At 33.7% G+C, this 57,498-nt stretch carries 53 protein-coding genes, 1 rRNA gene and 3 pseudogenes (1 of these 57 only partly in view); 42 read left to right on the top strand and 15 right to left on the bottom strand.

Annotated elements, in window-relative coordinates:
• Positions 1-110 (bottom strand): 16S ribosomal RNA (locus ACNQGJ_RS10960); the annotation flags it as partial.
• 964 nt (positions 111-1,074) lie between these two features.
• Between ACNQGJ_RS10960 and thrS the strand changes: the two genes are divergently transcribed.
• The 14 genes from thrS to ACNQGJ_RS10890 all read left to right on the top strand — a co-directional run bounded on the left by thrS (position 1,075) and on the right by ACNQGJ_RS10890 (position 14,244).
• Positions 1,075-3,021: a threonine--tRNA ligase gene (gene thrS / locus ACNQGJ_RS10955; protein ID WP_417972557.1), complete on the top strand. Its 1,947-nt coding sequence runs from the start codon at positions 1,075-1,077 to the stop codon at positions 3,019-3,021.
• 16 nt (positions 3,022-3,037) lie between these two features.
• Positions 3,038-3,595, top strand: a complete 558-nt coding sequence (gene infC, locus ACNQGJ_RS10950) for a translation initiation factor IF-3 (protein ID WP_370273076.1) — start codon at positions 3,038-3,040, stop codon at positions 3,593-3,595.
• A 104-nt stretch (positions 3,596-3,699) separates the two neighbouring features.
• Positions 3,700-3,897, top strand: a complete 198-nt coding sequence (rpmI, locus tag ACNQGJ_RS10945) for a 50S ribosomal protein L35 (RefSeq protein ID WP_022827375.1) — start codon at positions 3,700-3,702, stop codon at positions 3,895-3,897.
• 173 nt (positions 3,898-4,070) lie between these two features.
• Positions 4,071-4,415, top strand: coding sequence for a 50S ribosomal protein L20 (gene rplT / locus ACNQGJ_RS10940; protein ID WP_091205336.1), 345 nt, complete (start codon positions 4,071-4,073; stop codon positions 4,413-4,415).
• A 666-nt stretch (positions 4,416-5,081) separates the two neighbouring features.
• On the top strand, positions 5,082-5,585 hold the full coding sequence (locus ACNQGJ_RS10935; protein ID WP_417972558.1) for a tetratricopeptide repeat protein: 504 nt from the start codon (positions 5,082-5,084) through the stop codon (positions 5,583-5,585).
• A complete protein-coding gene (locus tag ACNQGJ_RS10930) occupies positions 5,582-6,802 on the top strand; it encodes a sensor histidine kinase (protein WP_417972559.1) in 1,221 nt (406 codons plus the stop codon). The genes ACNQGJ_RS10935 and ACNQGJ_RS10930 overlap by 4 nt, the downstream gene beginning before the upstream one ends.
• A 167-nt stretch (positions 6,803-6,969) precedes the next feature.
• A complete protein-coding gene (locus ACNQGJ_RS10925) occupies positions 6,970-8,691 on the top strand; it encodes a tetratricopeptide repeat-containing sensor histidine kinase (protein WP_417972560.1) in 1,722 nt (573 codons plus the stop codon).
• A gap of 166 nt (positions 8,692-8,857) precedes the next feature.
• Positions 8,858-10,573: a tetratricopeptide repeat-containing sensor histidine kinase gene (locus ACNQGJ_RS10920; protein ID WP_417972561.1), complete on the top strand. Its 1,716-nt coding sequence runs from the start codon at positions 8,858-8,860 to the stop codon at positions 10,571-10,573.
• Between the two features lie 11 nt (positions 10,574-10,584).
• Complete coding sequence (locus ACNQGJ_RS10915; protein ID WP_417972562.1) at positions 10,585-11,253, top strand: DNA-binding transcriptional response regulator; 669 nt, start codon at positions 10,585-10,587, stop codon at positions 11,251-11,253.
• 196 nt (positions 11,254-11,449) lie between these two features.
• On the top strand, positions 11,450-11,737 hold the full coding sequence (locus ACNQGJ_RS10910) for a hypothetical protein (RefSeq protein ID WP_417972563.1): 288 nt from the start codon (positions 11,450-11,452) through the stop codon (positions 11,735-11,737).
• Between the two features lie 171 nt (positions 11,738-11,908).
• The gene (locus tag ACNQGJ_RS10905; protein WP_417972564.1) at positions 11,909-12,148 is read left to right on the top strand and encodes a hypothetical protein; all 240 of its coding nucleotides are present in this window, start codon (positions 11,909-11,911) and stop codon (positions 12,146-12,148) included.
• An 82-nt stretch (positions 12,149-12,230) separates the two neighbouring features.
• Positions 12,231-12,521, top strand: a complete 291-nt coding sequence (locus ACNQGJ_RS10900) for a hypothetical protein (protein ID WP_417972565.1) — start codon at positions 12,231-12,233, stop codon at positions 12,519-12,521.
• Between the two features lie 287 nt (positions 12,522-12,808).
• Positions 12,809-13,222, top strand: a complete 414-nt coding sequence (locus tag ACNQGJ_RS10895; protein ID WP_417972566.1) for a hypothetical protein — start codon at positions 12,809-12,811, stop codon at positions 13,220-13,222.
• 185 nt (positions 13,223-13,407) lie between these two features.
• Positions 13,408-14,244: an endonuclease/exonuclease/phosphatase family protein gene (locus ACNQGJ_RS10890; RefSeq protein ID WP_417972567.1), complete on the top strand. Its 837-nt coding sequence runs from the start codon at positions 13,408-13,410 to the stop codon at positions 14,242-14,244.
• Positions 14,245-14,246: 2 nt separating this feature from the next.
• Here the strand turns inward: ACNQGJ_RS10890 and ACNQGJ_RS10885 are convergent, their stop codons facing one another.
• Positions 14,247-15,089, bottom strand: a complete 843-nt coding sequence (locus ACNQGJ_RS10885) for an isoaspartyl peptidase/L-asparaginase (protein ID WP_417972568.1) — start codon at positions 15,087-15,089, stop codon at positions 14,247-14,249.
• A 62-nt stretch (positions 15,090-15,151) separates the two neighbouring features.
• Positions 15,152-16,024, bottom strand: coding sequence for a cyanophycinase (locus ACNQGJ_RS10880; protein ID WP_417972569.1), 873 nt, complete (start codon positions 16,022-16,024; stop codon positions 15,152-15,154).
• A gap of 262 nt (positions 16,025-16,286) precedes the next feature.
• On the opposite strand from ACNQGJ_RS10880, the gene cphA reads away from it, so the two are divergent.
• Positions 16,287-18,911 (top strand): cyanophycin synthetase, encoded by a 2,625-nt coding sequence (gene cphA, locus ACNQGJ_RS10875; protein WP_417972570.1) that lies wholly within the window; start codon positions 16,287-16,289, stop codon positions 18,909-18,911.
• A 127-nt stretch (positions 18,912-19,038) separates the two neighbouring features.
• Here cphA and ACNQGJ_RS10870 read toward each other — a convergent pair whose 3' ends face one another.
• The 9 genes from ACNQGJ_RS10870 to tgt all read right to left on the bottom strand — a co-directional run bounded on the left by ACNQGJ_RS10870 (position 19,039) and on the right by tgt (position 29,430).
• On the bottom strand, positions 19,039-20,298 hold the full coding sequence (locus tag ACNQGJ_RS10870) for an asparagine synthetase B (RefSeq protein ID WP_417972571.1): 1,260 nt from the start codon (positions 20,296-20,298) through the stop codon (positions 19,039-19,041).
• 534 nt (positions 20,299-20,832) lie between these two features.
• Positions 20,833-21,501, bottom strand: coding sequence for a response regulator transcription factor (locus ACNQGJ_RS10865; protein WP_417972572.1), 669 nt, complete (start codon positions 21,499-21,501; stop codon positions 20,833-20,835).
• A gap of 3 nt (positions 21,502-21,504) precedes the next feature.
• Positions 21,505-22,296, bottom strand: a complete 792-nt coding sequence (locus ACNQGJ_RS10860; protein WP_417972573.1) for a sensor histidine kinase — start codon at positions 22,294-22,296, stop codon at positions 21,505-21,507.
• Between the two features lie 642 nt (positions 22,297-22,938).
• Positions 22,939-23,331 carry a hypothetical protein gene (locus ACNQGJ_RS10855; RefSeq protein WP_417972574.1) on the bottom strand — a complete coding sequence of 131 codons (393 nt, stop codon included), beginning with the start codon at positions 23,329-23,331 and terminating at the stop codon, positions 22,939-22,941.
• A gap of 180 nt (positions 23,332-23,511) precedes the next feature.
• Positions 23,512-25,056, bottom strand: coding sequence for a replicative DNA helicase (gene dnaB, locus ACNQGJ_RS10850; protein WP_417972575.1), 1,545 nt, complete (start codon positions 25,054-25,056; stop codon positions 23,512-23,514).
• Positions 25,057-25,196: 140 nt separating this feature from the next.
• Positions 25,197-26,150 carry an acetyl-CoA carboxylase carboxyltransferase subunit alpha gene (locus tag ACNQGJ_RS10845; RefSeq protein ID WP_417972576.1) on the bottom strand — a complete coding sequence of 318 codons (954 nt, stop codon included), beginning with the start codon at positions 26,148-26,150 and terminating at the stop codon, positions 25,197-25,199.
• A gap of 121 nt (positions 26,151-26,271) precedes the next feature.
• Entirely contained in the window at positions 26,272-27,153 is an 882-nt protein-coding gene (locus tag ACNQGJ_RS10840; RefSeq protein WP_417972577.1) for a DMT family transporter, read from the bottom strand.
• Complete coding sequence (locus ACNQGJ_RS10835; protein ID WP_417972578.1) at positions 27,140-28,228, bottom strand: LptF/LptG family permease; 1,089 nt, start codon at positions 28,226-28,228, stop codon at positions 27,140-27,142. Before ACNQGJ_RS10835 ends, ACNQGJ_RS10840 begins: the two co-directional genes overlap by 14 nt.
• A 71-nt stretch (positions 28,229-28,299) precedes the next feature.
• Positions 28,300-29,430: a tRNA guanosine(34) transglycosylase Tgt gene (gene tgt, locus ACNQGJ_RS10830; protein WP_417972579.1), complete on the bottom strand. Its 1,131-nt coding sequence runs from the start codon at positions 29,428-29,430 to the stop codon at positions 28,300-28,302.
• A 283-nt stretch (positions 29,431-29,713) separates the two neighbouring features.
• Between tgt and ACNQGJ_RS10825 the strand changes: the two are divergent.
• From ACNQGJ_RS10825 to ACNQGJ_RS10795, 7 genes and pseudogenes are all read left to right on the top strand, one after another.
• Positions 29,714-30,757, top strand: a pseudogene (locus tag ACNQGJ_RS10825) (tyrosine-type recombinase/integrase).
• Positions 30,758-30,908: 151 nt separating this feature from the next.
• A complete protein-coding gene (locus ACNQGJ_RS10820) occupies positions 30,909-31,739 on the top strand; it encodes a hypothetical protein (RefSeq protein WP_417972580.1) in 831 nt (276 codons plus the stop codon).
• 412 nt (positions 31,740-32,151) lie between these two features.
• Positions 32,152-33,144: a transposase gene (locus ACNQGJ_RS10815; RefSeq protein WP_417972581.1), complete on the top strand. Its 993-nt coding sequence runs from the start codon at positions 32,152-32,154 to the stop codon at positions 33,142-33,144.
• Between the two features lie 65 nt (positions 33,145-33,209).
• Positions 33,210-33,464, top strand: coding sequence for a hypothetical protein (locus tag ACNQGJ_RS10810; RefSeq protein ID WP_417972764.1), 255 nt, complete (start codon positions 33,210-33,212; stop codon positions 33,462-33,464).
• Positions 33,350-34,219 (top strand): TIR domain-containing protein, encoded by an 870-nt coding sequence (locus ACNQGJ_RS10805; RefSeq protein ID WP_417980360.1) that lies wholly within the window; start codon positions 33,350-33,352, stop codon positions 34,217-34,219. Before ACNQGJ_RS10810 ends, ACNQGJ_RS10805 begins: the two co-directional genes overlap by 115 nt.
• Positions 34,220-34,584: 365 nt before the next feature.
• Positions 34,585-34,761, top strand: coding sequence for a peptide-methionine (S)-S-oxide reductase (locus tag ACNQGJ_RS10800; protein ID WP_417972582.1), 177 nt, complete (start codon positions 34,585-34,587; stop codon positions 34,759-34,761).
• A gap of 502 nt (positions 34,762-35,263) precedes the next feature.
• The gene (locus tag ACNQGJ_RS10795) at positions 35,264-35,683 is read left to right on the top strand and encodes a PH domain-containing protein (protein WP_417972583.1); all 420 of its coding nucleotides are present in this window, start codon (positions 35,264-35,266) and stop codon (positions 35,681-35,683) included.
• Positions 35,684-35,907: 224 nt separating this feature from the next.
• On the opposite strand, the pseudogene ACNQGJ_RS10790 reads toward ACNQGJ_RS10795, so the two are convergent.
• Positions 35,908-36,254, bottom strand: a pseudogene (locus ACNQGJ_RS10790) (transposase); the annotation flags it as partial.
• A 547-nt stretch (positions 36,255-36,801) separates the two neighbouring features.
• Between ACNQGJ_RS10790 and ACNQGJ_RS10785 the strand changes: the two are divergent.
• Entirely contained in the window at positions 36,802-37,695 is an 894-nt protein-coding gene (locus tag ACNQGJ_RS10785; RefSeq protein WP_417972584.1) for a 3-hydroxyacyl-CoA dehydrogenase, read from the top strand.
• A gap of 512 nt (positions 37,696-38,207) precedes the next feature.
• Here ACNQGJ_RS10785 and ACNQGJ_RS10780 read toward each other — a convergent pair.
• A pseudogene (locus ACNQGJ_RS10780) lies at positions 38,208-38,398 on the bottom strand (IS91 family transposase); the annotation flags it as partial.
• Positions 38,399-38,574: 176 nt separating this feature from the next.
• On the opposite strand from ACNQGJ_RS10780, the gene ACNQGJ_RS10775 reads away from it, so the two are divergent.
• From ACNQGJ_RS10775 to ACNQGJ_RS10685, 19 genes are all read left to right on the top strand, one after another.
• Positions 38,575-39,114, top strand: a complete 540-nt coding sequence (locus tag ACNQGJ_RS10775) for a helix-turn-helix domain-containing protein (protein WP_417972586.1) — start codon at positions 38,575-38,577, stop codon at positions 39,112-39,114.
• A gap of 88 nt (positions 39,115-39,202) precedes the next feature.
• Positions 39,203-40,129 carry a hypothetical protein gene (locus ACNQGJ_RS10770; RefSeq protein ID WP_417972587.1) on the top strand — a complete coding sequence of 309 codons (927 nt, stop codon included), beginning with the start codon at positions 39,203-39,205 and terminating at the stop codon, positions 40,127-40,129.
• Positions 40,130-40,375: 246 nt separating this feature from the next.
• Positions 40,376-40,957, top strand: coding sequence for an LOG family protein (locus ACNQGJ_RS10765; protein ID WP_417972588.1), 582 nt, complete (start codon positions 40,376-40,378; stop codon positions 40,955-40,957).
• Between the two features lie 323 nt (positions 40,958-41,280).
• Positions 41,281-41,727: an endo-arabinase gene (locus tag ACNQGJ_RS10760; RefSeq protein ID WP_417972589.1), complete on the top strand. Its 447-nt coding sequence runs from the start codon at positions 41,281-41,283 to the stop codon at positions 41,725-41,727.
• Between the two features lie 709 nt (positions 41,728-42,436).
• Positions 42,437-42,898: an OsmC family protein gene (locus ACNQGJ_RS10755; protein WP_417972590.1), complete on the top strand. Its 462-nt coding sequence runs from the start codon at positions 42,437-42,439 to the stop codon at positions 42,896-42,898.
• Between the two features lie 263 nt (positions 42,899-43,161).
• Positions 43,162-43,467: a zinc ribbon domain-containing protein gene (locus ACNQGJ_RS10750; protein WP_417972591.1), complete on the top strand. Its 306-nt coding sequence runs from the start codon at positions 43,162-43,164 to the stop codon at positions 43,465-43,467.
• A 411-nt stretch (positions 43,468-43,878) separates the two neighbouring features.
• On the top strand, positions 43,879-44,094 hold the full coding sequence (locus ACNQGJ_RS10745; RefSeq protein ID WP_417972592.1) for a Rossmann-fold NAD(P)-binding domain-containing protein: 216 nt from the start codon (positions 43,879-43,881) through the stop codon (positions 44,092-44,094).
• A gap of 218 nt (positions 44,095-44,312) precedes the next feature.
• Entirely contained in the window at positions 44,313-45,416 is a 1,104-nt protein-coding gene (locus ACNQGJ_RS10740; RefSeq protein ID WP_417972593.1) for a site-2 protease family protein, read from the top strand.
• The gene (locus ACNQGJ_RS10735) at positions 45,403-46,557 is read left to right on the top strand and encodes a phospholipase D-like domain-containing protein (RefSeq protein WP_417972594.1); all 1,155 of its coding nucleotides are present in this window, start codon (positions 45,403-45,405) and stop codon (positions 46,555-46,557) included. The genes ACNQGJ_RS10740 and ACNQGJ_RS10735 overlap by 14 nt, the downstream gene beginning before the upstream one ends.
• A 181-nt stretch (positions 46,558-46,738) precedes the next feature.
• On the top strand, positions 46,739-46,864 hold the full coding sequence (locus ACNQGJ_RS10730; protein ID WP_417972595.1) for a hypothetical protein: 126 nt from the start codon (positions 46,739-46,741) through the stop codon (positions 46,862-46,864).
• Positions 46,865-47,050: 186 nt separating this feature from the next.
• Complete coding sequence (locus ACNQGJ_RS10725; RefSeq protein ID WP_417972596.1) at positions 47,051-48,112, top strand: reverse transcriptase domain-containing protein; 1,062 nt, start codon at positions 47,051-47,053, stop codon at positions 48,110-48,112.
• A gap of 254 nt (positions 48,113-48,366) precedes the next feature.
• Positions 48,367-48,939: a YceI family protein gene (locus tag ACNQGJ_RS10720; protein ID WP_417972597.1), complete on the top strand. Its 573-nt coding sequence runs from the start codon at positions 48,367-48,369 to the stop codon at positions 48,937-48,939.
• Between the two features lie 53 nt (positions 48,940-48,992).
• Positions 48,993-49,892 carry a DnaJ C-terminal domain-containing protein gene (locus tag ACNQGJ_RS10715; RefSeq protein WP_417972598.1) on the top strand — a complete coding sequence of 300 codons (900 nt, stop codon included), beginning with the start codon at positions 48,993-48,995 and terminating at the stop codon, positions 49,890-49,892.
• Entirely contained in the window at positions 49,889-50,182 is a 294-nt protein-coding gene (locus ACNQGJ_RS10710) for a chaperone modulator CbpM (protein ID WP_417972599.1), read from the top strand. Before ACNQGJ_RS10715 ends, ACNQGJ_RS10710 begins: the two co-directional genes overlap by 4 nt.
• A 47-nt stretch (positions 50,183-50,229) precedes the next feature.
• Positions 50,230-52,812, top strand: a complete 2,583-nt coding sequence (locus tag ACNQGJ_RS10705; protein ID WP_417972600.1) for a cation-translocating P-type ATPase — start codon at positions 50,230-50,232, stop codon at positions 52,810-52,812.
• Between the two features lie 297 nt (positions 52,813-53,109).
• Positions 53,110-53,892: an MlaE family ABC transporter permease gene (locus tag ACNQGJ_RS10700; protein WP_417972601.1), complete on the top strand. Its 783-nt coding sequence runs from the start codon at positions 53,110-53,112 to the stop codon at positions 53,890-53,892.
• A 6-nt stretch (positions 53,893-53,898) separates the two neighbouring features.
• A complete protein-coding gene (locus tag ACNQGJ_RS10695) occupies positions 53,899-54,651 on the top strand; it encodes an ABC transporter ATP-binding protein (protein ID WP_417972602.1) in 753 nt (250 codons plus the stop codon).
• A 9-nt stretch (positions 54,652-54,660) separates the two neighbouring features.
• Positions 54,661-55,659 (top strand): MlaD family protein, encoded by a 999-nt coding sequence (locus tag ACNQGJ_RS10690; protein WP_417972603.1) that lies wholly within the window; start codon positions 54,661-54,663, stop codon positions 55,657-55,659.
• A 20-nt stretch (positions 55,660-55,679) separates the two neighbouring features.
• Positions 55,680-56,717 carry a glycoside hydrolase family 130 protein gene (locus ACNQGJ_RS10685; protein WP_417972604.1) on the top strand — a complete coding sequence of 346 codons (1,038 nt, stop codon included), beginning with the start codon at positions 55,680-55,682 and terminating at the stop codon, positions 56,715-56,717.
• 144 nt (positions 56,718-56,861) lie between these two features.
• Here ACNQGJ_RS10685 and ACNQGJ_RS10680 read toward each other — a convergent pair whose 3' ends face one another.
• Positions 56,862-57,498, bottom strand: the 3' portion of a protein-coding gene (locus tag ACNQGJ_RS10680; protein WP_417972605.1) for a cysteine desulfurase family protein. It continues 488 nt past the right edge of the window; only the last 637 of its 1,125 coding nucleotides appear in the window; its start codon lies beyond the right edge, outside the window; its stop codon occupies positions 56,862-56,864.

Here is a 57,498-nt window from a genome sequence, read left to right as displayed (position 1 = left end):
CGTTACGCACCCGTGCGCCGGTCTCTAGTATTGCTACTATACCCCTCGACTTGCATGTGTTAAGCCTGCCGCTAGCGTTCATCCTGAGCCAGGATCAAACTCTTCATCGTATATTGTTGAGTGTACATAAATCTACTCTCTTTGTTTATTCGACTAAATTCTAGTGGTTTTTTCAAATCTCTCGATTCTATTACTCTTATTCTTTTGTCTTAAGATCGCTCTTAAAACGGCTGTCAATTCAATATGTCTAGGAACGTGTTCTGCTTGTTTCTTCTCTCAATTAACACTCGTTAAAGTGTTTCTCGAAGCGGGTGCAAAAGTACAACTTCTTTTTTCAACTGGCAAGAAAATTTTGAAGTTTTTTTGAGAAATATTTTATCTCTCTTTCTTCAGCTTTTCTTATCAATTTGTCAAGGAACTTTGCGCGTTTTGCGGGGTGCAAATGTAACATCCGTTTTCTATTCTCACAAGCTTTTTTGAATCTTTTTTTGAAAATAAACTTTCTCTTTTGATTCGTTTTTCTTGCCAGTCTTTTAAAGAACGTCTGCGTTGTTGCGGGTGCAAAACTACACCCTTTATTCGCTTTTACAAGCTTTTTAATCACTTTTTTTTAACCTTTTATTGTCTTTTTCTTTAACTTGCTGATATCACGTTTTTTGAAGGAAGAAGTTTTTTATCCTTATTCCTAAATTACAACCCACTAGTTACACTTGTGTCAGCTTTTAGTAACGCTATACTATAATATACGTATACCTTCTTTTTATTCAATCCTCCTACTTAGCGATAGTTTTTGAATAGATTCTGGATTTCTACATGGATGAAACTACTCCCCTAGCCCCGATAGCAGTGAAAATCCTTTCTAGTCCTGAACTTGTTTCAGGATCCTGAAACAAGTTCAGGACTAGAAAGATTGCAACGAATAGCGGGAAATAGCTCCTAAACAAAAACATTCGTTCTTTACCTATATATAATGAGTACCGATTTTGTTTTTACATCTATATAGTAACAAACCTTATATATATATTGTTTGTATTTTTGTAATGGTCTATATTTGCATTCTTAAAATAATAAACAATGATTAAGATTACTTTACCCGATGGGTCAATTAAAGAGTTTGCTTCAGGGGTAACACCTATGGATGTTGCCAAGAGCATTAGTGAAGGATTTGCTAGAAATGTGATTTCGGCTTCTTTTGATGGTACAACAGTTGAAACCACAACTTCTTTGACTACGGATGGCAGTCTTATATTATATACATGGAATGATGCTGATGGTAAAAAAGCTTTCTGGCATTCAACTTCGCACGTTATGGCACAGGTTCTCGAGGAAATGTATCCTGGGATAAAATTAACGCTCGGACCAGCGATTTCAAATGGATTTTATTACGATGTAGATTTTGAAGATCAAAAAATCACTGATGCTGATTTCAAAAAAATTGAAGATCGTGTTCTTGAAATCTCCAGAGGGAAGCATGAATTTAAATTACGCCCTGTTTCTAAAGCAGAAGCTTTAGAATTATACAAGGACAACGTTTACAAAACGGAATTGATTACCAATCTTGAGGACGGAACCATTACGTTTTGCGATCATGATACGTTTACTGATTTATGTCGTGGTGGTCATATCCCGAATACTGGAATAATCAAAGCGATGAAAATTATGAGCGTTGCGGGAGCCTACTGGCGTGGTGACGAGAAAAACAAACAACTGACTCGTGTTTATGGGACTTCATTTCCTAAACAAAAGGATTTAACAGAATACTTAGAATTACTTGAAGAAGCAAAACGTCGTGATCATAGAAAATTAGGAAAAGAACTTGAACTATTTGCTTTTTCGCAAAAAGTAGGTGCAGGATTACCGTTATGGCTGCCAAAAGGTGCTGCTTTGAGAGATCGATTAGAACAATTTTTGAAAAAAGCTCAAAAAAAAGCAGGGTACGAACAAGTGGTAACACCCCATATAGGTCAGAAAGAATTATATGTAACTTCAGGTCATTATGCAAAGTATGGTGCTGATAGTTTCCAACCAATAAGTACTCCAGCTGAAGGAGAAGAGTTTTTATTGAAACCAATGAACTGTCCTCATCACTGTGAAATTTATAATGTGCGCCCTTGGTCGTACAAAGATTTACCTAAGCGTTATGCTGAATTTGGTACTGTGTACAGATATGAGCAAAGTGGCGAACTGCACGGTTTGACTCGCGTAAGAGGATTTACCCAGGATGATGCGCATATTTTTTGTACGCCAGACCAGCTTGACGAGGAATTTAAGAAAGTAATTGACTTGGTACTCTATGTATTTTCTTCATTAGGTTTCGAAAACTTTACGGCTCAGATATCTTTGAGAGACAAAGAGAATCGAGATAAGTATATTGGTAGTGATGAAAATTGGGAAAAAGCGGAAAATGCGATTATCAATGCTGCCAAAGACAAAAATCTAGATACCGTAGTTGAATATGGTGAAGCAGCTTTCTATGGTCCAAAACTGGATTTCATGGTAAAAGATGCTTTGGGAAGACAATGGCAATTAGGCACGATTCAGGTGGATTACAACCTACCAGAACGTTTTGATTTAACTTACAAAGGAGCTGATAACGAATTACACAGACCTGTGATGATTCACAGAGCTCCTTTTGGATCGATGGAACGATTTATTGCTATTCTACTGGAACATACTGCAGGAAATTTCCCTCTTTGGTTAATGCCTGAACAAGCTATTATATTGTCTTTGAGCGAGAAATATGAAATATATGCGAAAAAAGTTTTAGATTTGCTAGAAAATCACGAAATTCGCGCCCTCATTGATAACAGAAACGAGACAATTGGCAAGAAAATTAGGGATGCAGAAATGCAAAAAACCCCGTTTATGCTGATTGTAGGTGAGGAAGAAGAAAAAAATGGTACTATTTCTATCCGTCGTCATGGAGAGGAAGGAAAAGGAAATATTAGCGTTACAATAGAAGAATTTGTTGCTATTGTCAATGAAGAGATCAATAAAACATTAAAAGTATTTACAGTTTAACTTAAATTATAAAGTCATAGCAATAAGAAGCAACAGAGGTTACCAACCTCGCGTAGAAAAAAAAGATGCCCACAGAATAAACAGTCTTATTCGTGGTGTACAAGAAGTTAGGCTTGTTGGTGAAAATATAGAGCCTGGAGTTTTTAAACTTTCAGAAGCTCTAAGACTAGCGGACCAATTTGAACTGGATTTAGTTGAGATTTCTCCTAATGCTGAACCACCGGTTTGTAAAATCATGGATTACAAGAAATTTGTTTACGAGCAAAAGAAACGTGATAAGATCCTAAAAGCGAAATCTACGCAAGTAGTCGTTAAGGAAATTCGTTTTGGACCTCAAACAGATGAGCATGATTATGAATTTAAGAGAAAGAATGCGGAGAAGTTCTTGAAAGAAGGAGCAAAATTGAAAGCTTTTGTATTCTTTAAAGGACGTTCCATTATTTATAAAGATCAAGGACAAATCTTATTGTTAAGATTAGCAACAGATCTTGAAGAGTTTGGTAAAGTGGAAGCGATGCCAGTTCTTGAAGGAAAAAGAATGATTATGTTCATTGCTCCTAAGAAAAAGAAATAAATACGTCCTAAAGCCGCAATGTGAAGTCTTAATGTTAGACTTTATAACTTTTGACTTTAAGACAAAAAATAGTAAGTAAGAATAAATTAAAACACTAGGAAAAAATGCCTAAAATGAAAACCAAATCTAGCGCCAAGAAACGTTTTAAAGTTACTGGTTCTGGAAAGATTAAAAGAAAGCATGCTTTTAAAAGTCACATCTTGACTAAAAAATCTAAAAAACGTAAATTAGCATTGACACACTCTGCGCTAGTTCACAAAACAGATATGAAAAGCATCAAACAACAATTAAGAATTATTTAATTAAGTCTTAAAGTTGTAAAGTCAGCGGTCCTAAAGACTTTCGACATTCGACTTTAAAAACTTTTGACCAAATAATCTTTAGGTTAAAACAATTTAAAAATAACCTTGGAGTATGGCTTTTAAGTTCTCTTGATTTAATTCGGGACGCCTGCTACAAAAAAAACAATAAAATTATGCCAAGAGCGGTAAATTCAGTTGCTAAAAGAGCAAGAAGAAAAAAAATAATGAAGCAAGCCAAAGGTTTCTTTGGTAGACGTAAAAACGTTTGGACAGTTGCTAAGAATGCGGTAGAGAAAGCAATGTGCTACGCTTACCGTGACAGAAAAGTGAACAAAAGAAATTTCCGTGCATTATGGATTCAACGTATTAACGCTGGAGCTAGATTGGAAGGAATGTCTTATTCACAATTCATGGGTAAAGTAAAAGCTAACGGAATCGAATTGAACCGTAAAGTTCTTGCAGATTTAGCGATGAATCATCCTGAAGCTTTCAAAGCAGTACTTAATAAAGTAAAATAAACGTTTTATCAACTCAATTTATATTACTTACTTATATTGAACCTCAATCGAAAGATTGGGGTTTTTTAATTATAATTCATTTTTTTAAATTGTATTTTTTTATAATGTACTTTTTCATACTGTGATTAGTTAAGGCTTTAAAAGTTTTCGAGTTTTTGGATGTTTTGGAGCATCAAGAAAACTTCTGTGACAGTATTTCCCAAAAAAAAGAATAACAATACTGCAAAAAATATCGATGTCTTTTTACTGATCTTATCATCATTTCTTGTTCATCTACTTTTTCGATAAATTTTCCAAAAGGAAGAATTTCGACAACTAATTCCAATTAAACCAATAAAGAAACTTCAGGATTTCAACTTGCATAAATTTTTCAATTGAGCAAATAGTTGTACAAGGTCTTGGATTACAATTAACCAGTATTACCGCTAATTCAATCCTTTTGGAATTTTCTAGATCTTGTGTCATTTGCAAATGACAATGAAGAAGTGACCGGACGTATCTTTAATCAAAAGAATGCGGTACAATTACAATAATTGTCAGTTTATCAGCAGACCATGGCCCTGGAATTGTGACCGCTCCAATAAAACTACCTCCTAAAAAATAATCAGAGTATCAGAATTATACTTTATTAGCGATAAATTACTAATTTCGGCAAAAGTTATCTTTATGGTGCGTTCCCAGATTTTAATATTCCTATGCTCAATTTTAATCTATTCTTGTCACAATGATTTAAAAAATGAATCAGTCTCCGCTAAAGAAAATAGCATTACTAAAAATGCTATCCAGGCACGTAAACTATTAGAAGTCGGTGACCTTTTCTTTGCCCGTCAAAAATTTGATAGTGCTTTTCATTACTATAACCGTTCTAAAATACTGAATGAATTAGAAAAAGACAGTGCTTCAGTCTCCTATAATTTAATTCAAATGGCGCATAGCCAGCAAACTTCTGGTGATTATGTAGGAAGTGAAAAAAATTTAGTTGAAGCACTTTTCTATACACAACTAAACTCGTCTTATAAATCAGCAGCATACAACCTTCTTGGTATTTCTTCTAAAGAGCTTTACAATTATGAAGATGCCTTATATTATTACAATAAAGCCAAATCATTTGCGAACGATTCTTTGGAGAGATTACCTTCTGAAAATAATACACGGTCTACATCAAAATGAAAAACTACGATTCCTCAATTAAGATACTAGAATCCATTTTGAAATTATCGCTTTTAAACACAAACTATACAAGAAAAGCTAGAGTTCAAGACAATTTAGGCTACTGTTATTTTAAAACGAAACGTAATTTTGAAGGCTTAGCATTGATGAAAAAATCGCTATTCCTCAGAAAAAAAAATAAAGATTTCTACGGAAGTATTGAAAGTAATTTACATTTAGCCGAATATTATCAAGAAATAAATTCTCAATATAGTAAAAAACATGCCGAAGAAGCCTATATAACAGCAACAAAATTAAACAGTATTGATGAGAGATTGAGGTCATTATCTTTTTTAATATCAAATATTCATAAAAAAGGCACCACTAATTATGCTTTAGACTACATCCGACTTAATGATAGTATTATAAAAGTTCGTAATAATGCTAGAGATCAGTTTATAAAAATCAAGTACGACAGCGATAAAAATAGAGAAGAGAATCTGAATCTTAAAACACAAAAAACGGAAAACGCACTTATGCTAGAACAACAAAAAAACAGAAATCTTATATTATATTTAATAGTAGGAATTATAATAATGATCAGTATTTTAGTCTATAATTATCTGGTGGCCAAGAATAAAAGAGAAAAAATAAAGACCTCGTACAATACAGAAATTAGGATTGCTAAAAAACTTCACGATGAATTGGCTAACGATGTGTATCACACTATGGCTTTTGCTGAAACTCAAGATTTATCCACAACACATAATAAAGAAATATTGATTTCCAATCTAGACACTATTTATTCAAGAACGCGAAATATTTCCCGGGAAAACAGCACCATAGAAACAGGAATATTGTTTGTATCCCATTTAAAAGAAATGATGTCCGGATTTACTACTGATACTGTGAATGTTTTAACTAATGGAATTGATTCGGTGAGTTGGTTACAAATAGAAAGTAATAAAAAGATTATTATATATCGCATACTTCAAGAATTGCTTGTCAACATGAAAAAATACAGTCAATGCAGTTTAGTGGCTCTAACTTTTAAAAAAAATGGAAATGAATTACAAATAAATTACACTGATAACGGAGTTGGAGCAACATTAGAGCAATTAAACTCTAAAAATGGTCTTCAAAATGTAAAAAACCGCATTCAAGCTATAAAAGGAACAATAATTTTTGATGAAAAATCTGGTAGAGGATTTAAAGTACATTTTATACTTCCGATATAATTCTAATACTTAAAATTTTCCTTACAGAAATTAAAATAATACAACCATCTAAAAAATTCCGAGAATAATTTAGACGATACTTAAACCCCAGCATCTAGTAAAAACTATTCTTTAAATTGCCAGGAAGATTGCTTCAATATTATAATTAATTTCTGTATTTTCGGAAGATGGTTTTTAAAAAATTATATTTTCCAGTTTACTTAGCTATTTTAATAGTCCTTGCATTCTTGCAATCCTGTAATAAAAAGCCTAAACACAGTACTACTAAAAAATTTGATCGAGTAGAAATTAATAAATTTTTAGAACTAGGTTATAAACACCTTGAAAGCTTTAAATATGACAGTTCTTATTACTATTTTAACAAAGCCAAGTATGCTGCAGAAATTAAAAAAGATACTTCCATAATTATTCATTCATTAGCAAGGATGGCGCAAATTCAAACTAATCTAGGAGATTATTCCGGTAGTGAGACTACAGCTATCGAAGCTCTTCATTTGTTAGAAAATACGGATAAATATCCTTATGGAGAAACCAACATTTACATAACTTTGGGTAATGTTTATTTTGAGACATATGAAAATGACAATGCCATATTTTATTTCAATAAAGCCATAAACTCAAAAACGGATGAAGATACAAAATCTGGTATAAAAAATAATATTGCGGTGGCCTATACAGAAAAAGGTCTTTATGAAAAAGCTATCGAGATTCTCATTCCGTTACTTTTAAATAAAAAAGAAATAAACAGTCCAGAAACATTGGCTATGATAAACGATAATTTAGGACATGCCTATGACAAAACAGCAAATTCTAAAGCATTATACCATTTAAATCTAAGCTTAAATATTAGAGAAAAAATAAAAGACAGCAGGGGCATCACTTCTAGCTATACAAATCTATCACAATATTATAATAAAAAGAATAAAAATATATCTCTTTATTATGCAAAACTAGGGTATTTATCAGCCGTTAAGAAAAAAAATATACTTGATCGTATGAACTGTTTAGAACTACTAATAAAAAACACTTCAGGAAATGAATCAAAAAAGCATTCACTCGCTTTTATCCATATTAATGACAGCATCAACAAAGTTAGGCAAAGAGCCAAAAATCAATTTGCTAAAATTAGATACGACTCCGCAAAAGAAAAAGAGGAGAATCTAAAACTAAAAGCCCAAAAGATACTTCAATCGGAACATCAAAAAATAAAAAATTTAATAGTGTATTTTGTTGTGGGAATCACAATCGTAATAAGTATTTTAATAACTAATTTACTATTAGCCCGAAACAAAAGAGAAAAAATTAAAACTTCTTATAATACCGAGATTCGGATTGCTAAAAAACTTCATGATGAATTAGCTAACGATGTGTATCACACCATGGCTTTTGCTGAAACTCAAGATTTATCCACAACACATAATAAAGAAATATTAATTTCCAATCTAGACACTATTTATTCAAGGACACGAAATATTGCCCGGGAAAACAATGCCTTAGAAACTGGACCATTATTTATATCTGATTTGAAAGAAATGATGTCCGGATTTAATACCCAAGAAGTACATGTGATAACTAATGGTCTGGATTCAATCAACTGGTTAACAATAGATCGTAATAAAAAAATAATCCTTTATCGTATTATCCAAGAATTGCTAGTCAACATGAAAAAACACAGTCAGTGCAGTTTAGTTGTTCTAACTTTTAAAAAAAATGGAAATGAATTACAAATAAATTACACTGATAACGGAGTTGGAGCAACATTAGAGCAATTAAATTCTAAAAATGGCCTTCAAAATGTAAAACACCGCATTCAAGCTATAAAAGGAACAATAATTTTTTATGATAAATTAGACAAAGGGTTTAAAGTACATTTTATACTTCCGATATAATTTTAATACCTAAAAGTTCCACTACCGAAATTAAAATAATAAAACCATCTGAAAAATTCCGAGAATAATTTAGACGATACTTGGACTATGCATCTTCAAAAAACTATTCTGTAAATTGCTAGGAAGATTGTTTCAATATTTTAATTAATTTCTGTATTTTCGGAAAATGATTACGAAAAAGTTATACTTTACAGTTTGTTTTTTATCATTGTTATTCCTTTTAATACTTCATTCCTGTGAAAGAAAGACGATAAACAATCCCTCAAAAAAAATCAATACAGCAGAAATTGATCGACTGATTAACTTAGGTGATAAATTTTTTGAGAAATCAGAATATGATAGTTCTTATTATTATTTTAATAAAGCTAAATCTTATTGTAATGAAAAAACAGATGTTTCTAAAATCATCTATTCCATTTCTAATATGGCTACCATACAACAAAACCAAGGAGATTACTTTGGAAGTGAAACTACTGCTATGGAGGCGATTCCTTTTTTAGAAAAAACAACAAACCCTAACTACAAATGGAATATTTATACTATATTGGGTAACAATTATTTAAGAGCATATGATTATGAAAATGCTCTTCATTATTACCACAAAGCATTAAATTTGAACACTGATGAACTTCGAAAATTAGATATTAAAAATAATATTGCAACAGTATATCAAGAAACGAAAGAATATAAAAAGGCGCTTATTATTCTGGAGCCTTTAATTACTAGAAGAGAAGTCTTAAATGATTCTTCAAGCTATTCAACCATTTTAACAAACTTAGGTTATTGTTATTTTAAAACAGGTAATTCTAAAGCATTAATTTATTTAAATAAAGCACTACAAATAAGACTTAAAAGGAATGATATTGGTAAAATATCGAGCTACGCCTATTTATCCGAATATTATCAGAAAAAGAATCCGAGTCTAGCAAATAATTATGCAATACAAACTTATAATGCTGCAACAAAATTAAAATCTCCAGACGACCGCCTCTACAGTTTAAAGTTATTAATTAATCTCAATACAGGAACTAAATCGAAAGAATATTCACTAATATATCTTCATATTAATGACAGCATCAACAAAGTTAGGCAAAAAGCCAAAAATCAATTTGCTAAAATCAAATACGACTCCACCAAAGAAAAAGAGGAGAATCTAAAACTAAAAGCCCAAAAAATACTTCAGTCGGAACATCAAAAAATAAGAAATTTAATAGTCTATTTTGTTGTGGGAATCATTATTGTAATAAGTATTATAATAACTAATCTACTATTAGCCCGAAACAAAAGAGAAAAAATTAAAGCTTCTTATAATACCGAAATTCGGATTGCTAAAAAACTTCACGATGAATTAGCTAACGATGTGTATCACACCATGGCTTTTGCTGAAACTCAAGATTTATCCACAACACATAATAAAGAAATATTAATTTCCAATCTAGACACTATTTATTCAAGAACACGAAATATTGCCCGGGAAAACAATGCCTTGGAAACTGGACCTTTATTTATCTCTGATTTAAAAGAAATGATGTCAGGATTTAATACCCAAGAAGTACATGTGATAATTAATGGTCTGGATTCAATTAATTGGTTAACAGTAGATCGTAACAAAAAAATAATTCTTTATCGTATTATCCAAGAATTACTTGTCAACATGAAAAAACACAGTCAATGCAGTTTAGTTGCTCTAACTTTTAAAAAAACTGGAAATGAACTACAAATCAATTACACTGATAATGGCATCGGAACCGTAATAGAACAACTAAAATCAAAAAATGGACTTCAAAATGTGGAAAACCGTATTCAAACTATAAAAGGAACAATTACTTTTGATACTAAATCAGATAAAGGATTTAAAGTGCAATTTATTATTCCGATATAATACTCTATTCTATGTTTCATAAAGTTTTAGTAGCCGAAGATTTAGACAGTATTAGTATAGCAGTTACGCAAGCACTGGAAGAAATTTCTATTGTAGAAATTCATCATGCCAAATATTGTGATGATGCTTTTTTAAAAATTAAAAAGGCACTTCATGACAACAAGCCCTATCACTTATTAATTAGTGATTTATCATTTAAACCGGACCACCGAGAAAACAAGCTCGGCTCTGGTGAAGAACTAATTGAGGCAGTAAAAAAAATACAACCTGAAATCAAGACAATAGTATTCTCCATCGAAGATAAATCCTATAGAATAAAATCATTATTTAATAACCTTGAAATTAATGCTTACGTATCTAAAGGCAGAGACAGCATTCCTGAGTTGAAGAAAGTGATTCAACGCATTTATAACAATGAAGAGATCAAGCCGTCAGCTGAAATATGTCATGCCTTGAGAGACAAATCCCTCTTTGAAATTGAATCGTATGACATCTCTCTTTTGAAATCATTATCCAAAGGGTTAACTCTTGAAGATATTTCATCGGAATTTAAAGATTCGGGAATCACTCCAAATGGTAGCAGCAGTCTCGAAAAAAGGATCAACAGATTAAAAATATATTTTAAAGCCAGTAATAATGTGCATCTTATTGCCATTACGAAAGATTTAGGCTTAGTTTAATCGAAAAATATTCTCTTCAATAAATAAAGGTTTAACGATCGAAAGAAGCTGATAAAGAACAGCAACAATTTCAAATTCTACGAATTATTTTTTTTTATAATTATATTATAAAATAATTACCTCTTTTACGGTTTCACGTAAAGTAATGACTGCTAAAGATATTAGGTTTGGCTAATAAAACTTTAAATCAAATAAAATGGCAGATTTTACGAGAGAAGACTTAGCATTTACTGGATATTCGCAAACAACAGATGTCGAAGATTATCCCAAAACTATCGCTGTTCTTGGTAGGATTTATATTGATAAAACAGAAGAATCTGAAGTAATTCATTTTTGTAATCAGTTTCTAGAGAAATATAAAGTTCCTCAAACCAAAGCAAGTTTTCAAAAAGCAGAAAGCTTTTTACAACATCCCTCTTTAGAAAATCAAATTTACCGAACGCAATTGTTAGACTGGATTGCAACCAACTGGATAAAAGTATAGTACTTCTTTATTTCAACGTGCTAATTTCAAAATATTCACGCTACTTGATCCTGTTTTGTATTCTGATCAATATATTTTAATAGTTTACGGATTCCCGTAAAGAAATCTCTTTTATCAAATTTACTTTTGATGCGTTAAAAAATCCACGTCATTTAAAAAAAATAAAAGGTCATGAAGAAAAATGAAATTATAACTTTTCTAAATATACCCGAGAAAAATAAAGAACAACTAATTCCAGATAAATGCGATGAAAAACTTAATAATTATAATAATTATGTCAAAGAGTACCTCATCCATTATAAAAAATCGCTAAAAGGTAACACCATTTCATTATCAAAATACCCCTATTTTAAAATGAAATCGGAAAGCTTAAGCAAAAAACTGAATAAAGGAATAAAGAAAAGGTGCTAACAAATAAGCAACTTTCAAAAGTTTTTAAAATTCGAGAAAAAATAGTAAATACCTGTTGTAACGAATAGATTCTTTAAAACAAATGAAAAAAATTATAGTTCTCGGATTCTTGTTATTGATAGTACTATTTACTCATAGCTCAAAAAAACAACTTACAAAACAAAGCGGCACACATAATAACAATGAGGCAACTGAAAAACAACTAATCATCAACAACACTGATCATCGATTACATAAATTTGATGAGCCAATACAAACCACTATTGAAGTTTCTGATAAACAACACGCAGTAAAACAATTTTCTAGGCGTCGAAAAGGAAAAATTATTTACATAAAAAACAATACAAAAACTCAAACTATTGTTTTTGAATAAAACAGTTTTTATTTTCTCTAAAATGAGGAAAACCGTAAAATAATATTTTTTTTAGCATGTAGTTTTACTCCAATAAAAAACTAAATCAATGAAGTCCTTACTTGTTTTGAAATCTAATTTATTATTTACAGCACATGTGGCTTTAATTTTTTTCGGTTCTATATGCATCATTTATTTAGTATATAAAATTTGGAAGAGAAGATAGAACATTTCAACCTAAGTTATGGAAGAAACCTATGAATTCAAAAAGTTGATTATCAAATATAAATACGATTAAAAAACATCCCATGATTTTTACTAACAATTTCAAAAAAATATCTTTGGTTGACAACGGAATTGTTTTAACCTATAAATCTAAAAATACAAAAGAAATATTATTTTCGGAGTTAGATAAGACTCACATTAAAACAAATAAAATCAAGCCTGCTTATGGACTCATAATTATTTTGCTGTCATTATGCTTCGAGATGCTTTCTTACATGTATCTGCAAATTAACATAATCTTGCTGATTACTTTCTTTCTAATTGTACTCATTATTTTAAAAATGAACGACTACAAAAGCTATAGCATAAAAATACGTTTAAAAAACGGTGAAATTATTGAAGAAAAAATACAAACAAAATTAAAACTTGAAACGATCGACATTGTGAATGACGTTCAAAAAGCAATATACAACTATAAAATAAAAAATAGCAAGTAGCCTTACTCCATATTTATGATATTTTGATTTGACTTAATTTTATGATTCTTATCTCATGTTCAGTCACTATCAAAAAATTAATGTTGCTATAAATTTTGCCAAAGGATTAAACAAATAATTAATCTTGAAAGTTCAACTGAAATTCATTTAATTATCCTAAGTTTGAGTCAATCCAATTTTTATTAATGGAAAGCATTATTAATACCTACCGAAATAAATTGAAATTCCTATTTTCTCTGCTTCTTTTACTGATTACTACCTTATGTTTTTCACAGACCAAACTCCTTTCTTGGAACATACAAAACCTTGGCAAATCTAAATCCGATGAAACGATAAACTTTATCGCCAATACGCTTCGTGATTATGACATCATTGCTATTCAAGAGGTTGTAGCGGGTTATGGCGGAGCTCAAGCAGTAGCTCGATTGACCGATGAACTCAATCGAAAAGGAAACAAATGGGATTATGTTATTAGCGATCCAACCCGCAGCAATCCTTACAAAACGGAACGCTATGCTTTTATTTGGAATACGAATAAGCTAAAAAAGATAGGAAGGGCTTGGCTCGAAAAAAAATACCAATTGGAGATTGATCGGGAACCATTCTTTTGCACGTTTCAATATAAAAACAAACAATTTACGGTCGTTAATTTTCATGCAATTACTAAAAATAAACAACCGGAAACCGAAATAAAATACTTTAAGTTTTTACCCGAGGAATATCCAAATTTGAATTTAATATTTGCAGGTGATTTCAATTGTCCCCAATCGCACACGGTCTTTAATCCGTTGAAAAAAATGGGGTATCAATCAATTTTGGTCAACCAAAAAACCTCTTTGAAGCAAGCATGTAAAAATGGTAAATGTCTAGCTTCAGAATTTGACAATATGTATTACAAAACGTCAAAAATTAATACTATAAATTCAGGAATTATCCCTTTTCATAAAAACTTTAATTCGTTAAAAGAAGCCCGAATAATTTCAGATCATATTCCTATTTGGTTTGAATTTTCTTTGAATTAATATTATTTAAAAACCTCAAACTTATCGCCGTCAAAACTGGCAAAAACCATAGTAGGATGCGAGTCCTGATGCAGCATATTTCCTTGATTATCGATAGCAATTGCCCCAGCAAAACCATCATAAGGTTTTAGTTCATTGAAGGCTTTTGTAAAGGCTTCTTGCAAAGTAAAACCGTCTGTAACACGAGTCACAATTTTGGCAGCAGTAGCATTACTCACAATGTCTTCGCCAACTCCTGTCAAGCTCACTCCGCAAAATGCATTGGCATAATTCCCTGCAACAGTAGCCGAATCTGAAATGCGTCCCGGAATTTCAAACCCTTTACCTCCTGTTGAAGTAGCTGCAGCAATAGCTCCATTAGAATCTACTGCAACACAACCCACAGTTCCGGTCCCCATTGATTTTAGCTTTGCTTCATATTCTGCTCGGCGCTGTGGAATCTCAGTAGAAAAAACTCCGAAACCCTTTTCTCTTGCAAAATCAGTTGCGCCACTTCCTCCAAGAACCCTGTCGTCATATTCCATTAACATTTGAGCTACCTGAACGGGATTCTTCACTTCTTCAATATTGATAACGCCGCTCATTTTCTGGGTCGCTCCATCCATAACTGCAGCGCTCATTCTAATTTTTCCATCACTTTGAATTTGGGAACCAATTCCCGCATTAAATAATTCATCGTCTTCCAAAAGTGAAACAGCATAAACAACTGTTGCTACTGCCGAGTGCGTTTTTAAAAACACATAGGAATCTTTAATAATTCGCTCTAATGCCTTTTGTTTGGCAACTTTTGTTTCGGAATTGGTAGATGATTCCGAAAAAAAACCTCCGTGTATGATTAGTTTCATAATATAGTCATTGCTCATTTCAAGTTTCGACAGTCCTTTAAACTGTGAAATGGCTATTTAATTTATATGTAGTGTGACGATTGAATGTGCATTTTGTGCGTCTCGAGATTGTAAGTGTCAAATTTGCTCATAACATGCGTTACCAAATGTGAGATTGATATGGGCTGGCCTAATTCAACTTTCGTCAAATTAGTATCTTTAATTTCGCGACCATCGACCAAAATAACCAATCCAGAACCTATGGCTTCCATTTGGGAATTATTGGTAATCAATAATCCGGTATCTTCTCCAAGTCCAATTCCTAACACTCTTGGATTACTGACAACAGCCTGAAATAATCTGCCAATTCTCCCCCTTCTGACAAAATGAGTATCAATAATAACACCATCAATAAACCCCAACCCGCTCGTAATTTTTACTTCACCTTTCAACAATGCTTCAGAGCTACTGCCTTGATAAATCATGTTATTAGAAGCGGCTGCCGCTCCGGCTGAAGTTCCGGCGTAAATAAACTCCTCATTATGGTATTTATCCAGTAAAATATCATGAAATGGAGTTCCACCAAGAATGGAAGTTAATCGCAGTTGATCGCCTCCGGTAAACATTACAATATCTGCCGCTCTTAATCGGGCTAAAACTTCCTCATCTGCAGCTTGTTCCCGTCTTTCAATCGTAAGTATATCTACATTTTTAGCATTCAAATGTTCAAAAGCCTTGACATATTCAGGACCTATTTCGTGGGGGATGATTGAAGCGGTTGTAATGACTTCTATTCGAGAATTCTCTTTATGTTTTGATTCGTTTAGTATTCTTTTTAAAATGCCGGTTTCAAAAAAATTTAAATTGTTAGTCGCATTTTTATCAAAATCGGTTTCTGTAAAACTTCCTTTATCAACAGCACCACCTATTATTATTAGTTTTCCTCGTATATTCATTTTGTAAAAATAACCAAAAAGATAAAAGAAGCTATTGAACGAGGCTTTTTTTTTAAATTTTCGTCAACTCAATATTTATTATTTGTTTTAAAGGAATAAATTTTGATTCCTATTTTTAAAAAACTAATTTAGTTGCATTCTGTACTTTTATTAAAGAAAATACCGTTTCAAATCAGTTCATATTTTAAATTAAAACCTATTGTATTTAAAATTAATTTAGTACACCCCTCCTTTTGAGTTCAAAAAATAACCGTTTCCTTTTATGAAAATAATTAAAATACAAGCACTTCGTGGCCCCAACATTTGGAGCATCCAGAGAAAAAAATTAATCCAGATGCGATTGGATTTAGAAGAAATAGAACAGTTTCCTACTAATAAAATAGAAGGATTTAGAGAACGCATTGAAACTATGTTTCCCTCGATGATTGAGCACCGTTGTTCGGAAGGATGTCGCGGCGGATTTTTTTCCAGAGTAGAACGAGGCACCTGGATGGGGCATGTTATAGAACATATTGCACTTGAGATTCAGTCTTTGGCAGGCATGGAAACTGGATTTGGAAGAACTCGAGAAACCAAAACTCTCGGAACTTATAATGTAGTCTTTAGTTATACCGAAGAAAATGTGGGTCTATTTGCAGCAGAATCGTCCGTTGCCATAGCGGAAGCTCTAATTGCCGGAACAGACTATGACGTGAATGCCGATTTACAGAAAATGCGTGAAATACGAGAGCGCGTTCGACTCGGACCTAGTACCGGAAGTATTGTAGAAGAAGCCGTTTCTAGAAATATCCCTTGGATACGATTAGGAACAAATTCTTTGGTTCAGCTGGGATATGGAATCAACCAAATGCGTTTTCAAGCAACAATCACCTGTAAAACAAGTAGTATTGCGGTTGATATTGCGTGCAATAAAGAGCTTACCAAAAAAATGTTGGACATGGCATCAATACCTGTCGCTAGCGGAAGTATTTGTGTAGACGAAGACGACCTGGCTGAGACCATAAAAAAAATTGGTTATCCAATCGTGTTAAAACCATTGGATGGAAATCATGGAAAAGGCGCTTCAATAAATGTTACTAATTGGGAGGATGCCGTTTCAGGCTTGGCTTTCGCCAAAGAATACAGTAAACGAATCATTGTAGAGAAATTTATTACCGGATTCGACTTTAGAATATTGGTGATTGATAATAAATTAGTAGCTGCTGCGAAACGAGTTCCTGCGCATGTAATTGGAAACGGAAACGATACGATTCAAGCGTTAATTGAAACCACTAATCTGGATCCAAGAAGAGGATATGGTCATGAAAATGTGCTAACTCAAATTGATGTCGATAGAGATACAGAAGATTTATTGGAAAAATTAGGTTACACATTAGATACCATTCCCAGAATTGGTGAGATTGTATTCTTAAAATCTACCGCAAATTTAAGTACTGGCGGAACTTCTGTAGATGTAACCGATATGATGCATCCGGAAAATATTTTTCTTGCCGAAAGAATATCAAGAGTAATTGGACTGGACGTTTGTGGAGTAGATATTATGGCCGAAAATTTAACGCAACCCTTAAAAGAAAATGGTGGCGTGATTCTGGAGGTCAATGCTGCTCCAGGATTTAGAATGCACCTTGCCCCTTCTGAAGGATTGCCACGAAACGTTGCCTCACCTGTAATTGACATGTTGTATCCACTGGGAAAATCATGTCGCATTCCTATAATTGCAGTTACAGGAACAAATGGGAAAACGACCACTACCCGACTTGTAGCTCATATTGTAAAAAATAATGGATTCAAAGTAGGATTCACCACATCAGATGGGATTTATATTCAAAACCATATGATGGAAAAAGGAGATACAACCGGACCTCTGAGCGCTGAATATGTGTTGAGAGATCCAACGGTAGAATTTGCTGTTCTTGAAACTGCTCGTGGAGGAATTCTTCGTTCTGGTTTGGGTTTTAGTCTTTGTGATATAGGAATCATTACTAATATTCAGGAGGATCATTTGGGTTTAAGCGACATTCATACCTTGGATGATTTGGCCAGAGTAAAAGCTACTGTTGTCAAAAGCATCAAGAAAAATGGTTGGGCGGTATTGAATGGAGACGATGAACATTGTGTGAAAATAGGTCAAGATTTGAGTTGCAATGTCGCTTATTTTAGTTTGAGCGAAGACAGTGATTTTATCAAAAAACTTTGTGCCGAAGGAAAAACAGTTGCGGTATATGAAAACGGATACATTACCATCAAAAAAGGAGAATGGAAAATCCGAATCGAACGCGCCACTCACGTTCCATTAACATTAGGCGGAAAAGCAAAATTCATGATTGCCAATGTACTTGCAGCCACTTTAGCAAGTTATTTATGGGGATTTAAAACGGAAGACATCAGCTTGTCATTACAAACTTTCATTCCAAGTGCCGCACAAACTCCAGGTCGTATGAACATTTTTGAGTTTAAAAAATTCAAAGTATTAATTGATTTTGCGCACAATGCTTCCGGTTATAAAGGAGTTGAAGAATATTTACAAAGTGTTGAAGCTACTAAAAAAATTGGAATTATTGCGGGTGTTGGAGACCGTCGTGACGAAGATATTAAAGAATGTGCTTCGATAGCGGCCCGAATGTTTGACCACATTATCATTCGCCAAGAAAAATATTTAAGAGGAAGAACTGAAGATGAAATTATTAATTTAATCCTCGACGGGATAAAAACGTCCGGTAAAACCATAACCTATGAAATTATCCCTAAGGAAACTGAGGCAATAAAACACGCCATAAATTCTGCCGAAGAAGGAAGTTTCATCACCGCATTAAGCGATGTCGTGACCAATGCCATCGATATTGTACAAGAGTATTTAGACAAAGAAAACGAACACGGAATCGTATAGCTTTTTCAGGAGCTATTCCTGCTGTCCGTTATATCTTTCTCTGCCTAAAAAGGCAAAGAAAGGATGTCACTGCCATCAGGGCTAAAAAGACAAAAGCCAATCGATTCCGATTGGCTTTTGTTGTATACTACGTTTTCAGTTTTTTCTTTTTTGCCGCAGGAAACAATACGTTATTCAAAATTAAGCGATATCCTGGTGAATTAGGATGTAAATCCAAAACCGTTGGGGGATCGCCCACTTGATGCTGAAAATCTTCTGGATCATGACCACCATAAAACGTGAACATTCCCTTCCCTTTTTGACCATGAATGTACCGTGCTTCACCATTAACCTCACAAGTTCCCATCACCAGTATATTCGATTTAATTAAAGGAATATCAAATGCAGTGGTTTGTCCCATGAAACCTTTAACCAACTGGGTATGATTTTGACACAACATACTCGGAATTGGATCCCATTTTGCTGAAAATTCCATTAAAGTAAAATAATCTTTTTCCATCGGAACTCTACGTTTCGGCGTCATATCAATATCTGAAAATTCATATTGCTCCGGTTTTCTTTCTAAAATAAAATCTTTGAAAGCAAATGAGTTACTGTAATTCATTTTTGATTGATAATTTCCTTCACTTGGATCTCCATCAAACATTGCTTCACAAATATCTACACCATCCGCCGCCAAAGCAATATCAAAACTATCCGTTGCTGAGCACATGGCAAACATAAATCCGCCACCTATAACAAAATCCCTAATTTTTTTAGCAACAGCTGCTTTTTCTTGAGACACTTTAGAGAATCCTAATTTACTTGCCAGTGTTTCCGTATCTTTCTTCTGCTCGATATACCAAGGTGCATTTTTATACGCTCCATAAAATTTACCGTATTGCCCCGTAAAATCCTCATGATGCAAGTGCAACCAATCATAAAGTACTAATTGATCACTTAAAACTTCTTCATCGTAAATTGGTGTAAAAGGAATCTCGGCATAAGTAAGTACCATAGTCACCGCATCGTCCCAAGGTTGTTTCCCTTTTGGGGTATAAACAGCAATTTTAGGTGCTTTTTCCAATACAACAGATTCCATATTTTGAGAAGGGCTGGATATTTCGTTTAAAATTGCTATTTCCTCACCATCAGAAATAACCTCAAAACTTACACCTCTAATCTGACATTCTTTGCGTATTTCTTCCGCATCAGGTAATAAAAAGGAACCGCCACGATAGTTAAGCAACCAGCTGGCTTTGTAATTTTTATTTATACACCAATATGTTATTCCGTATGCTTTAAGATGATTTTGCTGGCTCGTTTCGTCCATTGGCAACAAAATAAAAGAAGCCTTTGCTGTTATTGTCAGCAAAAAAATAAGAATAAATAGAAATGATTTCGACATCGACTTTTAATTTTATACCTCAAAGATAGAAAGTAAGCGCTTCAAATACATGAAATTTAACTATAAAATCATTTCCTAAAATAAGTTCTGCAGTAAAACACGTAAAAATACGCATAGCCACCCAATTTTCAATTGCTACATTCGCAGCTATCTCATAATCAATGAAGGCGAAAAATTAAATAATGAAAACAACCGAAAAAAACAAACCTGCCACTAGTAAGCATCTTGTGAAAAATGTTACAATAGTTTTATTAATAATACTCATCATTACTTTCTATGTTTTGTCTTACCAACTCATTTTTAGTTAATCATACTTTTGAGTTATTAAACACACTACTTTATTATTGTAAAAATTAGTTGCAAAGTTTATCAGAAGAGATTCTTTCTACTGCAAAATCAGGGAAAGATACTTTCCTAGGATCAGAAATACAGGCGCAGTATTTTTATAAGACCAAAGTACACACGGTATTTTAAGAAGTGGTACAGGTTTCTTAATTCAAAAAATAAATCTTTATATTCCTTACTTTTAAACAATTACTCGCTCAGCAGTATGAAGTCATTCTGAACGGCATAAACCACTAAACCGGCAATGTTTCTGGAATCGGTTTTCAGGAGGAGATTATTTCTATGTCCTTCTACTGTTCTTGGACTTATAAAAAGCTGCTCTGCAATTTCCACCGTACTTTTTTGAATACAAATAAGTTTAAGCACTTCAATTTCACGGGGACTAAGAAAGTTGCTGTCAAAATTACTTTTGATCTTTTTATTGGTCAGTAGATCGGCCTGAATGATTTTCATTACGTAGTCGGTGTAATAAAATCCCTCTAGGGCGACTTCTTTTATTGTAGTGAGCAAAACGTGAGGGGTCGTATTTTTAATCAAATAAGAAACTGCGCCCACAGCAATCATATTAGCAACAAATGATTTAGAATCATAACTAGTGAGTGCAATAATTTTTAGTTCCGGAAATTCCTTCCGAATAATCTTAGTCGCCTCAACTCCATTTATAATTGGCATTTTTAAATCCATGATAATAATATCAGGATGATTCCTTTTATTGTTTTGGAGGAAAGAAATTAATTCGTCCCCATTAGAGGCCTCAAAAATAATCTCAATATTTGTTTCGCGTCCCAATAAAAAAGAAATGCCTTTTCTAAAAAGAATCTCATCATCCACTATTATTATTTTTATAGTTTTAATCATTGTTTAAAAATTAAAAACTACTGAAATTCCTTTGTTTATGGATGATTCCAAGGTTATTTTACCGTTTAAAAAAGCGGTTCTGCTTTCTATATTTTTCATTCCTAACCCTTTCTGATTTTCATTATTTTTCATATCAAAACCAATCCCGTTATCTGTATAAAAACACCAATTCTTTTCATTCTTTTTTTCAAAAATAATCGAAATAACAGATGCTTTACCATGGCGCAACGAATTATTTATCAATTCTTGTAAAATTCTAAATACATGCAAATGTTTATCATTGTCTGCGATTTCAAACGTAGTTTTGTTTTCATAATTTACTTGAACCGCTTTGGAACTGCTGAATTCCAAACACAATTCCTCAACACCGGCATGAAGTCCAAATTTATCTAAAACAGGCGGCAACAAACCATGCGCAATTTTCCTGGAATTATCTAGCGCTTTGGTTGTTAGATTAATAATGTTAGTCGTAATTTCAATTGCTTCACTTTTAGTTAAATTAGGCGCAGTAAGCAAATGACTATTCAAAGAAACGATGTTCAATTTAGAACTGATATCGTCATGCAAATCTTGTGCAATACGCTTGCGTTCCTCCTCCTGAGTAATAATCACAGCGCTTAAAAGTTCTTTTTGATACTGAATTTCTAAATCTTTTTTTTCTAATTCCTTTTGAATAATTTTCTTTCTTGAAAAATAGAAAAATAATATCAAAACCAATCCCATTAAAAGAAAAGCGACACAACTATAAATTACGATTTCAATTATTTCACTTTCTTGTAGTGTGTTTACTTTCATAAAGCGGTGTTAATTTCCTTTTTAGAAAAGCTTTTTTTCCATTCTAATAAAATAAATAGTTGATAGACAATGTATAATGTAGAATTCAAAATCCAAGTTATTAAACTCACCTTTGAGCTTAAAGTAGTTGTCAAATTCCCTACAAGAAATAAAATCGTACTGCCAAATAAATACATGAGAATCCCAACGTTGATATAATAAAATTCTTTTTTTTCATTCAACATATTGTAAAAATGAAAGGTTGCAAAAATTATCAGAAAAAAAGAAGTAATAAATATTTCAAATAAATTAAATTTTAGGAATAGACTTGGATCAAAGGCATACTGGATTCCTATAACCAATAAACCCAAAATCAAACCTGATTTGACAATGTTTTTTTGATACTTTTCTTTTAAAATAGTTTCAAAAAATAAACTTATAAAAACAAACTGACTTATAAAATAAAAATGAGATAAGAAAAGATTATTTATGTTTTGACTACTATAAATTTGAGCCACAATTTGAACCACAAAAATAAACCCTAAGTACAATGTAAATATTTTGTAAGCTTTCCCCTGATTGGAAAATTTTATAAAAAAAAGGATTAAATTTAATAATAAAAATAAATATCCTATATATGCTAGTATTTGATTCATGAAATATTTAAGTTAACATTGGACTTGAAGGATCGCAGTCAGGAGGACAAGGTGATGTAAAGTCATAAATGTCATCTTGATGGACAGTAGCGTTATCAACCCCAACATTAATCATATCTACATAGATTTTAGTTGCAGGATCATATTTTGATCCTACAATCATTAATTTTTCCACACCTTCATCATTTATCCCAATATAAGCTCTTACAGCATCTACATCTTCTCTCAATACTTCCAGTAAATCTATTTTTGGAATTAAAAAACCATGCAATTCGTGGTGTTTGTTGTAATCACCTTCTTCTTTCGACCAACGTTTGGCCCATTTTTGCGCTGTTTTTAATGGAATGGCATTTACAGTTTTTGTTTGTTTATGGTCTTCTGAAGTGGTTTCTTGCGACATCCGTTTTGAGTTTTGGTTAACTATATTTTGAAATTAAAAATCGGTAGCAAAATTACTATTTTATATTGTTGTAACATAACACTTCCTATCCTTTATAAAATTTAAAAGCCTAAATCATCCATTTGATTTAGGCTTTTAAATTCTTATATTCTAAAAACGATAGCTAATTTGTTTCATTTTCTAAAACGGAACATCACTGTCATCATCCGGATCATTTAAATTGCTTCCAAAAGCTTCATTAGCCGACGGAAGATTTTTAGTGATAAAAGGATTATCCTCTTGATTCATGCTCGATGGTAAATCATCATATCCGCCACTGAAATCTTCAAGATTATCAAACTTACCTAAATGTCCAATAAACTTTAACCGGACGTTTTCTATACTACCATTACGGTGTTTTGCAATCATTATTTCTGCCTGACCTGCAGTTGGCGAGGCTTCATCATCATCCCATTCATCAATTTTATAATATTCAGGACGGTATAAAAACGATACAATATCGGCATCTTGCTCAATCGCACCCGATTCACGAAGGTCAGACAGTAACGGTCGTTTACTGGAACCACGAGTTTCCACTGCACGTGACAATTGAGAAAGAGCAATAACCGGAACATTCAATTCCTTTGCTAATGCTTTTAAGTTTCGGGAAATCGTAGAAATCTCCTGCTCTCGATTTCCTCCACCTTTTCCGTTTCCGCCGGCCGTCATCAATTGCAAGTAATCCACAATAATAATTCGAATACCATGCTGAGAAACCAAACGTCTTGATTTAGCCCTTAAATCGAAAATAGACAATGAAGGCGTATCATCAATAAACAAAGGTGCTTTTTCTAAATTCTTTACTTTGGTACTCAGTTGTTCCCATTCGTGCTTTTCAAGTTTTCCGGTACGTAATTTCTCAGAAGACAAACCTGTTTCCGAAGAAATCAAACGAGTTATCAATTGAACCGATGCCATCTCCAAAGAAAATAACGCCACTGGCATTCCGTAATCAATTGCCATGTTGCGAGCCATTGATAATACAAATGCGGTCTTTCCCATTGCTGGCCTTGCTGCAATAATAATTAAATCACTTGGTTGCCAGCCGGAAGTAATCTTATCTAATTTATCAAAACCTGTCGCAACACCACTTAATCCTTCTTGACCGGCTATTTCCTCGATTCTTTTTTTGGCCTGCAACACTAAACTCTGTGCTGTTTCAGAACTACGCTTGATGTTCCCTTGTGTTACTTCGTATAATTTGGATTCGGCTCTATCCAGTAAATCAAAAACATCGGTTGTTTCATCATAGGATTCTTCAATAATTTCTGAAGATATACGAATCAAACTACGTTGAATAAATTTTTGTAAAATGATTCTCGAATGAAATTCAATGTGTGCTGAAGAGGAAATCTTTTGCGTTAGCTGAATTAAATAAAAATCGCCACCTGCCAAATCTAATTTTGCATTTTTCTTCAGTTGTGCAGAAACGGTTAATAAGTCAATAGGCTGTGTTTCTGTAAACAGCTGTACTATAGCTTCAAAAATATGTTTGTGTGCATCTTTATAAAAAGCATCAGGTTGTAAAATATCAATTACATCATCTACTCCTTTTTTATCAATCATCATGGCACCCAGCACCGCCTCTTCTAAATCGAGAACCTGAGGAGGCAATTTCCCTTTTTCTAAGCTTATAATTGTTGTTTTATCGACCTTTACAGGGTTTATATTTCTGAAGTTTTCCATAGAGCGAAAGTAGCAAAAATTAAAAAAATATTGTCACTGAGTTGTTACAAATAATTGTTCATAAGTAACTATTTTTTGTTTATAACCAAAAAAAAATCCGAAACCACGAGGCTTCGGATTAGAAATATTTTTGTAGGATTTTATTCCTTATACTCGCCCATTTTGCTGTATTTATTCATTCTTTGCGCGATTAACTCTTCTGTTGATAAGTCTTTCAATTCATTAAAACCTTTCATAATATATTGCTCCACCGTTTTGAAAGCAGTCACTCTATCATAGTGAGCTCCACCTAAAGGTTCCGGAATAATATCGTCCACTAATTTTTGTTTTTTCATGTCAGCAGAAGTCAATTTTAATGCTTCGGCTGCTTGTTCTTTGTATTCCCAGCTTTTCCACAAGATCGATGAACACGATTCAGGTGAGATAACAGAGTACCATGTATTTTCCATCATGTATACTTTATCACCAACTCCTATTCCTAATGCACCTCCAGAAGCTCCTTCTCCCACAATTACTGTGATTATAGGCACTTTTAAACAAATCATTTCAAATATGTTTCTGGCAATCGCTTCCCCTTGTCCACGTTCTTCCGCTTCGAGTCCAGGATAGGCTCCGGGAGTATCAATTAAAGTCAATACAGGAATACCGAATTTCTCGGCCATTTTCATCAATCGCAATGCTTTTCTATATCCTTCCGGATTTGCCATTCCGAAATTACGGAACTGACGGGCCTTCGTGTTAAATCCTTTTTGCTGTCCAACGATCATAAATGACTGTCCATCAATCTTGCCCAAACCCCCAATCATGGCTTTATCGTCTTTAAAACCTCTGTCACCAAAAAGTTCCAAGAAAGTATCACCACATAAAGCACGTACGTGATCCATTGTGTAAGGACGGCTGGGATGCCTTGATAATTGAACTCGTTGCCAAGCAGTTAAGTTTTTATAAATATGCCTTTTAGTATCTACTAACTTTTTGTTGATTTGTTTGCATGTATTCGTTACATCAACATCCGATTCTTGTCCAATAATAAGACATTTATCTAGCTGTTCTTCTAGTTCTTTTATAGGAAGCTCAAAATCTAAATATTCCATAGGATTTTTGCGTTATTGTTTTTATTTGGAACCGCAAATATAAAATTTTAAATCGTTCAAAAAGGTAAATTTTATATTTATGTGTAAAAGTGTGCTTCTCAAAACGTTGAGAAAGCTATTATTATTTGTCCTTTTGATAGTGTTTTATAACTCCGTTTAGGATTACGGTGATGACAATTATTAGTGCGCCGATGTAAAACTCAAAGCTCATTTTCTCTTTTCCACCAAGGATAAAATAGGCCAACACAATCCCGTATACCGGTTCTAAATTCGTAGTAAGCATCACCGTATATGGTGTTAATTTCTGCATTACTTTTACCGAAGCGGTAAAGGCATAGGCAGTACAAACGGAAGCTAATATTAAAATAAAAACCCAATTATGAGTTGTTAATACAAAGAAGTCAACGGTGAATTTTTGTTGGAACAAAAAATAAATTGTAATGAAGAAAACACCGGCCAAAAATTCGTAAAAAGCAATCACTGAAGGTTCGTGCTTTTCTATTAATTTCCCGTTCATCAGCGTAAATAAAACACCTAATATGATCGATGCCAAGGCGTACAGCATTCCGTCCAAATAATTAATTTCGACTTTCATAATCAATGCTAAACCTGCAATAATGATAAGACCAAAAAATACTTCGTACCACAATACTTTTCGACCATAAAAAACAGGCTCTAATATAGAAGCAAAAAAAGCACCTAACGAAAAAACCGAAAGTGTAATGGAGACATTAGAAACATGGATGGCTTTAAAGAAAAAGATCCAGTGCAAGGCAATCAGTAATCCCACGAAAATCAATTTCAAGAACGATTTTAAAGGAATTTTAAATGAAATCTTTTTGAATGCAATAAACAAGGCTAAAAACAGCCCTGCAAAAAACATCCGATACCAAACTAATGCATCGGCGGCAATGGTGATTAGCGCCCCTAAAATGGCAGTAAATCCCCAAATAAAAACGATCAAGTGAAGGTTTACGTAACTTTTTAATTTATCGTTTTGCATTTCGTAACAAATAAATGGCTAAAATTCCAAAAGCAATATTAGGCAACCAAACGGCCAACATTGGTGGAATACTTGATTTTTCGGCTAGAACTCCAAAAATCTTATCAAAAAACACAAAGGCAAAAGCCAGTGCGATTCCAATGGCTAAATTGGTTCCCATTCCGCCCCTTCGTTTCATAGCAGAAACCGCAACCGCGATAATAGTAAGAATAAATGCCGAAACCGGAACACTATATTTTTTATACAACACCACTAAATAGACATTGATATTTGAGGAACCTCGTTCTTTTTCTTTGGCAATAAAAGCATTCAATTTCCCTAAACTCAAGGTTTCAGCAATGTAAACTACCGGCGTTAAATCTTCCAAATCAAAAGTAAAAACGGCATTTTTTTCAGGTGATTTTTCAATTTTATCATTGAGTTCGCCCACCGTCCTTTTGGTATAATCATACATGGTGTAGGTGCTATCCTTCGGGTTCCATTTTATTCTGGTAGCGGTAATTTTATGGATTAGCTTCTGGTTTTTAAACTTTTCGAGAGAAAAATTAAAAGCAGTTTTTGACTCCGTATTAAAACTGTTTACATAAATAAACTCATCATCACTGATTTGTCGGTACACATCCGTATTGTCACCACGCATCGCTTCTTTTCCGCCTCCTTTCAAGTACGTATACCTAAAGTTATTGAACCCTTCACTAGCGGCCGGAACAACAAAAAATCCCATCAGTAAAACAAATACGGAAACTATGGAAGCGCCAATTATGTAAGGTCTTAAAAAGCGTGTGAATGAAATCCCGGAGCTTAAAATAGCAATAATCTCCGTGTCATTGGCCAGTTTCGAGGTAAACCAAATCACCGATAAAAACAAAAATATTGGGAACAGGGAATTGGCAAAATAAATCGTAAAGTTGTAGTAATAAAGCGCAATCTCCATTAAAGGAACTTTATTTTCCAACATTTTATTGATCTTCTCTGATACATCAACAACAATTCCTATAGGAATAAACAACAATAACATCACCGTAAATGTGGCTAAATATCTTTTTAAGATGTATTTGTCTATTATTGTTAGCATATTTTTTGGGTTCTGGATATTGGGTATTGGGCTGTTAGTTAAAACCTAATACCCAAAACCCAATGCCTAATTTATAATCTTTGGTTCATATTTTTTACCATCATTTCCTTCCAAGGTTTGAAATCACCCGCTAAGATATGTTTTCTGGCCTCACGAACCAACCACATATAAAAACCAAGATTATGTATTGTGGCAATTTGTTTTCCCAAGTACTCATTGGCAGCAAAAAGGTGGCGCAAATACGCTTTGGTATACTCCGTATCTACAAAGGTGATTCCCATTTCGTCAACGGGCGAAAAATCAGCTTCCCACTTTTTGTTTTTGATATTAATTGTTCCATTTGCCGTAAACAACATCCCATTTCTGGCGTTTCGCGTAGGCATCACACAATCAAACATGTCGATTCCAAGGGCAATATTTTCAAGAATATTTATCGGAGTTCCCACACCCATCAGATACCGCGGTTTGTCTTCGGGCAGGATTTCACAAACAATTTCAGTCATGGCATACATTTCCTCGGCAGGTTCCCCTACTGACAGTCCGCCAATTGCATTTCCTTGTTGATTGGAATTCGCGATATATTCTGCTGATTGTTGGCGTAAGTCTTTGTAACAGCTTCCCTGAACAATTGGGAAAAATGTTTGTTCGTAGCCGTATTTCACAGGCTGTGTATCTAGATGATTGATGCAACGGTCCAGCCAGCGGTGCGTCATTTTCATCGAGCGTTTTGCGTAGTTGTAATCACACGGATACGGCGTACATTCATCAAAAGCCATGATAATATCGGCTCCTATGGTACGCTGAATTTCCATCACATTCTCCGGTGTAAAAAAGTGATACGAACCATCGATGTGCGATTTGAACTTCACGCCTTCCTCCTTAATTTTTCGGTTGGCCGAAAGCGAATACACTTGGTATCCTCCAGAATCCGTCAAAATATTACGGTCCCAGTTCATGAATTTATGCAAACCACCGGCTTTCTCCAGAATTTCGGTTTGGGGACGCAAGTATAAATGGTAGGTGTTTCCCAGGATAATATCCGGATTTATATCTTCTTTCAATTCCCGCTGATGCACTCCTTTTACCGAAGCTACGGTTCCAACAGGCATAAAAATTGGGGTTTCGATCACCCCATGATCAGTAGTAATACTTCCCGCTCTGGCTTTAGACAGCGGATCTTTTTTTAATAAATCAAACTTCATATTGGCGTATTTCTTCCGATTGTTCGGCGGGCAAAGATAGGTTAATTTGAAAACTAGATAATTAGATAATTTAAAAAATTAATTAAGATTTTGCTAATCAATTGGGGCGTGCCCTAAAAAGGTCGGGCTATTCGCTATAATCTTTTATTCCGCTACGCTTCATAAAAGGATTTTCACTTTTATCCCTCACGCGAAACAGCCTTAATACCACCAGCGACATTGCCGTAATAAAACCTCATTTACCAAAATAATTACTATCTTTCAATCACAAAATCAACACGATATGACTTGGGCAGCAAAACTAATAAAACATAATAGCGAAAATAGAATTGCCGTTTATTTTGAAAAAAATCAAGACCTGATTGCCCGTATCAAACAAATAGAAGGCGCAAGATGGAGCCAGCAAAAAACGGTTTGGCACCTCCCAGACACAGAGGAAAACAGACTGCGTTTTAACATAGCGCCCCCTGCTAATTTGGTCCCTTCAAGCGAAGGAATAACACAAATCGAAAAATTCAAACAATGGATGCGTTCTAAGCGGTATAGTGAAAGCACCATTACTACCTATAGCGAAGCCTTGAAATCTTTTTTGATCTTCTATCGGGAAAAACCCATTTCCGAAATCACAAATGACGATGTAATCATTTACAATAATGACTATATCTTAAAGAATAATTTGTCAGCATCTTACCAAAACCAAATCGTTAACGCTATAAAACTGTATTTTATGACAGTCAGAGCAACAAAAATTGAAGTTGATAAAATTCACCGACCAAAACGAGCTAAACTTTTACCCAATGTATTAAGCAAAGAAGAAATAAAATTGATATTAAACGCTCATAGTAACATCAAACATAAAATGATGCTATCATTGATTTATATTTGTGGCTTGCGTTGCGGCGAATTATTGGCTCTCCAGCCCGTTCACATAGATTCTATGCGAAATATTGTATTGCTTAAAAATTCAAAAGGCAAAAAAGACAGGATAGTCCCATTGAGTCCAAAAATTTTAGAAATGCTACGGGATTACTACAAAGTATACAAACCAAAAACCTATTTATTTGAAGAGCAAACGATCGGATTACAATACGATGCGCGAAGTTTGCAACTAATATTGAAACAAGCGTCACAAAAAACAGGAATTACAAAGCCAGTCACTTAGCACTGGCTTAGAAACAGTTACGCCACTCATTTACTTGAAAGCGGAACCGATTTGAGATACACTCAAGAACTATTGGGACACAATAGCAGCAAAACGACCGAAATATACACCCACGTAAGTACAAAAAGCATTCAACAAATAAAAAGCCCTTTTGATGATTTGTAATAAAAATATTATTTATACATTTGATAAAAATACGCTACGCAGTAGCGACTATACATCATAAATTGGATAGATTGTCGCTACTTTGTAGCGAGTATATACAAGTTATCTGCAAGCATTAAAAAATAAAGAGCTTAACAACTTAATGAAATAAATGATAAAATACATCTTCCTAATCGCATTAGCTTTACTCTATTCTTGTAATAATTTAGAGAAAAAAAAGAAGAGCGAAATGAATATCGACCAGACTCTTGTAAAAGCAAAAAAAGAGTCAACTTCAACGAATATTTTATTAAAAAAATATAATGTTTATATAAATAATCTTGACAGTTCAGACGTAAACTCATCTAGTACTGCGATGAGCAGATTTAAGGAATTATTTAAAGAAGAAGACAAAATTTTATGTGATAGTGCCTTTGTAATTTTTAATAATTTATATGAAAAACTTGATAGAAATTTGAATGAATTACATGAAAAAGATACAACAAACTATGAATCTTTAGTCCTTTTAACGCAAAATGGTAAAAAGCGTATAATTTCAAAAAAACTATTAGACTATAAACAGAAACTTAAAGACAATGGATTTAAAATTTCTGAAGAAGAAGGTATTACTTTCATTCAGAAGAATAGGGATTTTATTTCAAAGCATTTCTATCCTTATGTCTCGAATACAATGAAAGATTATTTATCAAAACTTAACCAAGAAAACAAAGAAGGTTTTGCTTCTGATGCTGAATTAATTATTGCTCCAAATATTTTTGTTGAAAGAATGATATGGTATGAAAATTTCATTAATAACAATTCAAATTTTCTGTTTATATCAAATTGTAAAGAAAACAGAAAATATTTATTGACATTTTCACTAATCGGAATGGACAATACTCCCGTTTTTGACAATGAAACTAACAAACTTTCTGAATATTACAAAGATTTGTACGAATATTTGATTTCAAACACCAAAATTCTCAAACAACTAAAATTATAAAACCATATTATATGGCATTTAAGAACAGTCAACCTAAACTTGCTAAAGAATTAATCATGGAGTATAAATCTAAAAAATTAATATTCGACTATAATGAATAAATTAAAAGATAACAGCAGGTAACAGGCGTTTTGATATAGTGAGGTTTTAGTGGAATTACCATTTCGAATTGCGATTTCGTTAAACAGAAAATACTCGTTTACAAAATACCCACCATCTCAAAGCGCCGGAACGTCAAACTGTCTAATAACCTCTCTTTTTCCCATTAATTTATTTGTATTAAAAATCCGTCAAATAATTTTTATAACTCGTTGGTTTTATGTAAATTTAGAAATGAAATTCTTTAACGGAACCAACAGAAACCAACTCCCGCTTTTTGCTTCATCGATTGATGATGCCATTGCGCAAGACAATGAAATCAGGCATTGACCTTTTTGTAGACAGTCTTAAACTCGCTGATTTTGGATTCATTTTCGATTTTGTCGGCGTTACCCAAATCTCGACCTCGGATCCGGATAGTCGCCAAATAATGACTCGAAACAACATTTCGGAAGTAGCTTATACGGTACAAACCACGGTGGATGCGCTGCACAATATCTTCATTGATTTTAAAGTGACAAATGAAAACGATTCCAAAGCCATGGGCGGCATGTTGCGCCGGAGCAAAACCATTTTGGGGCACAATAATTTCACAGCCATTTATGACAAAGGCTATCTTACTGGTAGCGAATTCGATTATGCTAACCGACTTGACATCGATGTTTTAGTGGCTATTCCTGGCATATCTGCACACGCACCTGATACCGCTTTTGATGTAGAATATTTTAAATACGATAAAATTACAGATTCCTATACTTGCCCTGCTAATGACACATTGACCACCAACGGAAATTGGTACGCCAAAAAAAACGGGAAATCAATAACCAAGATGAAGCATTACAAAACCAGTGCTTGCTTGAATTGCAAACTCTCTACAAAATGTACTAAAAACGCCAAAGGCAGACTCATTGAACGCTCCCAATACGCAGATTTGATTTATCAAAACAAGGTTAGAATCGAAAACAATTACGAAGTCTACCGCAGACGGCAAGCTATAGTAGAACATCCCTACGGAGTGATAAAACGCCAATGGGATTTTTATTATATTTTGACAAAGAAAACCATCAAACATGCCTCAGCTGATGTTGGATTGATTTTCTCCGCCTACAATCTGCGCAGAATTTTTAATCTGATTGATCAAAACCTACTAAAACAATATCTAAAAGTATTGGCTTTGTATTTTTGGATTGTAAAAGCTAATTTTAAAACTTTTTATGGACTGTTTTATTTTAAAAATCATAAAGCGACTTTTCTCCCAAAGTATTTTAATTGTAGTTTAAATCATATATATTTACCATCCAATTAACAAAAATTAGTTCGTTTAGAGGTTTTTAGACGAACTGACGTTAGCTGTAATTGTAAAGAAACTGTATGGAAAAATGTTTAAATTTAGAATATGATGTTGTTCTTTCATTCGCTGGAGAAGACAGAAAATATGTAGAGAAAACAGCTGAATATTTAAGAAAATCTGGAGTAAAAGTATTTTATGATGTATATGAAGACGTTAATCTTTGGGTAAAGATTTATATCAACATTTGGACGATATTTATCAAAACAAAGCTAAATATGCAATCATATTTATTTCGGAACATTATGCTCGAAAACTTTGGACAAATCATGAGTTGAAAAGTGCCCAAGCACGAGCATTTTCAGAAAATCAAGAATATATCCTACCTGTCCGATTTGATCTAACTGAAATTCCAGGAATAAGAAAAACAATTGGATACGTTTCAGCTAATGATAATACACCAGCAAAATTAGGAAGGAAAATACTTCAAAAACTTGGAAAGTTAGAACCTGAAAATTTTCTACCCAAAAAACTAACTTTTATTAATCGAATATTTCAATCCTTATATGATATTTCAGAGCAAGAAATATATGATCACGCAAATTTTATATTCGGTTACTTAAAATTAATGAATGAAAAAGAAAGGCAATTTTTATCCAAATTAATTTTAAACACTTGTTCTGCAAATTTAATGGAAGATTTTCATGAAAAAATGTCTTTGCTAACTCGTGTAACAAATTTCACAAGAACAGAAATTTTAGATATTATTAATAACTTAAGTAATTTTGGTTTTGAATATACCGTGAGTAAAAAACTTCATGGCTGTTTTGTTGATGGTGTTGAAGTGGAAGCGGAAATTGTTTCCTTAAAATTTGTTCCGCTTGGAAAATCAATATTATTCGAGAATTCGACTTTTATGTTATTATGTATGTACTATGCAATAGCTTTTAATCGGTGTGAAACTTGTCGTTTGACCGCAATGGAGAGATTAGATTTTAGAGATTTAAAAGAGAAAATTGAAGACACTGAATTGGAACAAATTTTGGATTGTGTTCCAAATTCATTCTATGATGACGAAGAAATTTCAGATTAAAATTAAACAACTAAACCTAACAGCTACTACAACGGATTTAGGCAATTGGCTTAATGGAAAGTTGGTTCTGTATTTGGAATGATTTCGCAAATCCGAATAATGGGCTTAATTTAGTTCCAAACTGCGTGTAGCGCGGGAACGTCAGGCTGTGAAAAAACTACTTCAAATTTAGAAAAGTATTCGGAGGGCTACAAAAGAAAAATCGCAAATATGAGATTCTCAAGAGGTTCACTTTAGTTTTTTCACAGACTGACGTTAGCGGTTATGCAAAACGAGCGACGACAGAAGATGATAGAAGAAAATGCATCAAGGATAACAAATTTCACGTATCGGCATTCAAAAAGAAATAAAGATTTGGACCAAAGATGATTATAAAAAAAGTGGGGTTTGGCGGAGGTTGCCATTGGTGTACAGAAGCTTATTTTCAAAGTTTAAAAGGCGTTGAAATTGTAGAACAAGGTTGGATAAGTTCAAAGTTTCCAGAAGATATATTTTCTGAGGCTGTGATAGTTCACTACAATCCTTCAGTTATCCCACTATAAGCATTGATTTCCATACATTTACATACGCACGCATCAACTAAAAAGCATTCTTTACGGGATAAATATCGATCCGCTGTTTATGTCTTTGATGAAAATATAACTCACTATCAAAAGTTAATAAATGAAAATCAGAGCGAGTTCGATGAACCAATAATCACAAAAGCATTTTCATTTGAACAATTTAAATTAAATAATGAAGATCAGTTGAATTACTATCAAAAGAATAAGAAAAATACTTTCTGTGAAAGATATATTTTGCCAAAATTGAGAAAGCTTGAAAAAAAGTATAAAGAGTACTTTAAACAAATTTAAACAAAATTAACTTGACAAAATTTTAGAAAGATGCACAACTGCTATCACTGGCTAAGCTCCATTGCTACTTTTTGCAAACCGCAACATTGTCTTTCCAATAAACTTTCTAACTTGCAGAAAATACTCTGCTAACCAAGCCGCAACGCGAGCCTAGCCGACTTACGCTGGTGACAAATGCAAAAATTGGAACATGAAAGTAACCTACAGATCGAAATTGGGAATTGAACTTATAATTATCTTTTTATTAGTTCCTGTATTTATATTTTTTGCAGATAACAACAATAATAAAATAACTGCCATTAGTAGCATTGGCGTCGTATTGTTGCTTTTGTTTTTCCTGTACAAATCGACTTATTATACAGTGGATGGAATAATATTAATAATAAAATCAGCTTGGCTTGTAAACGAAAAGTTGGATATCACTTCGATCACTAAAATTGCAGAAACAAATAATCCAATTAGCTCGCCAGCAACCTCTATTGACAGAATAGAAATATTCTACAATAAATTTGATTCAATTCTAATTTCGCCAATAGACAAAGAAAAATTTATTAATCATTTGAAAAAAATAAAGCCAACAATTAAAGTTGTATACAAAAGTAAGCGTTAAAGCATCAGCCACTAACAGCTAGGATTTCGTTGCGTGCGTAGCACGAACAATGAAGCCCGTGTTGAACTGAACCGAATACCTGCCGCCAACACTATGGAGTTATCGTAAAGATTGTAGAGGTATTTTCAAGAGGATTTTGTTCCTCTTTTTTTGTGGAGTTGTTTCAGCTTGATTTTTTTGATGTTTTCCTTCACTTTTGAACACAAATTCCCTTACCCGTAAAATTAGTTTTCACAGGGAATAACGTTTTGGCTACGACCAAGAAACCAAGCAGGCGGACCACGCTGGTCAAAAACCGCTATGCGGTGTAAATTGCCTGTTTTACAACAAGGACACTTTTGTAAAAAGGACTTCTTTTCTGCTTTTTCCAAAACTTTTACCTTGAGTTTTTCCTGCAAAAGTTTCAGCTTTTGACGCTTCCAAGTGGTGCTTAAAAAACCATAATGACGGATTTTTACAAACCGTTTGGGCAAAATATGCAACGAAAACCGTTTTTGATTCTATGCTTGGTAATGGCAATTTTGTGGCTGTATCGTCCCAAATATTCCACCACCGATTTCTGCATAAAGAAGAGATAATTATGCACCTGTTCACGGTCGAGTTCGGTGGGAATTTTTCCGCATTACAACGAAATTGCCGCCATATGGCGTCTATAATTATTAAAAGTGCTTTGGCTTCTAACAAAATAAAAACCGTACGCTCAAATCGCTGAAGTAATTCATTAAATACCAGAACTTTGCGCTTGGCTTGGTTGAGGATTTTGTTTTCTCTTAACTCAACCGGATGCTTTTTTTGTAGCCATAATATCCTATTATAATTATCTTCTTAAGATAATCAAAATCAACAATGGTGCTACCAAAGGTTTAGCTCAACAGTGGCTAAACTAAATCGCTGACTTTCGGTTAATTAAACATTTTATTTTCATAACTTCGTTTAGGTAGCAGAAAAGATGCTGCTCCAAACACCGCAACTGACATGTAAAATACTGTTTTTCATGCTATTATAATAAAAATCGTAAAGTAAAACAATCATGAATTCGATTGGTTGATTAAAAGTCCGGATGTAGCCGAGTTTCAATATTTTAAATAAATTAAATCTTAATTTAAAAAAGTTAAATCATGAAAATTAAAAATGTAACAGTTGCCGGAACGGGAGTTTTAGGCAGCCAAATTGCTTTTCAAACAGCATTCAAAGGATTTGAGGTTTCAGCTTACGATATTAACGATGAAGCATTAGAGAAGGCGAAACAAAAATTTAACGTTTTAAAAGAACGATACCAAGAAGATAATTATGGCACCAAAGAAGAAGTAGATGCAGCATACAATCGTATTTCCTTACATACTGATTTGGCAAAAGCGGTGGAGAACGCTGATTTAGTAATCGAGGCAGTTCCTGAAGTGCTGGCCATAAAGCAAAAATTCTATGAAGAATTATCACAAGTCGCAAAAGAAGAAACGATTTTCGCTTCTAACTCATCTACAATGATACCAAGTCAGATTGTAGGTTTTACAGATCGTCCGGAAAAATACTTGCATTTACATTTTGCTAACGAAATTTGGAAACTTAATATCGCTGAAATCATGAAACATGATGGTACTTCCACAGAAGTATTTGAAGAAGTAATTGAGTTTGCAAAAGCTATTGGGATGGTTCCGATTCCACTTCATAAAGAGCAACCTGGCTATGTTTTAAACACGCTTTTGGTTCCTCACATAAAGGCTAGTATTCAACTGGTTGTAGATGGAATTGCAGAACCTGAAATAGTTGATAAGACCTGGATGATTTCAACTGGTGCTCCGTTTGGTCCGTTCGCATTCCTGGATATCATTGGGCCTAACACACCTTATAATTTGTACAAAGCATATGGAGAAGCAGGGGATGAAGTCTCTGCGAGGGTTGCTGGATGGTTAAAAGCTGAATATCTGGATAAAGGAAAAATGGGGAAAGCAAATGGAAAAGGGGTGTATACGTATCCCAATCCAGCATATGAAAATCCTAATTTCATAAAATGATATATCAAAAGAACGACAATTATTCAAAATTGCTTTGGTAGATTTTTCGGTTTAAAAATGCGCATCGTCAATGTACCTTTAAAATGAGTTGAGACACGGAGGGCAAATCCACAAAACACAAATTTGTAAAAGTGCAACTAGGTGTATCTGATACAGAAGATGAATTTGTGGACCTACTTGCAAGTGTTGAAGATAAGTTGGTGCGACAGTTAAATAGGTTCTGAAAACACGACAAAAAATATTAAATATCAGATCAATTGCACAATAGCTTGGGTTTCATCTCGTGCGTAGTACGAACAATGAAGCTCGTGTTGAACGGAACCGAGTACCTGCCGCCAACACTATGGAGTTATCGTAAAGTTTTGAGAGAGAATTTCAAGAGGATTTTGTATCCTCTTTTTTTGTGGAGTGGTTTCAGCATAGTTTTTTCGTTTTCCCTCACTTTTGAACATAAATTACCTTACCCGTAAAATTAGTTTTTACAGGGAATGGCGTTTTCTACGGGCAACAAATCAATCAGGCAGACCACGCTGGTAAAAAACCGCCGCGCGGTGTAAATTGCATGTTTTACAAAAAGGACACTTGGGTAAAAAGGGCTTTTTTCTACTTTTTCCAAAACTTTTACCTTGAATTTTTCCTGCAAAAGTTTCAGCTTTTGACGCTTCCAAGTGCTGCTCAAAAAACCAAAATGAAGGATTATCACGTTTTTTACGGATTGTTTTATTCTAAGAATGAAGAATGCTTTTTTCCAGAAAGAATTTTAATTGTAGTTTAAATCATATATATTTACTTACTGATTAACCAAAATGAGTTCGTTTGAAGGTTTTTAGACGAACTGATATTAGCAGAAAGTTTACTAGAATCGCAAACAAAACTAAAATGAAATCAATAGTTCAACATTTAAGAGAGGAAAAATACTTAACCCAGACCGAACTTGCCGAAAAAAGTGGACTTTCGCTAAGGACAATTCAAAGGATTGAAGCTGGAAATATCCCAAAAGGATTTACATTGAAGGCTCTTGCAAATGTCTTTAAAACTGAGCCAGAAAAACTAATACCTTTCAAAGAAATTACAAAACTGAACAGAGCAAAATTGATTAATTTTTCTAGTTTATTTGGACTTGTAATACCTTTTGGAGGAGTTATATTCCCATTAATTTTGACCTACAAAACAAACGACCCAAAAAACAAAGAACTTGGAAAAAGCATAGTAAGTGTTCAAATTCTAATTTCGGTTGCACTAGCTGTTTCTCAAATCGTAAGCCCATTCATTCAAAAAGCATTAACACTACATTTTCCGCTTTTTATATTTCCATTATTATTAATTATTTGTCTGAAATTATTGGTAGTTATTGTAAACGGTATAAGTTTAAACAACAAAAACGATTTGCATAAAAACTTAAAAATCAATTATTTATAAACTTCGTCAGTTAATTGACGTAAAAATGGCGTATTACTTTTGAAAAGAAATTGTTTTCTAAAGCAGAAATTAGCGAAAAAAATATCTAATGAAAATTTTAAAGAAAATTGTGTTGACTTTTTTGGTCATTTTGGTTTTAGCTGTACTTGGTGGCTATATTTATTTTGACCAAAAATTTACTCCAGAAAAAAATTATTTGGTAGTAGATAATGAAAGTGGTTTCATACCATTTAAGTGGTTGGGTTCTAAAAAAAATGCTTTGTTGCTTCCTGTACATTTTTCGAATGACACAATAACTTATTATTTGCAGTTTGACACCGGTTCGCCTTATACAGTATTTTACTCAAATTCAATTAAAAAAATTAGCCAAATCTCCATAAATAAAGAACTTGCAAAAACTTCTTTCTACATTGGAAAAACAAAAATTACTTCCGATAAATTCAAAATTTATAATCACGGAAATGATAATAATAATAATAATAATAATAATGATTCAATAAAATTAATTGGGACTATTGGAGCAGATATTTTAGAAAACAGAAAAACAATCATCAATTTTAAAGAAAATTATATTGCTTTAAATTTATCTAAAGTGCCCTCTCAATTTCAAACCAAACTCTTTGATTTTAAATTCAGAAAAAGAAAAATCATCATTAGAGGTTTTTTAAAAGGAAAAGAAGAAAAGTTTTTATTTGATTCGGGTACAAGTGCTTATGAATTATTAACCAACAAAGAAATATGGAAAAACTTGAAACTAACTAACTCAAAAATTAACATTGAAAAATCACAATCTTGGAATAATGTTTTGATTACATTTACTGCAAACTGTAACCAAAAATTAAAATTTGACACTCAAGAAATACCTTTAAATAATGTTACTTATGTGGAAGGATTTTCTCAAGTTCAATATTCAATGATGAAATTTTCTGGTATGACTGGAATGTTGGGAAATAAAATATTTTTAAATAATGGATTGTACATTGACTGTATACAAAACAAAATTGGAATTGAATAAAAACCTTCTGCTAACCACTGGGGTTTCGTTGCGTGCGTAGCCCGAACAATGAAGCCCGTGTTGAACGGAACCGTAATGCCTTCAAGAGTTCAAACTGGTATTAAGCAGGCAAAAGTCGAAGACAAACAAATAGAATAGTCTGCTCATAACTACAATGTCTTGTCTCTTTGCGCATTAGACAAGAAAATATCCTAAAATGAACTTTTGAAATCAACTAAACAAAAAACATTATATATATATATATATATGAAAAGAATTACTGTATTCTGCGGATCCAGTTTTGGAAATGAAAAAAATTATGAAACTAAAGCTTACAAACTTGGGCAAATAATGGCCGAAAATAATTATGAATTAGTTTATGGCGGCGCAAAAGTTGGTCTTATGGGAAGTGTTGCCGATGGTGTTTTAAATCATAACGGAAAAGTATTTGGTGTTTTGCCAAGCTTCCTGATGACTAAAGAAATCGCTCACGATAGATTAACTGAATTATTTATTGTGGAAAGCATGCATGAGAGAAAGACGAAAATGAATGACCTTAGCGATGGGATAATTGCTTTGCCAGGCGGTTTTGGAACTTTAGAAGAATTTTTCGAAATGTTAACTTGGGCACAACTTGGACTCCATAAAAAGCCAATCGGAATTTTGAATATTGATGGCTTTTACGATTTGTTGCTAGCCTTTGTTGCAAACATGGTCGATAAAGGTTTTCTAAAACCAACCAATCAACAAATGATATTAGTGAGCGATGATGCTACCGATTTACTTGACAAAATGGAAAATTATATCGCACCAGAAGTTGGAAAATGGATTAAAAAAGGAAATGAATAATTTTGATACGTAGTATTTAATTATGTCAACCGTTTACCAAAAGTTGTTACTTCAAATTTTGATTTGTATTGGATAATTTTTGGCAAATTCTGTTATCGTATTCGTAATAATTCTGCGGATAAACGATAGAAATAATCAAAACACAATAGTTCCTATTTTACATTACAAAAGGCGAATTGAAAAGTTTACAGCTCCAATTAAACAATTGTACTAAATTAGAAGCAAATGATTTGTAGTTTGTTTATAAGTTATAAAATAATACATTTACTATAATTAGCTAAAACAGGCAAGACGATTATTCCAAACGAAAAAACACAAACAGTATGAAGTGGACAGCATCCTTTTATCTTATCCTAATGATCAATATGATAAGTTACAGCCAGAATAGTGATGAAGCTTCAGTTATAAAAAAACTGCTGGAAAAAGAGTCTGCGACGTGGAGAGCTGCTGATAGTAAAGGCCATATGGAGTGCTGGCACATTCAGCCCTATAGCCGAATTTTAATTTCCACACCTGAGGGAGTTACAATGGATATTCCTCCTACTGCAATGATTAACGCTAATCCTAAAGCTATGGGTAATGGCGGTTTTTCTATAAATACGAACTACAAAATGAGTATTAGTGAGAATAACGCCTGGGTAAGCCATGATGAAGAATCCACTGCCAAGGATGGCAAAAAAACCTTCTCCTATGAAATTCGTTTATTAGAAAAAATAGAAGGACAATGGAAATTAGTGGGGCAATCCATCCACCTGTATAATCCAAAATAATTTTCTAAACCTCATCTGCAAAGTACAATATCAGTTTAGTATTCCTTGTGTAGGAATGGCTATGTTTAGATTTTTGCAATAAACATGTAAACTTAGCCCTAAAAAGAACCATTCTTCACTAAGTTCCACCTTATACTACCTCGAGAGAAATAAAACCACAAACAACTGTGTACTAAATACTTAAAATAAAAAAATATTAAAAAAAAGTCTTTTTTTGTGCCAATAAAATAAATATTTGTTTAAATTTACAGTATTGGTTAAAACAGGCAGGAACACCTACTACTTCTTCTTTTAAACTCGATACGTAAATTTCAAACCTACTTCACGATTACAAAAATTTACTATCTTATTACTAAAATACGCCCCATTAATTTTCTATTGTTTCTCATTTATCATACCGATAATGATCTATTTATACTAAAAAAAACAAACGAAATGGGGCGGTACATATACATTCTGTTTTTTAACCAAATTGGTATTGATGCCTTTGGTAAAGTTGGTGGCAAAAACGTCTTTCGGGGCCAATTGTATAATCAGCTTATTCCAATAGGCATGTCTATTCAAATGAGATTTGCCAGTAGTGCTAAAAGGTATCGTCTTTGCACGAAAATGAATAAAATGCTTTTTGTGTAACTGGACATTCCATGGTAGTGGATAGCGGATTTGTCGCACAATCATTTCTGAGTATTAATGTCACTTAAAAACGTATATGATGTATACTTACGAAGTAAATCTAAAATGGTCAGACCAAAGGAAAGGAATGTTAAGTTCCCCTGTTCTGCCTCAAAATATTGAAGTCGCGACCTCTCCTGAGTTCCCAAAAGGCATGGAGAAAATATGGTCACCTGAGCATCTATTTGTTGCCGCTATCAACAGTTGTCTGTTAACTAATTTTTTGTCAATTGCCGAAAGTTCAAGACTACAGTTTATAAGCTTTGAGAGTAAATCGACTTGTAATGTGGATAACGTTCATGGAAAACATACCATAATTGAAATTATTCTTCAACCAAAACTCGTCATCCATTATTCTCAAAAACCGGAGCGAGCGAGACAGATTTTGGAGATGAGTGAAAAGGCGTGCATGATTTCAAATGCGATTAAAACAACGATTCGGTTAGAGCCAGAAATAATTATAGAGTATAATCTTGTTCCGCTGGGAAATTCCTTTTAGAAGAGTATTCAGAGAGCAAATAATGGTGAAATTACAATAACATTACAGGTAAACATTCGCAAAAAACTAAAGTAACGAGTTAAAAATTAACTCAAAAAAGAGAATTCTGAATGCAAAAAAAAAGACTTATATTTTTATATAAATTCCTATTAACTAGTCTATTTACAACGAATCACCCCGAATTAACAGGAGACGCAAATCGCAGTTTAAAAAAATTTATTAACACCAAAACTTAAAATTATAATCGTAAAATCAGTAACATTATGAAAAACTTTACATTAAACTCTTTAAAAGAAAACAGTTTAGAAGACATACAATTTTGTCAAAGTTGCGGTATTCCATTAAATGTGGAACAATTAAAAGGAACAGAAAATAACGGAATTAAAAGTAATGATTACTGCAAGTATTGCTATGTAAATAGTGATTTCAAAAATCCAGAAATGAACATAGATGACATGAAAAATGTTGTTAAAAAACATATGGAAGAGAGACAACTCCCTGATTATATGGTTCAAAAAGCGGTAAATATTTTACCTACCTTAAAACGTTGGAAATACAAACAACAATGATTCATTTATCCCATAAAAGGATAGCTACAACTTGGAGATATTACCGGAAATTCCTCTATCAAGGCCTTGACGAAGCCGTGAAAATTGATGTACACGTCTTTTAGATCGATGAACAGGTGAACCGGTGTGAAAGGAAAGTTACTCTAATCCCTACTCTCTATATTTAGAAGAATTCATTATTCCTAAAAAAATAATAGTTTAAGTGCTGTGCAGAGATGGTTGATCCGTTATTTATTCGATAATAATTCCCGATTTAAGAAAAAATTAAAGCATCCACTTTCTACTCAATTTTACTGATTATGAATAAATTAAGCTTTTTTAATTTAAAAACTAGAATTGAAATCTCGAAACAGGTTCATCGAAAATTTACTATCTTAACCGGTACTATTTTAGAAATGAAAAACAGCAAAAATGAAAGTATTAGTCTACAGCATATTGGGTTTTGATAAAGCTTTCTTGAAAAAAGCAGCGCAGGGCAATCATGAATTAGTTTTTACCGAACAGCCTTTGAATGAAAGCACTGCAAATCTTGCCGATGGATTTGATGTTGTTTCACTTTTTACTTCTGATGAAGCTTCCGAAAAAGTATTGCAAATACTACATACCTGCGGTGTAAAGTATATATGATCGCCGCGGCATTAGTACTGGCATTAAACAGATGTTTTTTGGTCAGGCATTAATGTAAATGGGCGATTATCGTTTGGATAATTTGGTAGGTTTTGATTTGCATGGAAAAACAATTGGTATCGTTGGATCATACTGATTCTCAAATAAATGACGACTTTTTTTTAAGACTTCGTTGCCTTTTCTAATCACTGTTATTAGTACTATTAAAAACTCAAAAGATGAAAGGTTCTTTTAAACTAGGGACAGTATGCGGAATTGCAATATTCATACACTGGACATTCAGTTTGCTTATACTGTTTATCATTTTCATGAACAAAAAATCAGGACTTAATACCAGTCAAATAATATGGTATCTGCTGTTTATCGCAAGCATATTCCTTACCGTTTTATTACATGAACTCGGCCATGCTGTAGCGGCAAAAAATTACAATATAAAAACCAAAGACATCATCCTTTTACCTATTGGCGGCTTAGTCAGATTAGAACAAATACCAGAAAAACCATCTGAAGAATTAGTAGTCGTTTTTGCGGGACCCTTGGTAAATTTCACACTGGCCTTCATCACCGGGATTTTCATTACAATTCCTGCTACTTCCCAGCAATTAATGACTGAAATATCTAGTGGAGTACACGCTAATAATTTCTTGCTCCATTTTTTTTTAGTCAATTTCTGTTTGGGCATTTTTAATTTAATCCCCGCTTTCCCTCTGGATGGCGGCCGAATTTTACGTGCGCTTTTATCGTTTAAGTTACAAAGACATATTGCCACAAGAATTTCGGCACGTATCGGTAAACTACTAGCAATAGGATTTATTATTTCTGGGTTTTTCACTTCTCCAATTTTAGTTTTTATAGGTGTTTTTGTCATTATTGGAGCTCAGGTTGAAGCTGATCATACGGAATCTAAATTCATGTTAAAAGGTTTTAAAGTCCATGATGTTGTAATGAAACAGTATCCCGTGATTGATGTAAATGATACAGTAAAAACAGCAGTTGAAATGGTTTTGGACAGCCAAAACAAGAATTTTTTAATTACTGAGGAAGGTGTTCCGGTTGGAACGCTGAATCGGGACCAAATTATTATGGCACTTTCAAATCAGGGATATGATGAATTTATTTATAATGTCATGGATCGAAATTTGGTTTATCTCGACAGCGATTCTCTTTTGGAAAAAGTTTTTGAACTCATTCAACTCAATAAATCCAGATTAATGCTTGTCATGGAAAACAATAAAGTTGTTGGTATTTTGGATGTCGAAAATCTTATGGAATTTCTTATAATTAACGAAATAAAAATAAACAAAGCGCATGATCGAAAATGAAAAAAACTTTAATGCTTCAAAAAATCTGGAGCTTGTATACAGTGGCCAAGATTATTTTTCTCGATTAGAGGCTATTATTCGCAATTCACAAATTGAAATTCACATGCAGATGTACCTTTTTGAAAACGATGCGACGGGGAATAATATTATTTGCGCACTGAAAGAAGCTGCTTTGCGTAACGTGCAGGTTTATGTACTTTTGGATGGTTTGGGTTCTTTATCATTTCCCTCTGAAACAATTAAAGAAATGAGGCAGAGCGGAATAAATATTCGGTTTTTTGCTCCTTTATTTTCAACTTACACCTTTTATCTTGGCAGAAGGTTGCATCGAAAAGTTATTGTTGCTGATGCCAAAATTGTCCTGATTGGCGGCATAAATATAGCTGATAAATATTGTGGTTCCCCAACAGAAAGCCCTTGGTTAGACTATGCCGTTCAATTAAAAGGCGAAATTGCCGAACCGATCCAAAAATTATGCACCGATATCTATTTTAAAAAAAGACGCCTACAAAACAAAAAAATAAAATTTCCATTCCCTGTTGAGAAAGGCGCCTTGGTTCGCATCCTTCAGAATGACTGGTTAAAAGGCCAAAACGAGATTTGTGATAGCTATATAAAATCCATTCGAAATGCGAAAACAGAAATAATCATTGTGGGAAGTTATTTTCTGCCTGGGATTAAAATCATTCGCGCCTTCAAAAAAGCATCTGAAAATAAAGTGAAAATTAAATTAATTCTTTCTGGTAAGTCAGATCTACCGCTTACAAGGCGCGCTACCTGTTTTCTCTATGGCAATCTTCTTAAATATAATATTGAATTGTATGAATGGAACCAATCCGTTTTACATGGAAAAGTCGCCGTTATAGACGGCAATTGGAGCACAATAGGATCTTTTAATCTGAATAATTTAAGTTCGTACGGAAGTCTGGAAATGAATGTTGAAATAAATTCTGATTTATTTTCGAAAATGTTTCAAACCCACCTGCTCGAAATTATTGATCAATGCCAAAGTATAACGGCTGATTCGCTAAAAATTAACAACAATATATTGACAAAATCCATCAATATACTGTCATATTGTATTACTCGAATCATCGAAATAATTGTTACGTACACGCCCTACAAACGCTTCAATAATTGATTGTATAAAACAATAATTACAACTTTATGTTCAAAGAAAAGTACCTATTTAGCAAAATCAAAATTATTATCTAAAAATTATCACTATTAGTACTGTTAATAAAATATTTTTATTTAACTTTATCTGTGTCATTTAATCCTGTTAAAACATTAATAACAAGCGCTTTATAAAATAATAAATAATGGAACCACACCGAATAAAAACTAAAAAAAAAGAGGATTGGATTCATAAAGATTTGGAGAACAAAATTCCTAAATTAAGTGGTAAAATTTTGTTTATTCCCGGTCAGGACGAATTATTTTTCTAGTTCATTTCTTAAAGAAATTTGTTAGCCCAGGTTAACATCGGAGCCGTGAGTCACTGCTCTGTAATTGAATGTTCTTTCAAGCACCAGGTTCAAAAGATTCTCCGCAGAGCTTCGAACTTTTAAACCGGTATTCTTAATCGGGGTTAGGGACAAAATAGTCCCTACTCCATTAACGATTTAAACATTATGGATTTTGCACAATATAGAGATACATTTACCGTCAAATCCCATAAAATAGGATATTCCCCGTCAAATATTCAACGCTGTCTGGATTATGCCGCAGTTTTATTTTCTCACGACGTACCGGTTATTTACAATCCAAACCATTTATCACTTTTAGTAGGTTACAAAAAAGAATATATAAAAAAAGCGGCGGTTTATCCCTGTTACTTTTACCGTGATTTTGAGATTTCAAAGAAAAATGGCACCAAACGACTTATTTCTGAACCGCTTCCGAGCTTAAAAGAAATTCAAATCTGGATTTTGAGAAATATCTTAAATAAAGTGTCCACCAGCCCTTTTGCGAAAGCATATAAAACCAATGTAAGCCTTATTGAAAACCTCAAATTTCACAAAAATCAGCCTAAAGTTTTTACATTGGATTTAGAAAATTTTTTTCAATCTATTACTATTGAATTAGTTGAAAAAGAATTTCATCAATTGGGTTATTCTAAAATGGTATCGAAATTATTCTCCAAATTATGCACCCGAGACAGAACTTTGCCGCAAGGCGCGCCCACGAGTCCGTATCTTTCGAATTTAATATTTAAAGATGCCGATGCCAAGATTGCGGCCTACTGTAAACTACATAAAATAAGATACACCCGGTATGCTGACGACATGAGTTTTTCGGGAGATTTTGATGAAAATAAATTGCTGTATGAAGTACGTAATACTGTTGAAAAATTAAACCTTCGCATCAATAAAAATAAGACTAAGCTCATGACATCCAATAACCGACAAACGGTGACGGGTATTGTTGTGAATGAAAAACCGCAAGTGGTATTCCACAAACGCAATGATTTAAGGCAAGCCATGTATTATATCAAGAAGTTTGGATTCGAAGAACACCGCGAATACAAAGAAATTAACCAAAAAAATTATCTCGAACATTTGTTAGGGAAAATAAATTTTGTACTGCAAATAAATCCAAAAGACATCGAATTTTTGGCATATAAATCTTTGTTAAAAAACCTAAAAAAGAAACAGGATTTGAAAATGATGGAGGATGAAATAGTACTCCCATAATAATTTAAATGAAAACTTGGTAAAAAACTATTCCATGAAAACTCCTCGTAGAGTTTTTTTAATTTTATAACACACTGAAATAAAGCTACATATTATATTTTTAATTGCTGAAATTAATTAAATTTGATAAATTAAAATGTTTGAAATTACAATCATTGGTACGGTCTTTTTTATGAATAATAAGGTCGATGCCAGTACGATTTCTTCCTTGTAACGTTTTTATAAACTACCAAATAATTAAAAAATCATGCCTCATGAAAAAAATAACACTAATTATCGCAACACTGTTTTTTTTTACTTTTTTGCAGGCACAAACAACTTGGAAAGCAGATCCAAATCATTCAAAACTTACATTTAGCACCGTACATCATGGTATTGCAGATATAGCAGGCTTATTCAAGAAATTTGAGATAACCGTTGTAACAAATAAAACGGATTTCAGTGATGCTGAATTTGAACTTTCGACTGATGTTGCCTCCATAGACACTGAAGTAGAAATGCGTGATAATCATTTGCGAAGCGCTGAATTCTTTGATGTGGAAAAATTTCCTCAAATGACATTCAAAAGTATATCCATAAAAAAAGTAGGAAAGGATAAATACAAACTTACAGGTGCGCTCACCCTACATGGAATAACAAAACCGGCAACAATTAATATGTGGTATAGAGGAACTATAGTAAATGAGCAATCAAAAGCAAGTACTGCCGGGTTTCAGTTTAGTGGAACCTTAAATCGTCTTGATTTTAATATAGGCCAAAAATTTCCTGTGAAAATGATTAGTGATGAAGTAAAAATTAAAGCAGATTGTGAGTTTATTAAACAGTAAACCCGTTCGATTAAAGGAATAATACCACAGCCTCAAAATATAAAACAATCCAGATGGCATTTATCGACTATTATAAGATTCTTGAAGTGGACAAAAAAGCAACCGAAGCCGAAATTAAAAAGGCCTATCGCAAGCTGGCCCGTAAATACCATCCCGACTTAAACCCCAACAGTAAGGAGGCCGAAAGAAAATTCAAGGAAATAAATGAGGCTAATGAAGTACTGAGCCATACCGAGAATCGTAAAAAACATGATGACTATGGCGAAAATTGGCAACATGCCGAGGAATTTGAAAAATCAAAACAACAGCAGCAGTATCAAAGTGGCGGCCAACAAGATGGTTTTGGCGGATTCAGTGGGGGCAATGATTTTTCAGATTTTTTTGAGACAATGTTTGGAGGACACTCGTCAGGAAACTCAGGGCGTCGCAGTGTACAGTTTAAAGGGGAGGATTTTAATGCAGAATTGCATCTTGATCTAAAAGAGGTGTACGCCACCCACAAGCGCACCTTGACAATTAACGGCAAAAACATTCGGATTACTATTCCTGCGGGGGTAGAAAATGGGCAACAAATAAAAATCAGCGGACTTGGTGGCGAAGGCACAAACGCTGGACCAAAAGGTGATTTGTATATTACTTTTAGTATTGAAAACCATACCAACTTTAAATTGGACAAGCACAACCTTTACACCACCGTTACCTTAGATTTATACACTGCCATACTGGGTGGTGATATTACCGCAGATACTTTTGACGGAAAAGTAAAACTAACCGTAAAACCAGCAACTCAAAACGGAACAAAAGTAAAACTGAAAGGAAAAGGATTTCCTGTCTATAAAAAAGAAGGCGAATATGGAGATTTATACATTACCTATCACGTGCAAATACCCACATATAGTACTGATAAAGAAAAAGAATTATTTACGGAACTCGCTAAGTTAAGAACATCATGAAAATAGAAAATCTCATCGCAATACCGGCATTGTGCAGTTATTATAAAGTAGAACTATCTTTTTTTGACAATCTCAACGAAATGGGATTACTCGAAATAAAAACAATCGAAGAAATGCAATATATTCATTCGGATGCAATTTTTGAAATCGAAAAAATGATACGCATCCATCAGGAATTAGATGTCAATACCGCAGGAATCGATGTTGTATTTAACTTACTGCAAAAAATTGATGCCTTGCAAAATGAATTAATATCCATGAAAAACAGATTGCGATTGTATGAAAGTTGAGCTTTGACAATTCCAACGATTTTTCACTATTTGTAAAAAGTAAAAATATGAACTGGCACCTACTCCCTCTTCTGGAAATAGCTGAAAAGCTCCACACCAGCCCAACCGGAATTGATGACGCAACCGCCTCAGAACGCTTGCGCAAACATGGAAAAAATCAAATTGAAGATAAAAAAAAGAAGACGATAGTACAAATGATTCTTTCTCAGCTATCTGATTTTATGATCCTGATCCTTATTGCCGCAGCGGTTATTTCTGGCTTAATAGGCGATCTTAGCGATACCATAATTATTCTTGCCATCATTATTATTAATGCTGTTGTGGGATTTATCCAAGAATATAGGGCTGAAAAAGCGATGGAAGCATTAAAGAATATGGTGGCAAATCATGCTCGTATTTTACGTAATGGAAAAAAAATTGACGTTCCTGCATCGGATATTGTCCCGGGAGATGTAGTGGAACTAGAAGCGGGAAATGTTATTCCTGCTGATGTCCGTTTTTTTGAAACCCATCAAATAAAAGTAGATGAATCAACACTTACGGGCGAATCAAACAATGTAGAAAAAAATCCCGATGCACTTCCCGAAGGTAACTATGCGCTGGGCGACCAAACCAATATGGGCTATAAAGGTACATTTGTTACTAGCGGACGCGGGCTGGCTTACGTTGTAGCAACGGGAATGCATACTGAACTTGGACACATCGCAAAAATGATCCAAACCGATGAAATAGCTACGCCTTTACAAAAGAGATTAGCCGTTTTTGGCAAAAAATTGTCTGTGATTATACTTATTATTTGCGCTATAATTTTCTTTATCGGACGGTTGCGGGGAGAATCCGTTGTAACGATGTTGATTACTTCTATTTCGCTTGCAGTTGCCGCGATTCCGGAAGCTTTACCAGCATTAGTCACTGTAGCACTTGCTTTTGGCGCGAAGAAATTGGCCAAAAGCAATGCGCTCATTCGAAAATTACCGGCGGTAGAGACTTTAGGTTCCGTTACATACATCTGTTCTGATAAAACAGGAACTCTTACATTGAACAAAATGACGGTACAGGAAATTTTTGAAACCCCAGACTTACAGTATGAAACTATTTTTAAAGAAAAAAATATTCTCCTTCAAGCTATCGCGCTAAACAATGACGTTACAAAAGATGAAAGTGGTAAATGGTTAGGAGATTCGACCGAAGTCGCATTGGTACAATATGCATTTGATAAAAACCTAAACCGCAATGATTTAGAAGAAGCACTTCCTCGAATTGCAGAACTGCCTTTTGATTCTAAAAGAAAGTGCATGACTACAATACATCAAACACACAATTCTACTGGTGAAATTTTAGTGATTACAAAAGGGGCGGTTGATGTATTGTTTCACGAACTAAGTGACAATCAAAAATCAGATATCCCTGAATTTGAAAGCAAAGTCAATGAAATGGCTGCAAAAGGATATCGGGTTTTAGGGTACGCAATAAAAACATTGCCCTCCTTACCGGCTACTTTAGATCCTAATTTAATAGAAAATGAATTAACTCTTATTGGGTTTGTAGGCATGATCGACCCCCCTCGCGAGGAGGCAAAACAGGCAGTTTCTCAATGCAAGGAAGCCGGTATTATTCCTGTTATGATTACGGGTGATCACAAGCTAACTGCCAAAGCAATTGCCGAAAAACTGGGTATTATTGTCACGGATGATGATCTTGTTTTAACGGGTTCAGAACTAAGCGCGTTGACACAAAGTGAGTTTGTGAAAATTGTCGAAAAAGTAACTGTATATGCCCGTGTAAATCCGGAACAGAAACTAAGAATCATCACTGCATTACAATCCAAAAATCATTTTGTAGCAATGACTGGCGACGGTGTCAATGATGCTCCTGCTTTAAAAAATGCTGACATTGGTATTGCAATGGGAATCAACGGAACTGAAGTTTCTAAAGAGGCGTCGCACATGATTTTACTCGATGATAACTTTGCCACCATTATTGTTGCCGTTAAACACGGGAGAAAAATATTTGATAACATTTTAAAATTTATTAAATATATTATGACAGGGAATTCAGGCGAAATATGGGCGATTTTTTTAGCTCCATTTTTTGGGTTACCTATTCCCTTATTGGCCATTCACATTCTCTGGATTAATTTGGTAACCGACGGTTTACCCGGATTGGCACTAGCCTCAGAACCAGCTGAAGCAAATATCATGAATCGACCACCCAGAAATCCCCAGGAAAATATCTTTTCAAAGGGAATGGCAATACATATTTTATGGATTGGATTATTAATGGGCATCGTTACTATTGCGATACAGGCGTATGCAATACATGATGGCAATGCACATTGGCAAACTATGGCTTTTACGGTGCTTTGTTTTAGTCAATTAGGACACGTGATGGTCATTCGGTCCGGACGGGAATCTATTTTTAAAATAGGATTTTTTTCAAACAAACCTATGGTTGGTGCACTACTGATAACCATTGCCCTTCAATTTATGGTAATTTACGTGCCTTTCTTCAATGAGATTTTTAAAACCCAACCCTTATCTTTTTATGAATTGGCAATAACCGTGGCGGTATCAAGTATTGTATTCTGGTCTGGCGAAGCTGAAAAGTGGATTAAAAACAGGAATAAATAATCTGAAATCACTTTTTAATACGCACTATTTTATAAGGATTTGTGTGATTTATTTTTAAAATCATTTATTTCTTTTTAGAGTTATATTTCAGTTTAAATCAAAATCCCTTTTTTTAACTCGACGTTTAAAAGTCAAAATATACATTGCAATTTAAAAATATACTTGTTTTTTAAAATCTATTTTTTATCGGCAAAACCTTCAAAAAAAAGTTTAACATCAGCATTAAATACTGATAATCAGACAAATAATTGTATATTTGAGTAGCTTTTTTTCTATTAAAAATTAATTCATTTGCTAATGAATAGTGTTTTTAAAATAATCGAATTGTTTAAAAATTTTTTAATTGAAGTTGGCGAACTCTCCTTTTTTGCCGGTCGTTTTTTTAAAGAAGTTTTTAAAAGTCCTTCGGAATTTAAAGAGTTCCTTAGACAATGTTTTTATATGGGAAACCGTTCGCTGGTACTCGTTGCAGTTACAGGATTTATCATCGGTTTGGTATTCACTTTACAGTCCCGCCCTACGCTGCAGGAATTTGGAGCCGTTTCCTGGATGCCATCAATGGTAAGCATTTCGCTAATTAGAGAAATTGGACCTATTATAACGGCTTTAATTTGTGCCGGCCGTATTGGTTCTGGAATTGGTGCTGAATTAGGGTCTATGAGGGTTACGGAGCAAATAGATGCCATGGAAGTTTCCGGTACAAATCCTTTCAAGTATTTAGTAGTAACCCGCATATTAGCTACTACTATTATGCTACCCATTCTAGTTTTTTTTGGAGATACTATTGCGATTTTTGGTTCCTTTTTAGTGGAAAACATTAAAGGAAATGTTTCTTTTTTACTGTATTACAATCAGGTGTTTGCCGCCTTGGAATTTGGAGATTTGATCCCAGCGACCCTTAAAACATTCTTTTTCGGTTTTGCCATCGGGTTAGTGGGCTGTTTTAAAGGATATTATTGTAAAAAAGGAACTGCTGGAGTAGGTTTAGCGGCTAATTCCGCAGTGGTTTTTACCTCGATGCTTTTGTTTATTATTGACTTTGTTGCTGTTTTTATCACTGATATTTTTTATGATTTATAACTGATTATGAATACATCCATATCCAATAGAAAAGCGATAATAGAAATCAAAGACTTGAAGAAAAGCTACGGTAATAATCATGTTTTGGATGGCTTTAATATGGTTTTGAATGAAGGAGAAAATCTAGTTATCATGGGAAAATCAGGTTCTGGAAAATCTGTGATGATAAAATGCCTCATTGGATTAGAAGAACATGATAGTGGAACAGTTGTTATAATGGGAGCGGATATTAGTGAACTCGACCGGGAGGAATTAGATGATATACGTACCGAAGTAGGTTTCCTTTTTCAGGGGAGTGCACTCTATGACTCGATGACCGTCAGAGAAAATTTAGAATTCCCTTTGCGTCGTCACAAAAAAAAATTTGGAAAAATAAAAGACACCACTCCACTGGTTATGGAGGCTTTAGAAAATGTTGGTTTGGCTCATACCCTAAATTTAATGCCGGAAGAACTTTCGGGTGGAATGAAACGAAGGATCGCTTTGGCAAGAACTTTAATTCTGCAACCAAAAATTATTCTCTATGATGAACCAACTACTGGTTTAGATCCCATTACTGCAAAAGAAATTTTGCTGTTGATGATGTCCATTCAAAGAAAATACAACACGTCGGCAGTGATCATTACACACGATGTGGATTGTGCCAGAATGATTTCGAACCGAATGATTTTATTGGTGGACGGTGTCAATTATATCGAGGGAACTTTTGAGGAATTATCAGTCTTAACAGATCCTAAAGTACAGGCTTTCTTTAAATAAGAATAACTAATGGAAAAAACGACATCACAAAAACTGCGACTTGGACTTTTTGTAATCATCGGATTAACGCTATTTATACTGGCAGTGTATTTCATTGGCGATAAGCAAAAAATGTTTGGAAAAACCAATCATCTAAAAGCAGTTTTTAATAATGTAAGTGGTTTACAATTAGGGAATAATGTGCGTTACTCCGGAATAAATGTAGGCACTGTGCGTGGTATCGAAATGATCAATGATTCTACCATTAAAGTCGATATGCTCATTGATAAAACCATTTTTCCTCACATTAGAAAAAACGCTATCGCCACCATAGGCTCCGATGGTTTAGTAGGTAATATGATTATAAATATTATTCCCGGCAAAGGGATGGAAGCTGTTGTGAATCCCGGGGATGAAATTCAATCCTTAAGTCGAATTCGTGCTGATGATATGCTGAATACCCTTGGCGTGACCAATAAAAATGCGGCACTGCTGACGGCTGATTTACTTAAAATCACACAGGAAATAAATCAAGGCAAGGGAACAGTAGGGGTATTGATTAAAGATTCCACAGCAGCCAATAACATGAAAGAAATTATGCGTTACTTAAAAATTACCGCTCAAGGAACCTCGGAGTCTGTGACAAAATTAAACCGACTCCTTTCTTCTTTAGAAAATAAAAACAATGTAATAGGTTTTTTAAAAGATACGGCTGTAGCCAATGATATGAAAGCGGTAGTGCGGAATTTAGATCAATCCAGCACTGAAATAAACAAAGTAGTTAGCAACCTCAATACTACAATTGCAAATATCAAAGATGGAAAGGGAGCTATAAACTACTTGTCGAATAATCCGCAATTCGTACGAAAAATAGACTCCACGATGACAAACATTAATGAAGCCAGTTTCCGCTTGAATGAAAATATGGAAGCTTTAAAACATAATTTTTTATTTCGAGGATATTTTAAAAAACAGGAAAAAGCAAGAACTAAAGTACCCAAAAAAGAAATAGAGGATAAAAAGTATTGAAAATCAAAAAAGAGGAGATTATGGTTACTATTGAAAAATTAGGAATAATTTTAAGTCCGACTGACAACGAATTTGAAAATAGCGCCGTGTTAAATCCGGGTATTTACCAAGATGGAAATACCATTCATGTTCTATACCGAGCAGTAGAACATGGTAATTTCTCCACCATCGGTTATGCTAAAATGGATGGCCCACTTAATGTGACGGAACGGCATGAAAAGCCATTGATCACTCGTGATTTCGAGTATGAAAAACATGGTGTAGAAGATGCGCGTGTTGTAAAAATTGAGGATATTTATTACATTACCTATACTGCTTACGATGGTGTCAATGCAATGGGAGCATTGGCTACCTCAAAGGATTTGATTCATTTTAAAAAACATGGTATCATAACTCCAAGTGTAAATTACCAAGAATATGAAAACTATATCACTTTTTGTGACGAAAATAAAAGCAAACTAAATCCAAAATACCATCAGTATTATACCCTTTTTGCACAAATAGGACTAGCCGAAGATAAGCTTAGATTACTCAGAGATAAAGATGTGGTTTTATTTCCAAGAAAAATAAATGGGAAATTTGTTTTTTTACACCGCATTTGGCCTGGAATTCAAATTGTACAATTTAATGAGTGGACAGATTTAACAGAATCTTTTTGGGAAGATTATCTTAAAAATCTTGTCAATCATATTGTTTTAGATCCAAAAGACATCTATGAGGTAAGCTACATTGGAGCTGGCGCACCTCCTATAGAAACTGAATTTGGCTGGCTGATAATCTATCACGGTGTAGAGGAAACTACCACAGGAAAGGTATACCATGCCAGAGCAGCATTATTGCAATTAGACAGTCCCGAAATTGAACTTTCCAGATTAGTTTATCCGTTATTTTCTCCTACTATGCAATGGGAAATAGAAGGCAAAGTGAGTAACGTTGTATTCCCAACCGGTCACGCCTTGTTTGGAAATGATCTTTACCTTTATTATGGTGTAGCGGATAAATATATTGCAGTTGCAAAATTAGACATAAACGAATTGCTTCTCGAATTGAGAAAGTAATGATAGTAAAAGCGTCATCAAAACTTAAAAAACAAGTAGCATATTACTTTCAAGTTCATATACGGAAAGAGCATGCTGAAAAGCGCCCTATTTTCGCTAACAAGCAGTATATTTTAATTACTATTCTCCTGTTTCAGTTCTTTTTTAAATGGTTTTCAAAGCTTCAATCAGCAAATCAATATCCTCCTCTGTATTAAAATGACTAAACGATATGCGCAAACTTGGTTTCGTTAAATCTTCTTCAGAAAGCATTTCGGCTAAAACATGCGAAGGCTTTATACTTCCTGACTGACAGGCACTCCCACGGGAAACCGCGATTCCTTTCATGTCCAAATGAAACAATATCATCGCTGTTTTTGCTGCTGCAAAAGGCAATAAAACGTTCAAAACAGTATAAAACCCATCGGGATTTCCGTTAATTTTAAATTCGGGGAATTCAATTTCAAGTTGGCAAATCAAATAACTTTTCAATGCAGCAATCTGTATCTGTTCTGTTTTTAAGTTGGTACAGGAAACTTCCAGTGCTTTTGCCATACCGGCGATTTGGTGCAACGCTTCGGTTCCGGCTCGCAATCCTTTTTCTTGTTCACCACCAAAAAACAATGGCTGTAACCCAGAATTTTTTCGAATAAAAGCAAAACCAACACCTTTAGGTCCATGAAATTTATGCGCACTTGCCACGATAAAATCAACGGGGATTGTTTTTAAATCAATCGTTGCCTTACCAACGGACTGTACGGTATCCGAATGAAATAAAACGTTATGCTCTTGACAAATACGG

The sequence above is a fragment of the Flavobacterium cryophilum genome (assembly GCF_048286555.1).
Taxonomy (GTDB): domain Bacteria; phylum Bacteroidota; class Bacteroidia; order Flavobacteriales; family Flavobacteriaceae; genus Flavobacterium.
This window is presented reverse-complemented; position numbering and strand designations above follow the sequence as displayed.

Excerpts from the sequence above, each read along its gene's own strand:
- ACNQGJ_RS10740 (WP_417972593.1), top strand. The coding sequence starts at position 44,313 with ATGAAAGGTTCTTTTAAACTAGGGACAGTATGCGGAATTGCAATATTC.
- ACNQGJ_RS10910 (WP_417972563.1), top strand. The coding sequence starts at position 11,450 with ATGGCAGATTTTACGAGAGAAGACTTAGCATTTACTGGATATTCGCAA.
- ACNQGJ_RS10705 (WP_417972600.1), top strand. The coding sequence starts at position 50,230 with ATGAACTGGCACCTACTCCCTCTTCTGGAAATAGCTGAAAAGCTCCAC.
- ACNQGJ_RS10765 (WP_417972588.1), top strand. The coding sequence starts at position 40,376 with ATGAAAAGAATTACTGTATTCTGCGGATCCAGTTTTGGAAATGAAAAA.
- ACNQGJ_RS10710 (WP_417972599.1), top strand. The coding sequence starts at position 49,889 with ATGAAAATAGAAAATCTCATCGCAATACCGGCATTGTGCAGTTATTAT.
- ACNQGJ_RS10930 (WP_417972559.1), top strand. The coding sequence starts at position 5,582 with ATGAAAAACTACGATTCCTCAATTAAGATACTAGAATCCATTTTGAAA.
- ACNQGJ_RS10755 (WP_417972590.1), top strand. The coding sequence starts at position 42,437 with ATGATGTATACTTACGAAGTAAATCTAAAATGGTCAGACCAAAGGAAA.
- ACNQGJ_RS10735 (WP_417972594.1), top strand. The coding sequence starts at position 45,403 with ATGATCGAAAATGAAAAAAACTTTAATGCTTCAAAAAATCTGGAGCTT.
- ACNQGJ_RS10900 (WP_417972565.1), top strand. The coding sequence starts at position 12,231 with ATGAAAAAAATTATAGTTCTCGGATTCTTGTTATTGATAGTACTATTT.
- ACNQGJ_RS10920 (WP_417972561.1), top strand. The coding sequence starts at position 8,858 with ATGATTACGAAAAAGTTATACTTTACAGTTTGTTTTTTATCATTGTTA.
- ACNQGJ_RS10890 (WP_417972567.1), top strand. The coding sequence starts at position 13,408 with ATGGAAAGCATTATTAATACCTACCGAAATAAATTGAAATTCCTATTT.
- ACNQGJ_RS10870 (WP_417972571.1), bottom strand. The coding sequence starts at position 20,298 with ATGTCGAAATCATTTCTATTTATTCTTATTTTTTTGCTGACAATAACA.
- ACNQGJ_RS10795 (WP_417972583.1), top strand. The coding sequence starts at position 35,264 with ATGAAAGTAACCTACAGATCGAAATTGGGAATTGAACTTATAATTATC.
- ACNQGJ_RS10725 (WP_417972596.1), top strand. The coding sequence starts at position 47,051 with ATGGATTTTGCACAATATAGAGATACATTTACCGTCAAATCCCATAAA.
- ACNQGJ_RS10835 (WP_417972578.1), bottom strand. The coding sequence starts at position 28,228 with ATGCTAACAATAATAGACAAATACATCTTAAAAAGATATTTAGCCACA.
- ACNQGJ_RS10760 (WP_417972589.1), top strand. The coding sequence starts at position 41,281 with ATGAAGTGGACAGCATCCTTTTATCTTATCCTAATGATCAATATGATA.
- ACNQGJ_RS10750 (WP_417972591.1), top strand. The coding sequence starts at position 43,162 with ATGAAAAACTTTACATTAAACTCTTTAAAAGAAAACAGTTTAGAAGAC.
- rplT (WP_091205336.1), top strand. The coding sequence starts at position 4,071 with ATGCCAAGAGCGGTAAATTCAGTTGCTAAAAGAGCAAGAAGAAAAAAA.
- ACNQGJ_RS10905 (WP_417972564.1), top strand. The coding sequence starts at position 11,909 with ATGAAGAAAAATGAAATTATAACTTTTCTAAATATACCCGAGAAAAAT.
- ACNQGJ_RS10915 (WP_417972562.1), top strand. The coding sequence starts at position 10,585 with ATGTTTCATAAAGTTTTAGTAGCCGAAGATTTAGACAGTATTAGTATA.
- ACNQGJ_RS10925 (WP_417972560.1), top strand. The coding sequence starts at position 6,970 with ATGGTTTTTAAAAAATTATATTTTCCAGTTTACTTAGCTATTTTAATA.
- ACNQGJ_RS10820 (WP_417972580.1), top strand. The coding sequence starts at position 30,909 with ATGATAAAATACATCTTCCTAATCGCATTAGCTTTACTCTATTCTTGT.
- ACNQGJ_RS10700 (WP_417972601.1), top strand. The coding sequence starts at position 53,110 with ATGAATAGTGTTTTTAAAATAATCGAATTGTTTAAAAATTTTTTAATT.
- thrS (WP_417972557.1), top strand. The coding sequence starts at position 1,075 with ATGATTAAGATTACTTTACCCGATGGGTCAATTAAAGAGTTTGCTTCA.
- ACNQGJ_RS10840 (WP_417972577.1), bottom strand. The coding sequence starts at position 27,153 with ATGCAAAACGATAAATTAAAAAGTTACGTAAACCTTCACTTGATCGTT.
- ACNQGJ_RS10885 (WP_417972568.1), bottom strand. The coding sequence starts at position 15,089 with ATGAAACTAATCATACACGGAGGTTTTTTTTCGGAATCATCTACCAAT.
- ACNQGJ_RS10690 (WP_417972603.1), top strand. The coding sequence starts at position 54,661 with ATGGAAAAAACGACATCACAAAAACTGCGACTTGGACTTTTTGTAATC.
- ACNQGJ_RS10815 (WP_417972581.1), top strand. The coding sequence starts at position 32,152 with ATGAAATCAGGCATTGACCTTTTTGTAGACAGTCTTAAACTCGCTGAT.
- ACNQGJ_RS10935 (WP_417972558.1), top strand. The coding sequence starts at position 5,082 with ATGGTGCGTTCCCAGATTTTAATATTCCTATGCTCAATTTTAATCTAT.
- rpmI (WP_022827375.1), top strand. The coding sequence starts at position 3,700 with ATGCCTAAAATGAAAACCAAATCTAGCGCCAAGAAACGTTTTAAAGTT.
- ACNQGJ_RS10865 (WP_417972572.1), bottom strand. The coding sequence starts at position 21,501 with ATGATTAAAACTATAAAAATAATAATAGTGGATGATGAGATTCTTTTT.
- ACNQGJ_RS10730 (WP_417972595.1), top strand. The coding sequence starts at position 46,739 with ATGGAACCACACCGAATAAAAACTAAAAAAAAAGAGGATTGGATTCAT.
- ACNQGJ_RS10685 (WP_417972604.1), top strand. The coding sequence starts at position 55,680 with ATGGTTACTATTGAAAAATTAGGAATAATTTTAAGTCCGACTGACAAC.
- dnaB (WP_417972575.1), bottom strand. The coding sequence starts at position 25,056 with ATGGAAAACTTCAGAAATATAAACCCTGTAAAGGTCGATAAAACAACA.
- cphA (WP_417972570.1), top strand. The coding sequence starts at position 16,287 with ATGAAAATAATTAAAATACAAGCACTTCGTGGCCCCAACATTTGGAGC.
- ACNQGJ_RS10810 (WP_417972764.1), top strand. The coding sequence starts at position 33,210 with ATGGAAAAATGTTTAAATTTAGAATATGATGTTGTTCTTTCATTCGCT.
- ACNQGJ_RS10775 (WP_417972586.1), top strand. The coding sequence starts at position 38,575 with ATGAAATCAATAGTTCAACATTTAAGAGAGGAAAAATACTTAACCCAG.
- tgt (WP_417972579.1), bottom strand. The coding sequence starts at position 29,430 with ATGAAGTTTGATTTATTAAAAAAAGATCCGCTGTCTAAAGCCAGAGCG.
- ACNQGJ_RS10720 (WP_417972597.1), top strand. The coding sequence starts at position 48,367 with ATGAAAAAAATAACACTAATTATCGCAACACTGTTTTTTTTTACTTTT.
- ACNQGJ_RS10855 (WP_417972574.1), bottom strand. The coding sequence starts at position 23,331 with ATGTCGCAAGAAACCACTTCAGAAGACCATAAACAAACAAAAACTGTA.
- ACNQGJ_RS10895 (WP_417972566.1), top strand. The coding sequence starts at position 12,809 with ATGATTTTTACTAACAATTTCAAAAAAATATCTTTGGTTGACAACGGA.
- ACNQGJ_RS10715 (WP_417972598.1), top strand. The coding sequence starts at position 48,993 with ATGGCATTTATCGACTATTATAAGATTCTTGAAGTGGACAAAAAAGCA.
- ACNQGJ_RS10785 (WP_417972584.1), top strand. The coding sequence starts at position 36,802 with ATGAAAATTAAAAATGTAACAGTTGCCGGAACGGGAGTTTTAGGCAGC.
- ACNQGJ_RS10860 (WP_417972573.1), bottom strand. The coding sequence starts at position 22,296 with ATGAAAGTAAACACACTACAAGAAAGTGAAATAATTGAAATCGTAATT.
- ACNQGJ_RS10880 (WP_417972569.1), bottom strand. The coding sequence starts at position 16,024 with ATGAATATACGAGGAAAACTAATAATAATAGGTGGTGCTGTTGATAAA.
- ACNQGJ_RS10800 (WP_417972582.1), top strand. The coding sequence starts at position 34,585 with ATGATTATAAAAAAAGTGGGGTTTGGCGGAGGTTGCCATTGGTGTACA.
- ACNQGJ_RS10770 (WP_417972587.1), top strand. The coding sequence starts at position 39,203 with ATGAAAATTTTAAAGAAAATTGTGTTGACTTTTTTGGTCATTTTGGTT.
- ACNQGJ_RS10695 (WP_417972602.1), top strand. The coding sequence starts at position 53,899 with ATGAATACATCCATATCCAATAGAAAAGCGATAATAGAAATCAAAGAC.
- ACNQGJ_RS10845 (WP_417972576.1), bottom strand. The coding sequence starts at position 26,150 with ATGGAATATTTAGATTTTGAGCTTCCTATAAAAGAACTAGAAGAACAG.
- ACNQGJ_RS10745 (WP_417972592.1), top strand. The coding sequence starts at position 43,879 with ATGAAAGTATTAGTCTACAGCATATTGGGTTTTGATAAAGCTTTCTTG.